38 protein-coding genes and 1 riboswitch are annotated in these 41,538 nt (G+C 67.9%); of the genes, 16 read left to right on the top strand and 22 right to left on the bottom strand.

All coding sequences use genetic code 11. The annotated features are described in order from the left end of the window. Positions 1-112: NAD-dependent epimerase/dehydratase family protein (locus A5713_RS28555; protein ID WP_156752042.1), on the bottom strand; the 112-nt coding region annotated here is incomplete at its 3' end. Between the two features lie 185 nt (positions 113-297). Here A5713_RS28555 and A5713_RS26350 point away from each other — a divergent pair. Together A5713_RS26350 and A5713_RS26345 are read left to right on the top strand one after the other, a co-directional pair. After that, positions 298-798 carry an isoprenylcysteine carboxyl methyltransferase family protein gene (locus A5713_RS26350; RefSeq protein WP_067920865.1) on the top strand — a complete coding sequence of 167 codons (501 nt, stop codon included), beginning with the start codon at positions 298-300 and terminating at the stop codon, positions 796-798. After that, positions 795-1,811 carry an NAD(P)/FAD-dependent oxidoreductase gene (locus tag A5713_RS26345; RefSeq protein WP_068099170.1) on the top strand — a complete coding sequence of 339 codons (1,017 nt, stop codon included), beginning with the start codon at positions 795-797 and terminating at the stop codon, positions 1,809-1,811. The genes A5713_RS26350 and A5713_RS26345 overlap by 4 nt, the downstream gene beginning before the upstream one ends. 52 nt (positions 1,812-1,863) lie before the next feature. Here A5713_RS26345 and A5713_RS26340 read toward each other — a convergent pair whose 3' ends face one another. The 9 genes from A5713_RS26340 to A5713_RS26300 all read right to left on the bottom strand — a co-directional run bounded on the left by A5713_RS26340 (position 1,864) and on the right by A5713_RS26300 (position 12,698). Then, a complete protein-coding gene (locus tag A5713_RS26340) occupies positions 1,864-2,667 on the bottom strand; it encodes a crotonase/enoyl-CoA hydratase family protein (protein ID WP_082973168.1) in 804 nt (267 codons plus the stop codon). Further along, on the bottom strand, positions 2,664-3,809 hold the full coding sequence (locus tag A5713_RS26335; RefSeq protein ID WP_068099169.1) for a thiolase family protein: 1,146 nt from the start codon (positions 3,807-3,809) through the stop codon (positions 2,664-2,666). The genes A5713_RS26340 and A5713_RS26335 overlap by 4 nt, the downstream gene beginning before the upstream one ends. 209 nt (positions 3,810-4,018) lie before the next feature. Then, positions 4,019-5,503 (bottom strand): aldehyde dehydrogenase family protein, encoded by a 1,485-nt coding sequence (locus A5713_RS26330; protein WP_068099168.1) that lies wholly within the window; start codon positions 5,501-5,503, stop codon positions 4,019-4,021. 53 nt (positions 5,504-5,556) lie between these two features. Then, a complete protein-coding gene (locus tag A5713_RS26325) occupies positions 5,557-6,807 on the bottom strand; it encodes a cytochrome P450 (RefSeq protein WP_068099167.1) in 1,251 nt (416 codons plus the stop codon). A 10-nt stretch (positions 6,808-6,817) separates the two neighbouring features. After that, positions 6,818-7,786 (bottom strand): SDR family NAD(P)-dependent oxidoreductase, encoded by a 969-nt coding sequence (locus A5713_RS26320; RefSeq protein WP_068099166.1) that lies wholly within the window; start codon positions 7,784-7,786, stop codon positions 6,818-6,820. Beyond that, the gene (locus A5713_RS26315; RefSeq protein WP_068099165.1) at positions 7,779-8,939 is read right to left on the bottom strand and encodes a spirocyclase AveC family protein; all 1,161 of its coding nucleotides are present in this window, start codon (positions 8,937-8,939) and stop codon (positions 7,779-7,781) included. Before A5713_RS26315 ends, A5713_RS26320 begins: the two co-directional genes overlap by 8 nt. Before the next feature lie 13 nt (positions 8,940-8,952). Further along, positions 8,953-10,065: an ABC transporter substrate-binding protein gene (locus A5713_RS26310; protein WP_068099164.1), complete on the bottom strand. Its 1,113-nt coding sequence runs from the start codon at positions 10,063-10,065 to the stop codon at positions 8,953-8,955. 33 nt (positions 10,066-10,098) lie between these two features. Beyond that, positions 10,099-10,941, bottom strand: a complete 843-nt coding sequence (locus tag A5713_RS26305; protein ID WP_068099163.1) for a CbbQ/NirQ/NorQ/GpvN family protein — start codon at positions 10,939-10,941, stop codon at positions 10,099-10,101. 104 nt (positions 10,942-11,045) lie between these two features. Further along, entirely contained in the window at positions 11,046-12,698 is a 1,653-nt protein-coding gene (locus tag A5713_RS26300; RefSeq protein WP_082973169.1) for a nitric oxide reductase activation protein NorD, read from the bottom strand. 261 nt (positions 12,699-12,959) lie between these two features. Between A5713_RS26300 and A5713_RS26295 the strand changes: the two genes are divergently transcribed. The 4 genes from A5713_RS26295 (at position 12,960) to A5713_RS26280 (ending at position 17,640) form a co-directional block, all read left to right on the top strand. Next, positions 12,960-14,105, top strand: a complete 1,146-nt coding sequence (locus A5713_RS26295) for an acyl-CoA dehydrogenase family protein (protein WP_068099161.1) — start codon at positions 12,960-12,962, stop codon at positions 14,103-14,105. Further along, the gene (locus A5713_RS26290; RefSeq protein ID WP_068099160.1) at positions 14,102-15,205 is read left to right on the top strand and encodes an acyl-CoA dehydrogenase family protein; all 1,104 of its coding nucleotides are present in this window, start codon (positions 14,102-14,104) and stop codon (positions 15,203-15,205) included. The genes A5713_RS26295 and A5713_RS26290 overlap by 4 nt, the downstream gene beginning before the upstream one ends. 222 nt (positions 15,206-15,427) lie before the next feature. Then, positions 15,428-16,720, top strand: coding sequence for a TetR/AcrR family transcriptional regulator (locus A5713_RS26285; RefSeq protein ID WP_068099159.1), 1,293 nt, complete (start codon positions 15,428-15,430; stop codon positions 16,718-16,720). A gap of 77 nt (positions 16,721-16,797) precedes the next feature. After that, the gene (locus A5713_RS26280) at positions 16,798-17,640 is read left to right on the top strand and encodes an SDR family oxidoreductase (protein ID WP_067924647.1); all 843 of its coding nucleotides are present in this window, start codon (positions 16,798-16,800) and stop codon (positions 17,638-17,640) included. A 5-nt stretch (positions 17,641-17,645) separates the two neighbouring features. On the opposite strand, the gene A5713_RS26275 is transcribed toward A5713_RS26280, so the two are convergent. The 3 genes from A5713_RS26275 to A5713_RS26265 all read right to left on the bottom strand — a co-directional run bounded on the left by A5713_RS26275 (position 17,646) and on the right by A5713_RS26265 (position 21,661). Then, a complete protein-coding gene (locus A5713_RS26275; protein ID WP_082973167.1) occupies positions 17,646-18,851 on the bottom strand; it encodes a cytochrome P450 in 1,206 nt (401 codons plus the stop codon). A gap of 22 nt (positions 18,852-18,873) precedes the next feature. Further along, a complete protein-coding gene (locus A5713_RS26270; RefSeq protein ID WP_082973166.1) occupies positions 18,874-20,502 on the bottom strand; it encodes a GMC family oxidoreductase in 1,629 nt (542 codons plus the stop codon). A gap of 166 nt (positions 20,503-20,668) precedes the next feature. Continuing rightward, on the bottom strand, positions 20,669-21,661 hold the full coding sequence (locus A5713_RS26265; protein WP_068099158.1) for an AraC family transcriptional regulator: 993 nt from the start codon (positions 21,659-21,661) through the stop codon (positions 20,669-20,671). Between the two features lie 156 nt (positions 21,662-21,817). On the opposite strand from A5713_RS26265, the gene A5713_RS26260 reads away from it, so the two are divergent. Beyond that, complete coding sequence (locus A5713_RS26260; RefSeq protein WP_068099157.1) at positions 21,818-22,477, top strand: SDR family oxidoreductase; 660 nt, start codon at positions 21,818-21,820, stop codon at positions 22,475-22,477. A gap of 42 nt (positions 22,478-22,519) precedes the next feature. Further along, positions 22,520-22,715: riboswitch (cobalamin riboswitch) on the top strand. Positions 22,716-22,847: 132 nt separating this feature from the next. Next, positions 22,848-25,127 carry a 5-methyltetrahydropteroyltriglutamate--homocysteine S-methyltransferase gene (gene metE / locus A5713_RS26255; protein WP_068099156.1) on the top strand — a complete coding sequence of 760 codons (2,280 nt, stop codon included), beginning with the start codon at positions 22,848-22,850 and terminating at the stop codon, positions 25,125-25,127. An 87-nt stretch (positions 25,128-25,214) separates the two neighbouring features. On the opposite strand, the gene A5713_RS26250 is transcribed toward metE, so the two are convergent. After that, positions 25,215-26,939 carry a DUF3556 domain-containing protein gene (locus A5713_RS26250; protein WP_067924636.1) on the bottom strand — a complete coding sequence of 575 codons (1,725 nt, stop codon included), beginning with the start codon at positions 26,937-26,939 and terminating at the stop codon, positions 25,215-25,217. A 121-nt stretch (positions 26,940-27,060) separates the two neighbouring features. Here A5713_RS26250 and A5713_RS26245 point away from each other — a divergent pair, with 121 nt between their 5' ends. Further along, a complete protein-coding gene (locus A5713_RS26245) occupies positions 27,061-27,297 on the top strand; it encodes a hypothetical protein (RefSeq protein ID WP_068099155.1) in 237 nt (78 codons plus the stop codon). 65 nt (positions 27,298-27,362) lie between these two features. On the opposite strand, the gene prpD is transcribed toward A5713_RS26245, so the two are convergent. Next, on the bottom strand, positions 27,363-28,871 hold the full coding sequence (gene prpD, locus A5713_RS26240; RefSeq protein ID WP_068099154.1) for a 2-methylcitrate dehydratase PrpD: 1,509 nt from the start codon (positions 28,869-28,871) through the stop codon (positions 27,363-27,365). A gap of 118 nt (positions 28,872-28,989) precedes the next feature. Here prpD and A5713_RS26235 point away from each other — a divergent pair, with 118 nt between their 5' ends. The 3 genes from A5713_RS26235 to A5713_RS26225 all read left to right on the top strand — a co-directional run bounded on the left by A5713_RS26235 (position 28,990) and on the right by A5713_RS26225 (position 31,318). After that, on the top strand, positions 28,990-30,354 hold the full coding sequence (locus A5713_RS26235; protein WP_068099153.1) for an FAD-dependent oxidoreductase: 1,365 nt from the start codon (positions 28,990-28,992) through the stop codon (positions 30,352-30,354). A gap of 103 nt (positions 30,355-30,457) precedes the next feature. Beyond that, positions 30,458-30,784 (top strand): hypothetical protein, encoded by a 327-nt coding sequence (locus A5713_RS26230; protein WP_067924694.1) that lies wholly within the window; start codon positions 30,458-30,460, stop codon positions 30,782-30,784. 93 nt (positions 30,785-30,877) lie between these two features. After that, entirely contained in the window at positions 30,878-31,318 is a 441-nt protein-coding gene (locus tag A5713_RS26225; protein WP_231980705.1) for a hypothetical protein, read from the top strand. Here the strand turns inward: A5713_RS26225 and A5713_RS26220 are convergent. Further along, a complete protein-coding gene (locus A5713_RS26220) occupies positions 31,302-31,811 on the bottom strand; it encodes a DoxX family protein (RefSeq protein ID WP_067924626.1) in 510 nt (169 codons plus the stop codon). The genes A5713_RS26225 and A5713_RS26220 overlap by 17 nt on opposite strands. Positions 31,812-31,951: 140 nt before the next feature. Between A5713_RS26220 and A5713_RS26215 the strand changes: the two genes are divergently transcribed. Together A5713_RS26215 and A5713_RS26210 are read left to right on the top strand one after the other, a co-directional pair. Then, positions 31,952-33,604 (top strand): pyruvate, phosphate dikinase, encoded by a 1,653-nt coding sequence (locus A5713_RS26215; RefSeq protein ID WP_231980707.1) that lies wholly within the window; start codon positions 31,952-31,954, stop codon positions 33,602-33,604. Beyond that, entirely contained in the window at positions 33,601-34,215 is a 615-nt protein-coding gene (locus A5713_RS26210) for a winged helix DNA-binding protein (protein WP_068099150.1), read from the top strand. Before A5713_RS26215 ends, A5713_RS26210 begins: the two co-directional genes overlap by 4 nt. Here the strand turns inward: A5713_RS26210 and A5713_RS26205 are convergent, their stop codons facing one another. The 3 genes from A5713_RS26205 to A5713_RS26195 all read right to left on the bottom strand — a co-directional run bounded on the left by A5713_RS26205 (position 34,216) and on the right by A5713_RS26195 (position 36,948). After that, positions 34,216-35,457, bottom strand: a complete 1,242-nt coding sequence (locus A5713_RS26205) for a WS/DGAT domain-containing protein (RefSeq protein ID WP_068099149.1) — start codon at positions 35,455-35,457, stop codon at positions 34,216-34,218. Continuing rightward, positions 35,458-36,363: an alpha/beta fold hydrolase gene (locus A5713_RS26200; protein ID WP_068099148.1), complete on the bottom strand. Its 906-nt coding sequence runs from the start codon at positions 36,361-36,363 to the stop codon at positions 35,458-35,460. 111 nt (positions 36,364-36,474) lie between these two features. After that, on the bottom strand, positions 36,475-36,948 hold the full coding sequence (locus A5713_RS26195) for a VOC family protein (protein ID WP_067924616.1): 474 nt from the start codon (positions 36,946-36,948) through the stop codon (positions 36,475-36,477). A 123-nt stretch (positions 36,949-37,071) separates the two neighbouring features. On the opposite strand from A5713_RS26195, the gene A5713_RS26190 reads away from it, so the two are divergent. Continuing rightward, positions 37,072-37,935, top strand: coding sequence for an alpha/beta fold hydrolase (locus tag A5713_RS26190; RefSeq protein ID WP_067924613.1), 864 nt, complete (start codon positions 37,072-37,074; stop codon positions 37,933-37,935). 31 nt (positions 37,936-37,966) lie between these two features. Here the strand turns inward: A5713_RS26190 and gnd are convergent, their stop codons facing one another. Together gnd and A5713_RS26180 are read right to left on the bottom strand one after the other, a co-directional pair. Then, positions 37,967-38,989, bottom strand: a complete 1,023-nt coding sequence (gnd, locus tag A5713_RS26185) for a phosphogluconate dehydrogenase (NAD(+)-dependent, decarboxylating) (protein ID WP_067924610.1) — start codon at positions 38,987-38,989, stop codon at positions 37,967-37,969. Positions 38,990-39,004: 15 nt separating this feature from the next. After that, complete coding sequence (locus A5713_RS26180) at positions 39,005-40,408, bottom strand: glucose-6-phosphate dehydrogenase (protein ID WP_068099171.1); 1,404 nt, start codon at positions 40,406-40,408, stop codon at positions 39,005-39,007. 110 nt (positions 40,409-40,518) lie between these two features. Here A5713_RS26180 and A5713_RS26175 point away from each other — a divergent pair, with 110 nt between their 5' ends. Further along, complete coding sequence (locus A5713_RS26175) at positions 40,519-41,343, top strand: adenylate/guanylate cyclase domain-containing protein (RefSeq protein ID WP_369804535.1); 825 nt, start codon at positions 40,519-40,521, stop codon at positions 41,341-41,343. Here the strand turns inward: A5713_RS26175 and A5713_RS26170 are convergent. After that, a complete protein-coding gene (locus A5713_RS26170) occupies positions 41,295-41,504 on the bottom strand; it encodes a hypothetical protein (protein ID WP_067924603.1) in 210 nt (69 codons plus the stop codon). The two genes, A5713_RS26175 and A5713_RS26170, sit on opposite strands and share 49 nt — an antisense overlap. Positions 41,505-41,538: the final 34 nt, after the last annotated feature.

Genomic DNA, 41,538 nt, shown 5'->3' with positions numbered 1-41,538 from the left:
TGAGGCGCGCGGGTTTTCGGGTGGCGGCCACGACGTGGTGCCGGTCCGCCAGCAGCGCCGTGACCAGCCGCGATCCGACATAGCCGGTGGCGCCTGTGACCAGGATCCGCATACCTTGGACACTAGCCCCGCGGCGATGCGCGCAAACCTAACGGGCACGAGAATCTCTCGTCGCGTACGTAACGCCACGGCGCTTTTCGGGCCGAATTTTCGCCATGCCGTTACGCTCGCGGGGTTGAACCGCCGCGTCGGCGGCACCGTGGGTACAAGGAACCCTCATCCATAGATAGTGGAGACATGTATTACCTGCTGGTCCTGGCAGTCGCCATCGAACGCGTCGCTGAGCTGGTGGTGTCCAACCGGAACGCGCGGTGGTCTTTTGCCCAGGGCGCCAGGGAGTTTGGTCGCCCGCATTACCCGGTGATGGTGCTCATCCACACCGCACTGCTGGTCGGCTGCATTCTCGAGCCGTGGGCGCTGCACCGGCCGTTCATCGGCTGGCTGGGCTGGCCGATGCTGGCGGTGGTGGCGCTCAGCCAGGGCCTGCGCTGGTGGTGCATCGCCACGCTGGGCCGGCGGTGGAACACCCGGGTGATCGTGCTGCCGGATGCCCCGCTCGTGCGCCAGGGCCCCTACCGCTGGCTGCACCATCCCAACTACGTTGCAGTGGTGGCCGAGGGGGTGGCGCTGCCGTTGGTGCACACGGCGTGGCTGACGGCCGCCGTGTTCACGCTGGCCAACGCGGCGTTGCTCAGGGTGCGGCTGCAGGTCGAGAATTCGGCTCTGGGTTACACGTGAGCGATTACGACACCGACCTGTTGATCGTCGGGGGCGGACCCGGGGGCCTGGCCACCGCGTTGCACGCACGCCGGCACGGGCTCTCGGTCATCGTCGCCGACCCGCGCGAGGGCCCCATCGACAAGGCGTGCGGCGAGGGCCTGATGCCCGGCGGGCTCGCCGAGCTCACCTCCCTCGGCGTCGACCCCGCCGGTATGCCCTTTCATGGCATCGCCTATGTCAGCGAACACCGCCGGGCGCAGGCGCGGTTTCACCGCGGGCCCGGCCGGGGGGTGCGACGGACCACGCTGCACGCGGTGCTGGCCGCGCGCGCGAAAGAGCAAGACACCGAATGGCTTCGGGCCCGGGTGACCACCGTGCACCAGGACGCTCGCGGGGTGGCCGCCGCCGGTGTGCGTGCGAGATGGATGGTTGCGGCCGACGGACTGCACTCACAGGTCAGGCGGGCCACCGGAATCGCGGCGACGGCCGGGACACCGCGGCGCTACGGCGTGCGCTGGCACTACCGGGTGCCCGCCTGGTCGGAATTCGTCGAGGTGCACTGGTCGCGTTGGGGTGAGGCGTATGTGACGCCGGTGGAGCCGGACCTGGTCGGCGTCGCGATCCTGTCCCGGGGCCGGCCCGACCTGGGCTGGTTCCCCGGGCTGGCCGGGCGGTTGCAGGGCGCGGCGCGGGGGCCGGCCCGCGGATGTGGCCCGCTGCGGCAGGTCGTGTCCAGGCGGGTCGCGGGGCGGGTGCTCCTGGTGGGCGACGCGGCGGGCTACGAGGACGCGCTGACCGGCGAGGGCATCAGCCTGGCGGTCAAACAAGCTGGCGCCGCCGTCGCCGCGATCGTCGACGAAACGCCCGCGTCGTATGAGCTTGCGTGGCAACGGATCACCCGCAGCTACCGGCTACTCACCCGGGGGCTGGTGCTGGCCAGCGCCCCGCCGGCGACCCGCCGCACCATCGTGCCGGCCTGCGCGCTGCTGCCTGGCGTGTTCCAGCGCGGGGTGAACGTCCTGGCGGGTTAGGCCTGATGGTGGCGACCCGCTTCGCCCGGCTTCGCCGCGCTCGCGATCGCCACTAGCGGGCCTTCCAGACCGGCTCCCGCTTCTCGGCGAAAGCGAGCGGCCCCTCCTTGGCGTCTTCGGACCTGATCAGGATGCTCATTTCGGCCATCGTCCGCGCCCAGCCCGCCTCTTCGTCGGTGATGACACCCTCGTCGACCCCGTAGGCGATGCGCTTGCTGGCCTGCACCGACAGGGGCGCGTTGACGGTGATTCGCGCGGCCAGGGCCAGCGCGGCCTCCAGCACCGTGCCCTCGTCGACGACCTGGTTGATCAGGCCCCACTCGAAGGCGTCGGCGGCGGTGATCGGCTCGCCGGTCAACAGCAGCTCCATCCCCACTTTGCGCGGGAGCTGCTGCACGATCCGGAAGACACCGCCGGCGGCCGCGACGAGCCCGCGTTTGACCTCCGGCAGGCCGAACTGGGCCCGCTCGTCGGCGACCACCAGGTCACTGGCCAGGGCCAGCTCGGTGCCCCCGCCGAACGCGGTGCCGTTGACCGCCGCGATGGTGGGCTTGTCGATGAAGTGATGCACGTAGCCGGCGAAACCCCACTCGCCGTGGTCGGGGTGATACAGGTTCTCCCGGCGGGAGATCGCCTTGAGATCGGCGCCGGCGCAGAACGACTTGTCGCCGGCGCCGGTGATCACCACGGCCCGCACTTCGGGGTCGTGCTGCGCCTCGTCGAGCGCGTCGCCGACGCCGATGCTCACGGCGCCGTTGACGGCGTTGCGGGCCTCGGGCCGATTGATGGTGATCACCATGACGTTGCCGCGGCGTTCGACCAGCACCGCCGGCTGGTCGGCGGGGGCGTCGGTCACAGGAGCTCCACGATGGTGGCGTTGGCCTGGCCGCCGCCCTCGCACATGGTTTGCAGGCCGTAACGAATTCCCTTGTCCCGCATGTGGTAGAGCAGGGTGGTCATCAGCCGCGCGCCCGAGCCGCCAAGCGGGTGACCCAGCGCGATGGCGCCGCCGTTGGGGTTGAGCTTCTTCTCGTCGGCCCCGATGTCCTTGAGCCACGCCAGCGGAACCGGCGCGAACGCCTCGTTCACCTCGTAGGCCCCGATGTCACCGATCGAGAGGCCGGACTTCTTGAGCGCCTTCTGCGTCGCCGGGATGGGCGCCGTCAGCATGATCACCGGGTCGGCGCCGGCCAGTACCGCGGTGTGCACCTTGGCGATCGGCGTGAGGCCCAGTTCCTTGGCCTTCTCGGCCGACATGAACAGCAGGGCGGCCGAACCGTCGGTGATCTGCGAGGAGTTGCCCGCGTGGATCACCCCGTCCTCCTTGAAGGCCGGCTTCAGCGACACCATCTTCTCCATCGGGGTACCGCGGCGGATGCCCTCGTCCTTGAGGACCACGTTCCCGTCCTGATCCTTGATGCCGACGATCTGGTCGTCGAAAGCACCGGAATCCTGTGCGGCGGCGGCCTTTTCGTGCGATCCCAAGGAGAATTCGTCGAGCGCGAGCCGGTCGAAGCCCCACTGTTCGGCGATCATTTCCGCACCGATGCCCTGGTTCGGCGTCCGGTGGTATCTGTCCTTGAAAGCCTGGGGGTACGGGTTGCCGCCGTTGGCCAGCGACGATCCCATCGGCGTCCGTGACATCGACTCGACACCGCCGGCGACGACGACGTCGTAGTGCCCGGCGACCACGCCCGCCGCGGCGAAGTGGATGGACTGCTGGCTCGACCCGCACTGCCGGTCGACGGTCACGCCGGGCACGGTCTCGGGCCAGCCGGCGGCCAGCAGCGCGGTGCGGCCGATGTCGAGGGCCTGCTCGCCCGCCTGCATCACGCAGCCCCAGATGACGTCGTCGACGATTCCCGGGTCGATACCGGCCTTGTCGACCAGCCCATTCAGGACCTGCGCCGACAGGTCGGCCGGGTGCACCCCGGCCAGTCCGCCGTTGCGCTTCCCGAGCGGTGAGCGCACTGCCTCGACGATGACGGCTTCGGCCATGGTTGTGTCTCCTTTGACGCTAGAACCTCAGGTATTGGTGAAAGTGAGCCTTGCGTCGATTGTCAACCAACGCGTTGGGAGGGCGCGTGGCGGGGTGGGTTTGGTTGCGCTCACGGCCGCGCCGAGATCGCCGCGGTGGTCGCGGTCCGACCGCGAAGCGCGACCGTGGCGGCAATCTCGACGAAAGGGTGAAGCCTAAAGGTGCAGCCCTAGCCGGCGGGGTACGCGACCGATTTGATCTCGGTGTACTGGTCGAACCCGGCGACGCCGTTCTGGCGTCCCACACCGCTGTATTTGTAGCCGCCGAAGGGGGTGTCGGCGCCGTACGGCGCGCCGCCGTTGACACCCATGAAGCCGGCCCGGATCCGGCGGGCCACCGCCAGCGAGCGCTCCAGCGAGCCCGACATCACGTTGCCGGCCAGCCCGTACTTGCTGTCGTTGGCGATCCGGATCGCGTCCTCCTCGTCGTCGAACGGGATGACGGCCAGCACCGGCCCGAAGATCTCCTCCTGGGCGATGGTCATCGAGTTGTCGACGTCGGTGAAAAGCGTTGGCCGGACAAAGAATCCCTTGTCGAAGCCGGTCGGCGCGTCGGGGCCGCCGACCAGCGCCGTGGCGCCCTCCTCCACGCCCTTGCGGATGTAGCCCATCACGCGGTTGCGCTGCACCTCGGAGATCACCGGGCCGCACAGCGTTCCCGGGTCCTGCGGGTCGCCGCACGTGACGTTCTCGTAGATGCTCTTCAGAATCTCCACGCCCTCGTCGTAGCGCGACCGCGGCAACAACATCCGGGTCGGGTTCGCACAGCCCTGCCCGGCGTGCATGCACGGCGCGATGCCGATCGCGCAGGCCATCCCGAAATCGGCGTCCTCCAGCACGATGGTGGCCGACTTGCCGCCGAGCTCCAGGAACAGCCGCTTCATGGTCGCGGCGCCCTTCTCCATGATCCGCTGGCCGACCACTGTCGACCCGGTGAACGAGATCAGGTCGACCTTGGGAGACAGCGTGAGTTCTTCGCCGACAAAGTGATCCGACGCGGTGACGACGTTGACGACGCCCGCGGGGATGTCGGTCTTCTCGGCGATCAGCCGGCCGAGCCGGGTCGCGTTGAAGGGCGTGTTGGGCGCCGGCTTGAGCACCACGGTGTTGCCGGTGCCCAGTGCCTGGCCGAGCTTGTTGAGGGTGACCTCGAACGGGAAGTTCCACGGCACGATCGCGCCGACCACACCCACCGGCTCGCGCCAGACCTTGCGGGTGGTCAACGTGCCCGTCAGGCTGACCACCTTGTCGCCCAGGTCGGTTTCCCAGGCGTATTCGTCGATCAGCCTGGCGGGGTAGCGCAGCCCGTCCTCCAGTGGGGCGTCCAGCTGCGGGCCGTACGTGATCGCCCGGGGCGAACCCACCTCCAGGATGAGCTCCTCGCGCAGCTCTTCCTTCTCCGATTCGATCGCTTCGTGCAGTTGCAGCAGGCAGCGCTTACGCAGCTCCCGGTTGGTCGACCAGTCCGACTCGTCGAAGGCCCGCCGAGCGGCGTCGATCGCCCGGTGCATGTCCTCCTTGGATGCGTCGGCGACCTCGCCGAGCGGCTCCTCGGTGGCGGGGTTGATGTTGGTGAAGGTGCCCGCTTGGCCGTCGACGAGCCTGCCGTCGATCATCATCTTCGGCTCGAAACGAACCTTTACAGCCTCGGTCATAACTGTCACTCTCTTCTGAATCGCGGAGGGGCTATGGAGAGCCTTACCGGAAACTAGCCGATTGGCAAGCGACGACCCCTACGGGCCTGGTTATCGGGGTCGAATAGCACCGGCACGGACGTCGGCGAACGGAAAATCTGCCCGCGGATGTGTGGGTCGTCCGCGTCGGGGTCGAGCCGCAGGTTGGGCAACCGGTCGAGCAAGAGGTTGATGGCGGTGCGCATTTCCAGCCGCGCCAGATGCATGCCGAGGCAGACGTGCACGCCATGCCCCCAGCCCAGGTGCGCCCTGGGTGAGCGGAAGATGTCGAACGCGTCCGGATCGGGGTAGCGGTCTTCCTGCCGGTTGGCCGCACCCAGCATCGGCATGACCGTCGAGCCGGCCGGTATCGCCACCCCGCCGAGTTCGGTGTCGCGGGTCGCCACCCGGGTGATGGTCAGCAGCGGCGGTTCCCACCGCACACCCTCCTCGATGGCCTGCGGCAACAGCGACCGGTCGGCGCGGACGGCATCCAGCTGCGCGGGATTCGTCAGCAGCGCGAGCAGCAGGCTGCCCAGTGACCGGTACGTCGTCTCCACCCCGGCGGGCAGCAACAGCCGCAGGAACGAGTAGATCTCCTCGTCCTCGAGCTTCTCCCCGTCGATCTCGGCCTGCGCCAGCGCGCTGATCAGGTCGTCCCTGGGTTCGGCCCGGCGGGACGCGAGGATAGGCGCGAAGTACTCACAGAGCGCTGCCGAGGCGGCCAGGCCGCGTTCGGGATTGAGGATCCAGCTCAGCAATGAGATGGACCACCGCTGGAACTGCGGATAGTCCTCCTCCGGCAGCCCCAGCAGGCCCGCGATGATCCGGCTCGGGTAGTCGAAAGTGAACTCCTTGACCAGATCGGCCTTGCCGTTCGCCGCGAACTCGTCGATCAGGCTATTGCCCACCCGGCCGACCAACTCATCCTGCCAGCGCGCCAACGCCTTCTGCGAGAACGCCTTTGACACCAGCGACCGTAGCCGGCCGTGCACCGGCTCGTCCATGCCGAGCATCACGCGCTCCCCCAGCACCGGGCCGAAGGCTGCGATGACGGCCGCCGACGAGAACGTCTCGTTGTCGCGCAGCATCTGCTGGGCTTCCTCGAAGCGGTAGACGATGAAGACCGGTTTGGACTCCTCATGCGGCATCCCGGACACATCGAGCCGCTGGATGGGCTCCTCGCGGCGCAGCCGAGCCAGTTCTGTGTATGGGTCGCGCACGTCGCCCGAGACCGCGTCGTCGAAGGCGCCAAAGTCCTCCAGGTCGTCGAAAAGCTGTTCCATCAATGCTCCCTCACTTCGCCCTACGGGCCGCCAAGCGCTGCAGGAGCGGCTGCGGCACAATCCGCGCGACGAACACCATCGCGCGCTGTCCTGCTGTCAACGGCCATGCCCCGCCCCGCATGGAACCCTGTTTCGGTATGCCCAGCACGATGCGCGATACGTGGTGCATGCCGGAGGCCGGAAGTATCCTGTTGGCGGCCAACAACATCGAGGCGTCGTGGCCTACACCGCGGCGGCGAAACGGCGCGTGGTCGTCCAGCGCTTTGAGCAGGCCGTCGGTGAACAGCTCGGGCGGCCGGGCCAGTTTCATCGCGGCCCTGCCGCGGCTGTTCATGGTCTGGTGCAGCCGCGCATACGGGCCGCCGAAGTCACGATTGTCGGTGGTGCCCGCATCGGTGATGATCTCCGTGTCGTACATGCCGGCGACCAGAACGGTCACCCCCAGGCCGAACGGCGCGATCTCGCACCCCATCGATTCCCCCCACCGCTCCAGTGCGCCCTTGGCCGCCGAATACGGCGCGGTGGCCGGCTGACCACGCACCCCCGCCGCGCTCGACACCAGGACGATGCGCCCCTGGCCGGCCGCCCGCATTGACGGCAGCAGCGCCTGGGTGAGCGCCACCGGACCCAGGACGCTGGTGGCGAACATGTTCTGCCACAGCGCCATATCAGTCTCCTCGACCATCCCGGCGGCCGAGATCCCCGCATTGTGCACCAGCGCGTAGGGCGCGCCCACGGCTTCCTCGATGGCCTTGGCCGCCGCCGCGATCGACGCCGGATCCAACAGGTCGAGCTGCACGCCGACCAGCCGGTCGTCGTCGTCACGTGCGCCCGCCGCGTCCCGCAGCGACGGGATCCCACGGTCGGGGGTCCGCATGGCCGCGACCACCCGCCAGCCTTCGCGGTACAGGCGCACGGTCGAGACAAACCCCAGACCGCGGGAGGCGCCGGTGATGACGGCGGCGCGCGGCTCAGCCATGCGCACCCGGCGCGGAAGCAGTGGCGCAGGGGCCCTGACCGGGCGCCGGTGGATCGACGTGGGGTCGCCCGTTCGGCTCGCCACTCGCCCAGGTCGACCAGATGCCGACCGAGTACGGCCCCTGGGCTCCGGCCTTCTGGTAATACCCTTGCGGGTCATAGACTTTGGCTTCCGGGTACGGCCAAGGGCATGCCACCGAGGTGGCCGCGTGGCTGACCTTGATCACCCAGAACCACGCCCCGTAGGCGAAATAGGACACGTTGATGATCGCGAACATCATCAGGAACGTGCCGAGCACCGGGCGCGTCGGGAAGATCCTGGCCTTGGCGGCCAGCTTCTCGGCCACCGACTTCCCGGTGTCGTCGCGATAGCAGAGGATCGCCGCGGGCACCATCACGAAGGTCACCGAGAACGACTCCCAGATCAGTGGGAACTGGAACGTGGTGCCGGTGAACACCGAGCCCCACGGGATCACCTGGGAGTAGATGTACATGCCCATGTGGACCAGCTGGATCTCCAGCCACGCATCGAAGACGAAGCCGATCGCACAGGTCAGCAGGCCGAGGCTGACCAGCGGGTGGCGCGACACGAACGCCGTCGGCCCGTACTTGGCCTGCAGCTTGCGCAGGATCCAGATGGCCGGAAAGTACGGGCCGAAATAGAAAGTGACGTAACCGAATACGACGAACGGCTCGACCGTCGGCGACAGCGACACCAGCGGCCAGGATTCCGGCCAGTGAATGAGGTCGGGGTTGTAGACGGCGAACGGGGCCCAGTTCATGATCGGGTCCTGCCACACGATCAGCGTGGTGCACAGGAACATCAGCATCACCGGACTGCCCGGGTTGCGTCGCCAGCCCCGGATGAACACCACGAGCAGGACGAGCAGCATGATGACGGTGGAGATGTGCAGGAAGGTGATGTAGTCCAGGCCGAAGATGAACTTCACCGGGCGGGGGCGGCCTTGCACGTTCGGGTTGGCGACGCGCGGGTCGAGGGCCCCTTCTCCTGAGCGACAGTTCGCGATGAAGAACAGTGCGAACGCAGCGAGCGCGGCGCCGGCGATCCAGCCTCCCCAGCCGCGCCTCTCGCCCGCCCGCGGCCGCGCCGGGTTGTCCTGCGCGGCAAGCGGTGTGGATTGATCGGTGCTCATGGCTTTGGCGACCTCACTCTCCGAAGCGATCGACCAGGTGCGAGTTGGTGCCGTCGGCGTCCAGAGTGCGGGCCACCAGATAGCCGGCGCCCATCCATGCGCGGCGCGTCCATTTGCCGAAGGAGACGCGCGTGCCGGGGGCGCCCGATGCGGCGGGCATCATCTTCACCCGCTCCAAAGCCTCGTTGACCCCGCGCGGGCTGAGCGGGTGCGCATCGGCGAACGCGCGGACGAGCGTCGTGGCAACGTCATGGTTGACCACCGATACGCAGTACTCGGGCCGGCTGCCGTTGTACTTCTGCGCGTACCGGTCCAGGAAGTCCTGGCCGAGCCGGTTCTCCTCGTCGTACTGGTCTACCCCGACCCAGCCCATGAACGCTTCCCACATGATCGGGTTCACCCACGCGTTTTGAAATGCGGTGGTGGTGAATCGCGGCGGATCCCAATCGACGGCCTGCAGCGCGGGGTTGATGAAGACGATGCCGAAGCCGAAGCCCAGATGCACGATCGCCTCGGCCTTGGCCTCGTGCAGCGTGCGGACGGAGTCGTTGATGTCCTGCGCGGTCTGGGCGATCGCCGCCTCCGCGACGATGCGAATCCCCTTGCGGCGGCAAGCGCTTCGCAGATTCTTCAGGTAGCTCTCACCGATCAGGTTCTGTTCCACGAGGACACCGATTTCGGAAAGCCCGCGTTTGGCGACGAGGTCGGCGATGAAGATCGGCTCGTCGGTCATCGAGCCCTGCGGGAACGCGAACGTCCAGTCGCCCAGCCAGTCGTCGGTGCCGGTGACGCTGATCGCCGGCACCTTGAACCGGTCCTCGATCGCCTCGCGGGTCGGCACGCAGTTGTCGGTGATGTGCGGTCCGAACACCACCAGACAGCCTTCCTCGACGAGCTCGCCGAACGCGTCGATCACGGCCTTGACCGAACCCTTGGGCAAGCCCTCCACCTCGCGGTAGACCATTTGCACCGGGCGATCGATCACGCCCTGTTCATGGGCTTCGTGGAAGACGAGGTCGAAGCACCGGGTGAAACTCGCCATCAGTTCCTCGGGGAAACCCGGTGGCAGCGTGAAGTCCATCAGGTAGCCGACCTTGATCGGCTCAGCGCTGCTTTCGTAGGACATTCGACCTCCCCGTGAAAAACTCACGCTCGCCATTCATTTCGCGGACCCGTCCAGATAGATCTCGATCATCTCGCCCAGGGCCCTGCCCACCGCCGCGTCGTCGGTGAGCGGTCCCGCGATCGCGGCGCGCGCCGCCTCGCGCATCGTCAGCCCTTCCGCGACCAGCTTGCCCGCGGCGATCAGCACGCGCGTCGACGCGACCTCGCGCAGCCCACCGGTTTCCAGCCTCCGGATGGCTTGCCCGAAACGCACCAGCTCGGCGGCGGTGCCACCACCCACGCCGGCCTCATGTGCGACGATCCCCTCCTCGACATCGGCTGGGGGGAAGTCGAATTCGATGGCGACCATCCGCTGCCGGGTCGAGTCCTTGAGGTCCTTCAGCACGCTCTGATAACCCGGGTTGTAGGACACCACCAGGCCAAATCCCGGCGCCGCGTCCAACGTGACGCCCAGCCGTTCGATCGGCAGCTGCCGCCGGTGATCCGCAAGCGGGTGCAACACCACGGTGGTGTCCTGCCGCGCCTCCACCACCTCGTCGAGGTAGCAGATCGCCCCCTCTCGCACCGCCCGCGTCAGCGGGCCGTCCACCCAGACGGTCTCGTCTCCCTGCAGCAGATACCGGCCCACCAGATCGGCCGTGGTCAGGTCGTCATGGCACGCGACCGTGATCAGTGGCCGGCCGAGATCGTGGGCCATCGCCTCGACGAATCGGGTCTTGCCGCAACCCGTCGGCCCCTTCAGAACGACAGCCAGGCCCTGGCGGTGGGCCGCCGTGAAGACGACCTCCTCGCCGCCGATCGCCCGGTAGTAGGGCCGGGCCCCCTCCGCCCCAGGGATCGCGCCGTTCCGGCGCGCAAGCCCGGACTCGTTGTCCATAGCTTCCCTTCTGCCCCCACGGTGGAATCGAGCCTATCGTGGAACAGATGTTTGTTTCAAGAGCTCTGACTAGCATGTTCACGACTCGAGCCTGAAACCCGCGGCTACCGCGCCTCCCGGCTACGGACCTCGACCGAGCGCAGCGCGGACCGGAACAGCGGCCCGATCACGGCGGCGAGTTGGTCCGGGCGCGCGATGGTGGCGTGCGCGGCGCCACCGAACACCCGGCGCAGCGACTGCACGTCCGTACCCGCGCCGATGGTCAGGCATACACAGCCGATGCCGCGCCGGCGAGCCTCGGCCAGGGCCCGGCGCGCGTCGGCCGCGCCGTAGGCCCGCTCGTACCCGTGGTCGTACGCGAGCCCGTCGGAGAGCACCACCAGCAGCCGCCGTGTCGTGCCTCCGCCCGCGTCCAGCACCGCCGACCCGTGCCGGATGGCCGCACCGAGACGGGAGTACGCCCCGGGCTCAATACTGTTGAGCCGCTTCATGACTCGGGTGTCGAGGTGCTCGTCGAATCGTTTGACCGGCACCACGTTGACCGCGCCCCGGCCCTGCGAGTAATAGGCGTAGAGCGCAACCCGGTCACCCAGGTCGTGGAGCGCGACCGCGAGCTGGGCGACCGCCACGCGCTGCTGTTCGTGCACCGTTCGCCCGACCGTGCCAGGCTCCGCGGCCGAGCCCGACACATCGAGCAACAGCAGCACCGACAGGTCACGCCTGCGGCGCAGGCTGTCCAGGTACACCGCCTCGCCGGGCACCGAACCGGCCAAGGCTTCGACGCGGGCCTCGACCGCCGCGTCGATGTCGATGTCGTCGCCCTGCGACTGCCGGTGGCGCCGGTGCAGACCCATGCCCAGCCGGGACAGCGGTCGGCGCACGCCGATGGCGGCTTCGATCGCATGCGCCGCCGACGGTTTGATCTCGGCCTCGATCTCGCGCACGGTGCACCACGCGGGCCGGTACATCCTGCGCGCGACATCCCATTCCGGGTAGGTGACGCCATCCGTGGACGCCGGCTGCTCTTCACCGTCCTCACCCGACGTGGCCGCCAGCGACGTCACCGCGTCCAATCCGCGCTTGGCGGAGTTGGTCCGGTGCGTCGGGGTGTCCGCGCCGGGCGGCCCCCCACCGCTCCCGGTCTTGCGCGCCGACGAGAACATCTTCTTCAGCCACTTGCCGATGAAACCACCGCCACCCACCGGGCTGGTGAACATATCGGGATCGTCGCAATCGTCCGCCTCGTCGTCGTCGAGTTCTTTCAATTCGTTGGCGCCGTTGCTCCTCGGGATGTGCCCGGGTTGTTCCTTGTCCCGCTGTGCGGCCACCCGGTCGGATGCGGCCAGCACCTTGGCCGCACGAATGACACCGAATTCCGGTGCGGGGTCGTCGATCGCCGCGCGTCCCTGCGCGATCCGCAGCGAAGCGGCGGGGGAATCGCTGCGACTGGCAGTGTCCCGGTTTGCCACGGACGCAAGGACGCCTGGCAGCAGGTGGCCGTTGGCGGCGAGCGCCCGGTGCCCCTCCACCGCCAAATAACGTTTGGCCAGCCGAGGGCGGCGCAGCAGCGAGCGTACGACGCCCGGGTCCAGGCTGCCGGCCGCGATCATCGAGGCTTGCACGGCAACGGCTTCGAGCCGCCCGCGGGCGCTCGCGCTGGCGTCGACGTGGATGGTCTGGCCGTCGGTCCACGGCGGATCCGCCGGCCGGGATTGAGCCACCGCCACGGCTCGGCCCGCCAACGCGGATGCGAGCATTCCGAGGCCCCGCAGCCGGTCACCGCGAACGTCGGTGGACACGCTTACTCTCCGAACGGCTTGGACGACGTTGACCAAATATCTGTTCCACCGTAGAGTCCGGTGCCACCGCGGTCAATCGAGACAACGATGCGCGCGACGCAACGGCAGCTCATCGGCGCCGGTTCGACCTTGTTGACCAACGATGTGCTCAACCGTAAAGTCCGGCTTGGCCACCGGTTCAAGGGGCTGACGAGCCAAAGACGCTGAAGACAGAGGGACGTGGACTTCTCATACCCGGCGGAAGTGGAAGAGTTCCGCATCGAGCTGCGCGAGTGGCTGTCCGCGAACCTGACCGACGAGCTGGTGGCCGGTCGGCGGCCCGCCGGGCGTGACGACGCCGCGATCGAGGTGCTGCGCGCGTGGAGCGCGGCGATGGCCGACGCGGGCTGGGCCGCGGTCTCCTGGCCTCGTGAGTACGGCGGCCGCGGCGCGACGATTCTCGAGCAGCTGGTCTACACCGAGGAAACCACCCGGGCTCGAGCCCCGATGCCACTCAACGTCATTGGGCTGAACAACATCGCGCCGGCCATCATGCAATACGGCACCGAAGCCCAAAAGCTCACGCTGCTCCCCCGGATGATGCGCGCCGACGACATCTGGTGCCAAGGGATGTCGGAACCCGAAGCGGGGTCCGATCTCGCCGCACTACGGACCCGCGCGGTGCGCGACGGTGACGACTTCGTCGTCACCGGGCAAAAGATCTGGACCTCGCTCGGTCATCGAGCGGACTGGTGCCAGCTGTACGTGCGCACCGACCCCGACGCGCCGAAGCACAAGGGCATATCCTGCCTGATCGTCGACATGAGGTTGCCGGGCATCGAAGCCCGCCCGCTGGTGACCCTCAACGGCGACGCCGACTTCGCCGAGGTGTTCTTCCACGACGTGCGGGTCCCCGCGGACGCGTTGCTCGGACCGCTGAACGCGGGCTGGCAGGTCGCCACCACGACGCTCAGCCACGAACGGGCCGGGGCCGCACGGCTCTACGCCGAAATGCAAGTGCGGCTAGACGAACTGGTGGACGACATCGCCACGCACACCGACGCGCTCGAAGATCCCGTGACACTGCGCCGCCTCGGCGAAATCGCGCTCCGCATCAAGTATCTCGAAGTCCTGTGCCAGCGGTCGATCTCGGCCACGCTGCATGGCGGTGACGCCTTCGGATCGGCGAGCCTCGCCAAGACCGTGTGGGGTGAGATCGGACAGGAGATGGCCGCGCTGGGGTTTGACGTGCTGGGCACGAGCGATGCCGGCGCGCCGTGGGCGAGCTACCGCCTGACGTCGCGCTCGCTCACCATCGCCGGCGGCACCAGCCAGATCAACAAGAACATCACCGCCCAGCGGGTACTCGGGTTGCCGCGCAAATGAACCTCGAATTTTCCGACGAGCAGGTCGCGCTGCGCGACACGACCCGCCGTTATCTCGGCGAAAAGGCATCGATCTCCGGCCATGTGCGTCCGCTGCTCGACGACCCGACCGGCACCACGCAACCCGTGTGGCGCGGCCTGGCCGACCTCGGGACCACCGGCCTGCTGGTGCCGGAGGCAAACGGTGGTGCCGGCATGACGATGGTCGAGGCCGGAATCGTGGCCGAAGAATTGGGCGCAGCACTGCATCCGGGGCCGTGGTTGTCGACCGCGGTCGCCGCCGCCCGGGCGCTGACCCGGCTCGGCGCCACCAACACGGCGGCCGAGCTGCTGGCCGGCATCGCCGACGGCAGTACGATCGCCACCGTCTGCTTCCCGGACGCCAAAAACGGTTCGATCGCCGCGAGCGGGCAAGACGGCGAGGTGTCTTTGCGCGGCGAGATCACCGCCGTCCCCGACGCCGCCGCCGCGGACGTCCTCTTGGTGCTCGCCGAGGAGGACGGCCACCTCGAGCTGTTCGCGGTGCCGTCCGGCGCGACCGGTGTTTCGGTCGAACTCGAGCGCGGTATCGACCAGACCCGCAAGCACTTCCACATCACGTTGGACGCAGCGCCCGCGCGACGACTCGCCTCGGCGTCCCCGGAAGACCTCGCGGCGGTGATCGATGACACGCTGATCGCCACCGCCGCCGACGCCCTCGGCGCCGCGCGCACGGTGATGGACATGGCCGTCGAATATGCGAAGACCAGAACGCAATTCGGTCAGCCGATCGGCTCCTTCCAGGCCGTCCAGCATCTCTGCGTCGACATGTACGAGACCGTGGAGCTGGCCCGCAGCGGCGTGATCCATGCCCTGTGGGCCGCCGACAACGCCGACCATGACGAGCGGCACGTTGCCGCGCTGCGGGCGAAGGCGTTCGCCGGACGGCTGGCCACCGTCGGCGACACCGCGATCCAGGTGTTCGGCGGGATCGGCTACACCTGGGAACACGACGCGCACCTGTACCTCAAGCGCCTGCTGAGCTGGAGCGCCTTCCGCGGCGGCTCGGACCGGTACCTCGTCGAACTCGGTGCGCGCCTTGCGAACAGGGGCGGACGCTGAATATGCCGGGCACCCGCTCAGCGCCACCCGCCCAGCGCCGACGATGCTCGGCGGAAGCGCAGCCCGCGGCGAGCCCGGCCTGAGGACGTGGCCCGTCACCGCTGTTACGCAGCGGATTCGCCGGCGCCGGTCTGATAGCCTCTAACAAAGATTTGGTTGGCGAGAGGGGCGAATGCGCATGTTTGCCGGTCCGCAGTCGTCCGGGCGTGCACACCGCTGATCATGCCGAGAGCCGAGTCGTTGAAGGCAAGTCTCCCAGCCGAATTCGGTACCCGACGGACCGAGATCCTCACCACGGCGGCCACGTTGATCGCACAGTCGGGATTGCGGACCTCGCTGCAGGAGATCGCCGACGCGGCCGGCATCCTTCCCGGTAGCCTCTATCACCACTTCGAGTCCAAAGAGGCGATCCTCATCGAGTTGATCCGCCGCTATCAGGACGACCTGGAGCGCATCGGGCAAGCTGCGCAAGCGAAGTTGGACAACGCCGATCCCCGCCCGGTTCGCGAGCAGATCGTCGAACTGGGCTCGGCGATTGCGGACTGCGCCGTGCGGCATCGCGCCGCGCTGCAGATGTCGTTCTACGAGGGACCGAGCACGGATCCGGAGTTGATGAAGCTGACACAGCAGCGGCCCGTGGCGATTCAGGAGGCGATGCTGCAGACGCTGCGCGCGGGGCGGTCGAGCGGATACATCAAATCCGACATCGACCTGCCCACGTTGGCCGACCGCATCTGCCAAACCATGCTGCAGGTCGGTCTCGACGTGATGCGCCACAAGTCGCCCACCGACCAGGTGGCCGATCTGCTCTGTCGAATCACGTTGGAAGGGTTGGCGACGCGGCCACCCGCCGACTCGGCGCTCGACGGGTCCCCTGCTTTCGCCGCCGCCAGCGCGGTCATCGACACCTGGCCGGACGACAGCGACGCCGACCCCAGCGACAAAGCGGCGCACGTGCGCGCGGTGGCGCGAGCGGAATTCGGCCGTAAGGGCTACGAGGCCACCACCATCAGGGACATCGCGTCGGCGGCCGGCCTCGGCACGGGCACCGTCTATCGGGCGATCGGCTCGAAGGACGAACTCCTCGCCTCGATCATGGAATCGTTCGGCAGGAAGGTCGAGGCGGGTTGGGTCGGCGTCCTGCGCTCGAACGCCACGCCCATCGCGAAACTGGACGCGTTGAGCTGGGTCAACGTCAATGCACTCGATCGGTTTTCGGACGAGTTCCGGATTCAGCTCGCCTGGATGCGCCAATCGCCGCCGGACACTCCCAACCCCGGCTGGTTGTACGCCACGCGGCTCCGGCAGATGAAAACGCTTCTTTCCGAAGGCATCCGCTCCGGGGAGATCACCGTCGACGCCCCGTCCACCGCGATGCTGGCCCGATGCGTCATCGGCCTGCAGTGGATACCGGAGAACATCCTGGCCGAGGTCGGCAAACGCGCCGCGCTGGTGCACGCCCGCGACACGGTCTTGCGTGGCGTCGCGGTTCGCGCCAAGTGGGTCGCCAAATAGGTATTGAACCAAAAAACTGTTACCCATACAGTTGGGCGATTAGAACCGCGTTAGCAGTGAGCGAGAAGGGGATTTCCATGACTGTTGTCGATCGGCTGCGCTACGACGGAAAGCGGGCTCTCGTCGTCGGCGGCGCCACCGGCATGGGCGCGGCGGCGGCCAAGTCGGCAGCCGAGCTCGGCGCCGAAGTGATCGTGATGGACTACGCGCCGGTGAACTACGACGTCGCGAAGGCCATTCAGGTGGACCTGCGCGACCCCGCATCGATCGACTCTGCGCTCGAGCAGCTCGACGGTCCGATCCACGCCGTCTTCTCGGCCGCCGGCATCGCGGACGGGACCACCGACCTGATGGCGATCAACTTCATCGGTCACCGCCACCTGATCGACCGCCTGCTCGAGAAGAACCAGCTTCCCCCGGGCTCGGCGATCTGCTTCATCTCCTCGGTCGCCGGGATGGGTTGGGAGAACGACCTGGAGCTGCTGACGGAGTTCCTCGCCACGCCGGACTTCGCGTCGGCCCAAGAGTGGGTCAAGGCGCACGAATCAGAAGGCATCATCCACTATGGCTTTTCCAAGAAGGTGGTCAACGCCTACGTCGCGACCCAGGGCTACCCGCTGCTCAAGAAGGGCATCCGGATCAACGCGATCTGCCCGGGTCCCACCGACACCCCCCTGGCCCAGGCCAACGCCGACCTCTGGCTCACCTTCGCGCAGGACTACCGCGACGAGACCGGATCGAAGGTGCACACCCCCGAGCAGATGGGTGACGTCATGGCGTTCCTCAACAGCGCCGCCGCCTTCGGCATCAGCGGGATCACGCTGCTGGTGGACTACGGGCACACCATGGCCTCGCTCACGGGCGCGTACCCGCCCGGGAAGCCGATCATCGATCTGATCATGGGGCGGGTGAAGCTCTAGCGGGGCTAGCTCGCGTCGACACCGATGAGTAGGCGTTTCGGGCTGCGGCCGAGGATGCGGCGCCACGCAATGTCGGCGGGGTCCTGCCCCAAGTGCAGGCCGGGCCGTGCGGCGAGCAGGGCCCGTACGCACTCCTCCACGGCGACTTTCGCGAGCGAGGTACCCAGGCAGTAGTGCGCACCGGCGCCGAAGTTCATCAGCCGGGGCGTGCCCGCACGCATGAACCGCTCGGGATCGAAGCGGTCCGGCGACGGCCACGCAGCGGCGTCACGGCATGCCGAGGCGATGCACAGCAGAACAATCGATCCCGCCGGGATGGTCGTGCCGTGTAGGTCAATCGGCTCGACGGCGGTGCGCGGAATGAGGGGGATGCTGGGCTCGAGGCGCATGGTCTCGGCGACCGCGCTGGCAAGCCGGACGTCGTCGCCCGCTACCCCGGCAAGGCGGTCGCGGTGCTGCAACGCCACCAGCAGGCTGCACGGTATCTGACTGCCCGTCGTGTCGTGGCCGGCGACAAGAAGATTCGCGATCATCGCCACGGTCTCGTCGCGGCTGAGCCAGTCACCGTCGGCCGCTGCGGTCAGCAAGGCGGTGATGAGATCGGGACGGGGATCTTCGGTTCGACGCTGCGCCAGCGCCTCGATATAGCGCTGCAACTCGACGATCGCTCGCGTCGCCCCCGCGATCTGGTCGGGTGTCATCACGTAGAAAACCGGGCTCAGGGCATCCGCCCATCGCGTGAATGCGCCGACATCGCCGTCCGGGACTCCGAGGAGGCGGCAGATTAACCGGGTTGCCAGCCCCGCGCAGGACGCCACCAGATCTCCCCCGTCCAGCGTTGCAGAAGCGATGGCGGCAGCGGCCATGCCCGCTGCGGTCGACCTCAGCCCCTCGACGGAGCGCGGCGTGAAGGCACGGGACACCAGCGACCGAAGGCGGCGATGGGAGTCACCCTCGGTGGTGAACATCAGCCTGCTGTACCAGTCGCGCAGTGGGCCGTCGCTGATACCCATGACGTCGAACAGGGCCAGCCCGATGCCCTTCAGCCGCTCGTCGCGGGCCAGTGTTTCAACGTCGCATTGACGCAACACCACCGTCGCGCCCGTGATCTCGTCGGTAGCCAACGGTCCCTGTCGCGCCGCCTCGGCGAGTACCTCGTGCATCCCTGTGGCGAAGCTACCGGTCAGGTCCACCATAGTTGTGGAACTCATACCTCACTTCCCTCCAATCGACTCACAGAGCATGGTGGTGTCGCAGAATCTGCCCGGCGCGCTCGCCGATGATGACACAGGGAGCCATCGTGTTCCCGGTGGTGACCCGAGGCATGATGGAGGCATCGGCAATCCGAAGGCCTTCGACGCCATACACTTTCAAGGAGCCATCGACCACTGACATGCTGTCCCGGCCCATCTTGGCCGTGCATGTCTGGTGGTGGTAAGTCGTGGCCTCGTTGCGGATAAAGCGCACGAGGTCCGCTTTGTTCAGGCTCCCCGGCATGACTTCGCGCTTGCTGAATCTACGAAGAGGCCCCGAATTGCCCAGTTCGCGACACAGTTCAAGACACGCGAGTGCGGCATCCAGGTCGTCGGGGTGCGACAGGAGATTGGCGTGGATTCGCACCGGGTCGTCCGGGTTCGGCCCGGTCAGACGAATCTGTCCGCGGCTTTTCGGGCGCACCACTGCGCCATACATGCTCCAGCCTGACTCCGGTAAGCCGAATCTCTCGGCGTTCTTCTCGCTCGAGAACGGAAACTCGAGTTGATAAGCCTGGAGGTCCGGAGTCCGTAAACCCGAGTCGCTTCGGGCGAAGACGGTCATTTCACCACCGCTGTTGCGCCAGGGTAGCGGGTCCCGGTACTCCCAGACGCATGAGAAGCCCGGGTGGTCCTGGAGGTTTCGGCCGACGCCTGGCAAATGCTGTACGACCCGAATACCGTGCGTTTGCAGTTCATTCTGGTCGCCGATTCCGGATTGCATGAGAACCTTGGGCGTGTGAATCGCTCCGAGCGAGAGAACCACCTCGGATTTCGCTTCGATCCGGTGCAACTTGCCGTCGAGTAGGAACTCGACGCCGGTGGCGCGCCCGCCGTCGAGCGCCACTTGAGTAACCAACGCGCTCGTCAGAACCGTCACATTCGGCCGGTCCATCACCGGGAACAGGTAGGTGCGAAAGACTGACTGCCGCAACCCGTTCCGGATACGCAGATCAACGATCGACGCGCCGCCTTCTCCTTCCATCAGATCACCGTTCTGACTTGTGAAGGTCGGAATGCCGAGGGAGGTTGCGGCTGCGAGTCCTGCATGCGCGAGCGGGCTGGCCTCTGTTGCGGGTTCGACGTATACCGGCCCACCCGTGCCTCGGCGTTCTGGATCGGGAACACCGTGCCAATCCTCGATCGCCCGATAGATGGACAGCACCGATTGATAGTTCCATTGCGGGTCCTTGGCCTCAGAGGCGAAGTAATTCCAGTCGTTTCTGTGGCCACGTGCCCACACCATGACATTGATGCTCGAACCGCCACCCAAGACCTTGCCCATCGAGTACGGGATGGCCCGCCCGTTCAAGTGGCAATTCGGTTCGGCGGTGAAGTTCCAGTCGCGCTCACTTCCCAGATTCGAAAGCCACATCTCGGGTTGCCTGATTTCTGGCCCGTCGTCGCAGCCACCGGCCTCTAGGACCAGCACGCTGACGTCGGGGTTTTCCGCCAGCCGGCGGGCCACCACGGAGCCGGATGAGCCCGAGCCACACACGATGAAGTCGTATTGCGGCTTCAGCCGGGTGGCAAGTCGCCTCTGATTGCGGTGCACGCGGTCCGCGAATACCGCTGCAAGAAAGCCTCTTTCATCTGACGCTGATGTCATTTCGTTTTCATCTCCTCGCACCGGCAAGACGGCTTATCGATGCTCGTCGAAACCGCTTGATTTGAGCCATGTTTCATGGCTACATCACCGGTGTGAGCGCTGGCTACGTCCGGCGGGGACGGGCGCGCTGCGCGGCTATCGCTCCACGTTTTCCGGCTAGAGCGCGTTAGTCGGCGCGAGCACGAAGAGTCTGGGCCGGCGTCTCGCCGAACTGGGCTCGGTAGGCCGCGGCGAACCGACCGAGGTGGCCGAGCCCCCAACGCTCGGCGATGGCCGCGACGGTGGTTTGCGAGGAATGCGCCGAACGCAGATCAGCATGCGCACGGCGGAGCCTGACCACACGGAGGTAAACCATCGGCGACATCCCGAGGTGCCGCCGGAAGGCTTCCTGCAGTGCCCGCACGCTGACGTTGCATTGCCGCGCCAACGTCGCGGTCGACAACGCCGACTGCGGTGCTCTTTCGATGATGTCCATCGCTTCGCGCACAGCTGCTGGTCTGGCGGGCCGCACCGCGGAGTCCAACTCGTCGCGGTGGGGATGGTTTGCCACCAGGAGGAGACCGTAGACAAGGCTCTCCGCCAGTCGGTCCAGAACGGCCCAGTGCCGCAGCGGGTTGTCCGCGCGCGCCAATTCGCGGTTGATCCAGAAAAGCTGACTCAGCCAGCTCCGGGTGGGGCCGTCAGTGAGCGGCAAGGTCGGGTCGAACGCGACGGCGTCCTCGATCCGGCGGCCCAGGAGAGTCTCAAGCGCAGTGTCGACAACCAGTCGATCAATATTGACCCCCAGATGACGACTGCCGCCGGGCCATCGGGTCACCGCCATGTCGGCATTGGGGCGGTATACCGACGCGGTCATCGGAGATGACACCAGCTCCTGCCCAAGTTGGTGCGACTGGAGCCAACCCTGAATCGGAATGTGTATGTAGTAGCTGTCGCGGCCCTCCGCGAAAGCGAGCGACACGTCGGTGTCGTAGGTGAGGTCGGCCAGCGTGATCGATCCGGCCTGCACGAGTCGTTGGGTGAAGCCGAAACCCTTCGACGGACCGAGCAGGCGAAGTTTGTGGGGATGGAACGCCGATTCACAAAGATGGATCGCGTGCTCCGGTGACCGGGTGCGAAAGGTGGTCGATCCGTCGCCATCGGAAGCTACCCCTGCCATCGTTCCTCTCTCGTTCGACAAACCGCTCCTCTGCAAGTACGGCCGAGCACGGCCGGCAGTTCACTGCGTCGTTGTCAGCCGGCGAACCCGCAATTTGGGCACCGCGGCGCACCACCCGGAAGGCCTGTGAGCGGCACAAGCGCTAACGTCGGGGGCATGGCACGAATCGTCGTGATCGGCGGCCACGGCAAGGTCGCGCTGCAGCTGGCCCGCATCCTGACCGACCGCGGCGACGAGGTGAGTTCAGTCTTCCGCAACCCCGACCACGCCGACGACGTCGCGGCCACCGGTGCCGAGCCCGTGGTGGCGGACATCGAGCGGCTCGACACCGACGCCCTGGCCGGCCTGCTGGCCGGGCACGACGCGGTGGTCTTCTCGGCGGGAGCGGGCGGCGGCAATCCGGCGCGCACCTACGCCGTCGATCGCGACGCCGCGATTCGGGTGATCGATGCCGCCGCGAGGGCGGGCGTCAAGCGATTCGTCATGGTCTCCTACTTCGGCGCGGGGCCGGACCACGGTGTACCGCAGGAGAATTCGTTCTACCACTACGCGCAGGCCAAGGCGGCCGCGGATGCCCGGCTACGGGCCAGCAATCTTCAGTGGACCGTCCTGGGGCCGGGGCGGCTCACGCTCGAACCGGCCACCGGCCGCATCGCGCTGGGGCAGGGCAAGGGGGAGGTGTCGCGGGCCGATGTCGCGCTGGTGGTGGCCGCCGCGCTCGCGGACGACTCGACCGTCGGCCGAACGATCGACTTCAACAACGGCGAGACGCCGATCGCCGAAGCGCTCGCAAGCCAGCCCGGGCCACCGGGGTAAACTCCGCTACGCAGCTGGTCTGCCGTCGCCGCGAGGCGACGGCATCGAGCGGAGCACGTTAGTAACGCTTCGCGAGAGGGAACCCGGTGTGAGTCCGGGACTGTCCCGCAGCGGTATGCAGGAACGACCGCCGTCACCAAGCACTGGTCTCAGCAAGACTGGGAAGCGACGGCCAGTAGGAACACCGACAGGTGTGCGCCTGCGAGTCCGAAGACCTGCCAGCCGTGCCGGGCGCGCCGCGTCCGGCGGCTCACCGCCTCGTGGAATGGGCGTTCGGCTGAAGGCGTTGCGGTGTGCGGAAGGTGCACCGCGGCGGATCGGCTGCGCGTCCTCTGGCGGTGACCACCCCGCTGATCGATAGGACCACATCGTGACCGTTCAACCATTCACCGCCACCGTCATCGGCTCTCCGCGCATCGGGCCGAAGCGCGAACTCAAGCGCGCCACCGAGGGCTACTGGGCCGGACGAACCAGCCGGGCCGAACTCGAAAACGTCGCCGCCACCTTGCGCCGCGACATGTGGAAAGGTTTGGCCGATGCCGGCCTGGACTCGGTTCCGGTGAACACTTTTTCCTACTACGACCAGATGCTGGACACGGCCGTGATGCTGGGGGCGCTGCCCGCCCGTGCCGCACGGGTGTCCGACGATCTGGACCGGTACTTCGCCGCCGCGCGCGGCAACTCCGACGTCGCGCCCCTGGAGATGACCAAGTGGTTCGACACCAATTACCACTACCTGGTGCCCGAGATCGAGCCCGCGACCACCTTTTCGCTGAACCCGGACAAGGTGCTGTCCGAGCTGAAAGAGGCGCTCAGTCAAGGGATTCCGGCCCGTCCGGTGGTGATCGGACCGATCACGTTCCTGCTGTTGAGCAAGGGCGTCAAAGGCTCGGCCGCCCCCATCGAGCGGCTCGAGGAGCTGGTGGGAATCTATGCGGAACTGTTGTCCCTGCTCGCCGACAACGGCGCGCGGTGGGTGCAGTTCGACGAGCCGGCGCTGGTCACCGACATCTCCCCCGATGCTCCCGCGCTGGCCGAGGCCACGTACAACGCGCTGGGCAACGTCGCGAACCGGCCCGCAATCTTTGTCGCGACCTACTTCGGTGACCCCGGCGCCGCCCTGGCCGGGCTGGCCCGCACCCCGGTCGAGGCGATCGGCGTCGACCTGGTTTACGGCACCGGCACGGGGGTGGCGGGCATACCCGAATTGTCCGGCAAGACCCTGGTGGCCGGTGTCGTCGACGGACGCAACATCTGGCGCACCGATCTGGAGGCGGCACTCGGCAAGCTGTCCCACTTGCTGGGTTCGGCTGCCGCGGTGGCGGTTTCGACCTCATGCTCGACGATGCACGTCCCCTACTCGCTGGAGCCCGAAACCGGACTCGACGACGCGTTGCGCAGCTGGCTGGCCTTCGGGCAGGAGAAGGTCGCCGAGGTGGTGACGCTCGCGCGCGCACTGCGCAGCGACCTCGGAGGACGCGACGCCGTCGCCGACGAGATCGCGGCGTCCACTGCCGCGGTGGCCTCGCGTCGGAGCGATCCGCGGCTGCACAACGATCGGGTACGCGCCCGCATCGACGCGATCGTCGCGTCGGGCACCCACCGGGGTGCGGCGGCAGCGCGCCGCGCCAGCCAGGATGAGCGGCTACATCTGCCGCCGCTGCCCACGACCACCATCGGCTCCTACCCACAGACCGCCGTGATCCGCAAGGCGCGCGCCGCGCTGCGGGCCGGCGAGATCGACCAGGCGGAGTACGAGGAACGGATGCGCAAGGAGATCGCCGACGTCGTCAAGCTGCAGGAGGAGCTCGGGCTCGACGTGCTCGTGCACGGTGAGCCGGAGCGCAACGACATGGTGCAGTACTTCGCCGAACAGCTGGAGGGCTTCTTCGCGACGCAGAACGGCTGGGTGCAGTCGTACGGCAGCCGCTGCGTGCGCCCACCGATCCTGTACGGCGACGTCATCCGCACCCACCCGATGACCGTCGAGTGGATCACCTACGCCCAGTCGCTGACCGACAAACCGGTGAAGGGCATGCTGACCGGCCCGGTCACGATCCTGGCGTGGTCGTTCGTCCGCGACGACCAGCCGCTGGCCGACACCGCCAACCAGGTGGCGCTGGCCATCCGTGACGAGACGGTGGACCTGCAATCCGCCGGCATCGCGGTGATCCAGGTCGACGAGCCGGCGCTGCGGGAGCTGCTGCCGCTGCGCCGCGCCCAGCAGGAGGAGTATTTGCGTTGGGCCGTAGGGTCTTTCCGGTTGGCCACCTCCGGGGTCGCGGACTCCACGCAGATCCACACCCACCTGTGCTATTCCGAGTTCGGTGAGGTGATCGGGGCCATCGCCGACCTGGACGCCGACGTGACGTCCATCGAGGCGGCACGCTCGCACATGGAGGTGCTGGACGACCTGAACGCGGCCGGCTTCTCCAACAGCGTCGGCCCGGGCGTCTACGACATCCACTCGCCGCGGGTGCCGAGCACGCAGGAGATGGCGGAGTCGTTGCGCGCGGCCCTGCGCGCAGTGCCGGCGCAACGGCTGTGGGTCAATCCCGACTGCGGGCTGAAGACCCGCAACCCCGACGAGGTGACGGCGTCGCTGAAGAACATGGTTGCCGCGGCGCAGGAGGTCCGGGCCGGGGCCTAGGGTCCTCACCCCATCTGGTCCGCGAGCGTAACGCCACTGCGATATCCGGCTCGATTTTTCGCAGTGGCGTTACGCTCGGCGCAACCCCTATTCCGAAAGCACCTGCACGGGAACGTCGTCGGCCCACGGCTGCCGCGTCACCATGTCCGCGACCCGGACGATGCCGCGCTCGAACTCACCAGTCGCCGCGTCAACCAGCCGGTAGGCCTGGGTCTGCTTGTGGATGGGCTGGGCGTCGAGCAGGACCACTCGCACCTCGCCCGGCTCGAAGTGGCAGCGTTCCTGCAGCGCGGCGATCAACTGCTCGTTGTGCATGTGGCCGTCCCCGAAATTCCAGCCGATGGCGGTGCTGCAGATGCGCTCGCCGTCGATGAGGATGTAGTCGTCCTCGTTCTGGCCCGCCATCGCGCGGTGCGCCAGGGTGAACAACGCGCGGCCGTGAGTGTTGAACCCGCGGAACGCATATCCCATGTAGAGCGGGATCTGGGCGGCCTCCGGGCTGCCGTAGAACCGCTCCAGCTGGGCCTGCGGCATGCTCGCGATCGCCACGATGCCCCGGGTGATCTTGTCGTTGCCCGACGGCTTGATGCACCACAGCGTGGTGTCCCAGTTCCCGGCGTAATACCGCATTCCCGGCAGGAACGAGATCTTGCGCGGGAACAGGTTGCCCAGCACCACGATTCCCGCGATGACGACGAACAGTATCGCCACCGCCACGGGGTGTCTCAGGTCGCGCAGGCCTAGGCGGGCGTGCGCGACGAACAGCGCGAGCACGCCGTAGATCATGAAGACGTTCCACTCCAGCGGCACGCCCATCGGGATCGAGAGCAGGATTCCCAGGTGGAAGCAGACCATCACGATGGCGGCCACCGTGATGGGCCAGCCGCTGTGGCAGAAGAACAACGGCAGCGGCACCAGCATCTCGATGGCGGTGCTCAGGTGCGCCAGCCATCGCGACAGCCGCCCGGGCCGCAGATCGTCGGGAAATTTCTCGAAGAACTGCCGCTTCAGCCATCGGGGCCGCACCAACGGGTTGTTGGACATCATCGTGGAGATCACGAACGGGAAGTGCTTGTTGAGCTTCGACGTCGCGGCGCCCATCCAGATGACCAGGAACACCACCTTGGACGCGACGATCATGTCGACGCCCCCGAACAGGAAGGTCACCGCCATGGTCGCGTAGACCTCACCGCGGGCGGCCAGGAAAATGACTTTGTCGCGCAGCCCCAGCACGCCCAGCAGCAGCAGGATCAGCACGATCTTCCAGGTCGGCAGCAGCCCGACCGTCGTGCCCAGCTCGGGTATCGGCCCAGTGCCGTCGGCGAACAGCGCGCTCAGCGTCACCAGCAGGAACAGCGCGTACAACGCGACATCGATCGGCTTGCGCTTGGTTCCCCTGGTCAGCGGGACCCGGTCGGGCCACGGTGGCAGGCGGATGGTGCCGAACCGCATCCAGTACAGGATCGAGCCCATGGGCGGGAAGAACCGGTTGTTCAGCGGCCCGAACCCGCAGCCCAGACCGATCACCTCGAACAGCATCGTGTAGAGCACGACCTTCTCGAAGGCGATGGGCTCCGACCACCACGAGGCGACGTTGGTGAAGCCGCCGAACCCTCTGGTCGCCGAGGCGAACAACCAGGCGCCGAGGATGTAGAGCAGGATCTTGAGGACGTAGAACAGGTGCAGCGCGACCGGCGTGCCGAAGCCCACCTCGGCCCAGTGCTTGGCCATCGGCCGGATCTTTTCGCTTCGGGTGCCCGTGTTCCACTCGGCCATGTCGAGCTGCGGCAGCTCGGGCTTGAGAAATCCCATGGTGGTCAGATTAGAACGCGCTCTGGGCGGGCGGGACCCAAGCCGCGCAATGAACCTTTGCCTGCTACTCGGGCGCCGGATAGCGTGGAGGCGGGTCGGCATGGCATGAGGAGACGCCACCATGAGCAGACTTCGAATCCTCGGCTCGGCGGCGGTGCTGGCCGGCGTCGCCGCCGTCTCACCGGTCGCCCGGGCCGACGCGCCCGCGCCGGGCGACGCGTGCACGGTGCTGCACGCGACCGCCCAGGACGCCAACAACAGGACGATGTGGTGCAACCCCACGATGACCGGCGCCCACGAACTGGTGTGGCAATACGGCGGGCCGGGCTATGCAGCCCAGGGCTTCAGTGTGCGCTGAGGGCGAGAAATCCGCACAATTCCCGCCTTGGTTGCACACTCAAAGCCGTGAGTGCACAACCGATTTCACTCACCGAGGATTCCCGGGCCGATCACCGGCGCCCGTTCGAGCGCCCGCGGATCGACCCGCACGTTGAGCGCGTCCAGGTCGCCGGCTCGGAGATCGGCCAGCGCATCAACGGTGGAGAGAAACCGTTGCCGCTCAGCCGGTTCCACCACGTCGCCGGCGAGCTCGGTGAACTTCTGCACGTACTGCGGGCGCCGGAACGGCCGCGCGCCCAACGGGTGGGCGTCCGCCACGGCCAGCTCGTCGACGATCACTTCACCGCTCTTCAGGGTGACCTCGGCGCGCGCCCCGAACGCCCTCGCGGCCGGGTCCGCCGCGTGATAGCGGCGGGTCCACTCCGGGTCCTCGACGGTGGAGACCTTGCGCCACAGTCGGATGGTGTCGGGCCGGTGGGCCCGCTCCGCAGCGTAGGAGCGTTCGTGGTGCCAGCTGCCGTCCTGTAGCGCGACGGCGAAGATGTACGGCAGCGAGTGGTCGAGCGTTTCCCGTGACGCGTCGGGGTCGAACTTCTGCGGATCCCCCGATCCCGTTCCGATCACGACGTGGGTGTGGTGGCTGGTGTGCAGCACTATCGTGGCCACCTCGTCGAGGTCACCGACGCGTGCACGCAGCCGCCGCGCCAGGTCGATCGGCGCCTGGCTCTGATACTCCGCCGAGTGCTCCTTGGTGTAGCTGTCCAGGATGGCGCGCTTGGGCTCGCCGGGAGCGGGCAGCGGCACACGGTATTCGCGCTCGGGTCCGCCCAGCAGCCAGGCGATCACCCCGTCCTCCCCTTCCCAGATGGGCGCCGGCGATCCCTCACCGCGCATCGCGCGGTCCACGGCCTCGATGGCGACCTTGCCCGCGTGCGCGGGGGCGAACGCCTTCCAGCTGGAGATCAGGCCCTTGCGGGATTGGCGGGTGCTGGTGGTGAGGTGCAGCGCCTGCCCGACCGCCTGATAGATCGTCTCGGTGTCCAGCCGCAGCATGGTTCCGATTCCGGCGGCCACGGACGGGCCCAGATGTGCGACGTGGTCAATCTTGTGCTCATGCAGGCAGATTCCGCGCGACAGGTCGATCTGGATTTCGTAGGCGGTGGCCAGGCCGCGGATCAGGTCGGCGCCTCCCAGCCGCAGCTGCTGGGCGACCGCGACCAGCGGGGGGATGTTGTCGCCGGGGTGGGAGTACTCGGCGGCCAAAAACGTGTCGTGGAAGTCGAGTTCGCGCACCGCGACGCCGTTGGCCCAGGCGGCCCACTCGGCCGAGTAGGCTCCGTCGACGCCGAAAACCCTGGCCCCCCGGGACGCGGGATGGGCCAGCGCCTGCTGCCGCGCCACGGTGACCGGCCGGCGCAGCACGGCGGCCGCACTGACCGCCGCGTTGTCGATGATCCGATTCGCCACCATCTCCGCGGTCTCGGGCTCGACGGCGACCGGGTCGACGGCGACGGCGGCGATCTTCGCCGCCAGGTGTTGGGCGCGCGGGAAGTCGTCGGAGCTGCGCCGCGTCCGCACCGTATGCATCAACACAAACCCGAACCTTATGGGTGGCGAGAACGCGTCTGGAAATCTCCGTTAACCCACCGACACCCGCGCCGGGCAAGGTGTAGTTTGCTGCTGAGGCGGTGCCTAGGTTGAGGAGCCAGCCATGTCAGAGGTCGATTATTGCGTGGTCGGAGCGGGATTCGCGGGATTGACGGCCGCCCTGCGGTTGAAACAGTCGGGCCATTCGGTGGCCTTGCTGGAGGCGCGTGAGAGGGTCGGCGGCCGCACCTTCACCGAGTACCTGCCCGACGGCACATGGATCGATCGCGGCGGCGCGTGGATAGGGCCGGGACAGGACCGCATCTACGCGCTGATGGACGAGTTCGGGGTGTCCGAGTACAAACAGCACCACGACGGCGACGCCATGATGATCGTCGACGGCAAGAAGCACCGCTACGGGGGCACCATTCCGTGGACGATGAGCCCGTGGGCGGTCGCCAACCTCGGTGTGGGCCTGATGTCGATCGAAAACATGGCCAAATCCCTTCCGCGCGAGGCACCTTGGGACGCCAAGCAGGCCGACGAGTGGGATCGCATCAGTGTGGGGGAATGGATCGAGCAGAACACGATGTCCAAGGCGGCCCGCGAGATGCTGGACATGGCGCTGGCCGGCACCTACACCTCGGCGGGATCGGAGACGTCGCTGCTGTGGTGCCTCGCGCAGATGGGCTCCGGCGGCGGCCCCACCTTCGTCATCTCCGGCAAAGGCGGCGCCCAGGACGCCCGCCCGGTCGGCGGCATGGGCGCCATCTACGGTCGCATCGGGGCCGAACTGGGCGACTCTCTGCACCTTTCGCAGCCGGTGCGGCAGATTGCGCAGGACGCCGACGGCGTCACGGTCAGCGCGGCCGACCTGACGGTGCGCACACGGCGGGTCATCGTGGCCATTCCGCTGGCGATCGCCTCCTCGATCGTCTACGAGCCGATGCTGCCGGTGGATCGGACGATGCTGCACCAGCGCATGCCCAGCGGCGCGGTCATCAAGACGTCGATCGTCTACGACGAGCCGTTCTGGCGCGCCGACGGGCTGTCGGGTCAGTCGGCCGCACCAGGATCACCGGCCACCCTGACCATCGACGCCTGCACCGACACCGGCGACCCCGGCGTCATGTGCGTCATCACCGAAGGGCCCGCGGCGCGTCGGTTGACGAAGCTCAACGAAGCCGAGCGTAAGGCGACGCTCGTCGGCGAGTTGGTCGACCGGTTCGGCGAGAAGGCCCGAACGCCGCGGGAGTACCACGAACAGAACTGGACGACCGAGCGCTATTCCGGCGGCGGGATGATCGGCCACGCCCCCACCGGCGTGCTGACCGAATTCGGCTACACCCTGCGCGAGCCGTGTGGTCGCGTCCACTGGGCCGGGACGGAGAGCTCGGCCGTCATGTGCGGGTGGATCGACGGCGCGATCCGCTCCGGCGAGCGCGCCGCGATGGAAGTCCGCGAAGCCGAGACCGCCGCGGTCACCTAGCCGGGCCAAATCTCTTGCGCCAAGCGGTCAGCCGCTGACCATAAGTTTGGAGGTAATGTCGCACTGGCCGGCAGACCGGCAGCACCGCCGTGAAGGAGACGCCGTGGGCCTGTTCAGGAAGAACACTCACCCCGCGCAAGCTGCCGGTGAGGCCAAGGTCTACTACTCCACCCCTTTTGGCAACACAAAGGACGGCAACCAAAAGCTGTTTCTCCTCGGACGCGGCGAAATGCAGTTCTTTCCGGTCTTCCGCAGCAAGGAGTCGCTCATCGCCTTCTACGAAAAAATGAATCGCGCGGCCTACATGATTCTCGAGGGTGACGTACAGCGAGTCCTCGAAACTACTCGCTCGATCGAGCTGATGAAGGACGTGGGCATTGTCATCGAGCCTTTCGGCGCAAATCCTGTTGAGATCATGCCCAACTCATGACGGGCGTCGGCTGAAGAACGGACGAAAGGAAACCGGGTGCGCGCCAGGGCAATCGATGTAGTGGGCGTCGTAGCTGCCACAGCGTCCGCAGCATTGACGCTTCTGCCATGGGTCGATGTGAGCCCGTTGGGCTTGCCCGTTCGCTGGGACGGTCTGGGCATCTACATCGGCGAGTATGGCGAACACTATGGCGGTCTGTTCAGCGGCCTGATCAACGGAACGCCGGGCTGGGTCCTGCTGATCGCCTCGATCGCCGCCGGCGGCGCGCTGCTTGGCGCGAGCGGGGTGCGGGTGCTCGGACTCGTCGCGTGCGGATGCGCGGTCGTCGCATTCGGCAGCGCTGTCTTGTGTTTGGTGTATCCCGCGGTACTGGCCGGCGATGCCAAGCAAGAACTGGGCATATCGCTGGTCCCGGACCGAGAAGTGCTGAACACCTCGGCGTTGGTCGCCGAAGCCGTGTCCACTGGCGTGCTGGTGGTGTGCGCCGTGCTCAGCGTCGCCCGGAGACGACCCGTAGCTAACCGGCCTGCTTAGCGGGCGGCCGGTAGAAGATCACCAGCTGGCCGATCGCGCCGGCGAGGCCGAGCACGACCGAGATCAGCAGGCCGTGCCAGCCGTCCATCCAGTTGTGGCCGAAGACCACGTAATCCAGGCTGAGCTTGCCGGCGCCCAGGGTGGCGACGGCGACGGCGCTGACCGCCAGGACCAGGTTGTACTCCCAGCCTTCCTTGACGATGAAGAAGCCGTTGGCCCGGTGCACGGTCCAGGCCGCGACCAGCATCAACGACACGAATCCCGCCGCGGGGATCGGTGTGAGCAGGCCGGCGGCCAAGCCCAGCCCTGCGGCCATCTCGGTGGTGGCGGCCACGGTGGCGTGAAACTTGCCGGGCTTCATGCCGATGCTTTCGAACCAGCGCGCGGTGCCGGGGATGCGGCCGCCGCCGAAGAATTTGTTGTAACCATGCGCGGCCAACGTCACGCCCAACACCAGCCGCAGAATCAGTAGCCCGACGTCGTAGGGAGTCATACCTGCAAACCTAGATCATGGGGCGGAGGGCATAACAGGAGCGGCGCGCAGCTAACTGCGCAGATTCGTGTGGGAACATTGCGGGCGTTCCGACGTTGGCCGATCAGCAGCAGATCACAAGGGGGTGCACCACGGCGCGTATCGCACGAGGCAGCGGCGCCCCCCACGGCGCGTCTGGGGCCGCTTCTGACGCGCAATCCGTGGTGTTACTCGACGGCACAGCAAGTCACCCCCGGGAGTTGCTGGGCAACAAGGGCCACGGCATCGAGATGATGCGCCGGCACGGTCTGCCGGTGCCACCCGCATTCTGCATCACCACCGAGGTGGGCCTGCGCTATTTGGCCGATCCGCGGGCGGCAATGGACTCAATCTGGGACGACGTGCTCGACCGGATGAGCTGGCTGGAGGCACAAACCTCACGCACGTTCGGCCGGGGCCCACGCCCCTTGCTGGTCAGCGTGCGGTCGGGGGCCACCCAATCGATGCCGGGCATGATGGACACGATCCTGGACCTCGGCATGAACGACGACGTCGAGCGCGCGCTGACCGCCGCCGGTGCCGCCGCCTTCGCCCACGACACCCGCCGGCGGTTCGAAAGCATGTACCGGCGCATCGTCGGCCTGAACGAACACCAAGACGAACACCAAGCGGCGCCCGCCGATCCCTACGCGCAGCTACGCGCCGGCATCGAGGCGGTGTTCGCCTCGTGGAACTCGCCCCGCGCGGTCGCCTACCGCGCCCACTCCGGCGCCGACGACCGCAGCGGCACCGCGGTCGTCGTCCAAGCGATGGTGTTCGGCAACAGCGGCCCCAACTCCGGTGCGGGAGTTCTTATTTCGCGCAGCCCCATCACCGGTGACAACGCGCCCTTCGGCGAATGGCTGCCCGGCGGGCAGGGCGATGACGTGGTCTCGGGTTCGGTGGACGTCGAGCCGATCACCGCCCTGCGCGACGAGCAGCCGGCCGTGTACGACGAATTGATGGACGCCGCGCGCAGGTTGGAGCGACTCGGCTCCGACGTCCAAGAGATCGAGTTCACCGTCGAGCAGGGCAAGCTGTGGCTGCTGCAGACACGGGACGCGGAGCGCTCGGCGCAGGCCGCGGTCCGACTGGCGCTGCAGCTACGCCACGAGGGACTCATCGACGACGCCGAGACGCTGCGCCGGGTGACCCCCACCCACGTGCGGACGCTGCTGCAGCCCGCCCTGCAGCCCGAAATGCGTTTCGCCGCACGGCTCTTGGCCAAGGGGTTACCGGCCTGCCCGGGGGTCGCGTCGGGCAAGGCATACACCGACGTCGACGAGGCACTCGATGCCGCGGAACGCGGCGAGCCGGTGATCCTGGTCCGCGACCACACCAGGCCGGAGGACGTGTCGGGGATGCTGGCCGCGCAGGGCATCGTCACCGAGGTCGGCGGCGCCGCCAGCCACGCCGCGGTGGTCAGTCGCGAACTCGGACGGGTGGCCGTGGTGGGTTGCGGCCAGGGTGTCGCCGCGTCGCTGGTCGGCAGGCTGATCACCGTCGACGGCGCCGAAGGCGAAGTGCGCGAGGGCATTCTGAGCCTGTCCGCATGGTCGGAAAGCGACACACCCGAACTGCGGGAGCTGGCCGACATCGCGCGGCGACTCAGCCCGCTGCGCGCCCACACCTCCGGTGACCACCCGCGGCTGGGCGACACCACGCCGGCCGCCGTCGCGATGGCCATGAACGACGGGCACACCGACGTCGTCTCCGCCACCCCGCTGATCGTCATGCTGACCGCGCTGCGCCTGGCGAGCGGGACCACCTCATGACCGAATTGGCCGTGCTGCAGGCGGTTCGGCTGAAAGGCCGGGTGCGCCCCGCCGACCTGGCCGCGACATTGGACGCCGAGCTCGCCCAAGTGACGGCGGTCGTCGAACGGCTCACCGCGGCGGGCCTGCTCGCCGACGGCGCGACGGTGCGGATCACCCCTAGCGGGCGGGACAGGCTCGCATCGCTGCTCGACGAGGAACGCCGGCACGCGGACCACTCCGCGCTCGCAGCCGCCTACGCCGACTTTCGCCCGGTCAACGCCGATTTCAAGGCGGTGGTCACGGATTGGCAGCTCAAGGGCGGCCCGGGTGGTAGCCCCAACGCGCACGACGACGCGGAATACGACGCGGCAGTGCTGGCCCGGCTCGACGATGTGCACGCGCGGGTGCTGCCGATCATCGATGCGGCCGCGGCCCAGCTGCCGCGGCTGGCCGCCTACTCGGCGAAACTGGCTGCGGCGCTGGGGAAAGCGCACGCCGGCGAGACGGCCTGGCTGACCCGGCCGCTCATCGACTCCTACCACACGGTGTGGTTCGAACTGCACGAGGAGCTGATCTCCGCCGTGGGCCTGACGCGGGAGGAAGCGGCCAGATCCGGCGACGCGCAATAGCTACAGCGCCGCGTCCAGGAGCCGCAGGTAGGCGTCGACGTCGGTAACGGCCGACTCCGCCGCGTGCACGCTGATCGCGATGGTGTCGCCGATGCCGTGCACGCCGTGCGTCAGCCCCATTACCGGCGACAGCGCCGGGTAGCCGGCCGTCAGGACCACCCGGGCGCCCCCGAAGGCCAGGTCGGCCGGTCCGCGGTGAACGCTGGACACCACCGTGTTGCCGGACACCTGCGACGGACGGATGTCGGCGTCGAACTGTGCTATGCCCCAACGCAATAGTGGTGCGGGCACGGCCGCGAAAGCCCGGTCGGCGTAACGCGTCGCCGGATGAGCGAAGCGACGCCGGCCATTGGCCAGCTCCGCGGCGATCCGCTCGGCGCGGGCATCCGATCCCAGCTTCGGGTACAGCCCGACGACGACGTTGCCGAAGTGGTTGTGTGCATGCGGTACACCGGGTTTGGCCATGGGGACCTCGGCGCCCAGCGTATCGGCGACATCGCCCAGCAGGTTGGACAGCGCGGTGGACACCGCGCTCAGCACGCCCACGGTGACCGTGGGGCCGCGCAGCTGATCGCGACGTCGCACCAGCGTGCGCACCGAGCGGGCCGCCCCGGGACGCGTGTTCGTCGGCAGCAGGGGTCGAGGACCGGGCCCGGGGGCCAGGAGCCCGGCACGGGTGTCGCGCTGGAGCTCGCGGTGGGCTCGGGCCGCCTGGGCCGCTCGCCACGGCAAGAATCCGCTCCGCAGCCGTCGGACCGCGGGCACGGGAGCGGGCCGACCGAACAGCCAGGCCGCCAACGCCGACGCCCGCGCCCCGTCGGCCAGCGCGTGCGCGACCTGCATGACCGTCACGCTGCCCGGGCCGGTCACGCCGGGGATGCCCAGCACCGGGGTGAAGACGTGCACCCGCCAGGGTGTGCGGTGCACGTTGAGCTGGTCGTCGGCGAGCGCGACGACCGCCGCCAGGCAGCCGGCCCAGGTCTGGTCGTCGAGGTCGTGGCGGACCACCCGCTCCGGTGTAACGGTCGCCGGCACCCACTTCGGGTAGGTCAGCGGGTTTCCGTCGCGCACCCGCGTCGTCAGCGCCGGGCAGGCGCGCGCCCGGCCGCAGAGGTGCTCGACGGCGGCAAGGTAGTCCGCGGGTTCGCCGTCGAAGGCGTACAGCAAGAACTCGTCGCTGGGGATCTTGGCCGACATCCAATAGAACTGCGCATCGACGGCGGCCATCCGCTGCGCGGGCATTCAGCCGGGCGAGCCGATGAACCCGAGCACCAGGTCGGCGACCTTGTCGGGCTGTTCGAGCTGCAGGAAGTGTCCCGCGTGTTCGACGATGGCCACCTCGCTGCCCGGCGGCAACACCTTCTCCGCCCAGCGGGCGAAAGCCGGTGTCATGCAGCCGTCGTCGCGGCCATGCAGGTACAGGCACGGCCACACGGGCTCTTGGGTCCACAGCTCGTTCAGCTCGGCATACTGCGCGGGCGGCCGGGTGTTGCGGATCGTGGCGCGGTAGGGGCCCAGCGCCGCCCGCCAGCTCTCCGGCGTCCCGATCGCGGCGTCGACGTGGCGCAGGTCCTCGTCGGCGCGGTACCCCGGCGACCACCGCCGCCACAGCAGCGGCAGCACCCAGGACGCGGAATGCTCTGGCAGCCAGGGCAATTGGAAGTACATGATGTACCAGCTGCGCAGCAGTTGACGCGCCAGGTGCGCGGCCAGTCGACCCCGCTCGGCGGCGCCGGCCTTGCGACGGAAGGACGCCGAGGGCGGCACCGACATGATCACCGCCTTGGTGAACGGACTGTCGGGCATGGCGGCCAGACCGGTGGTGGCGATCGCCCCCCAGTCGTGGCCGATCACCACGTCACGGTCGGTGCCGCCCGCCGCCGAGCGCGCCCGCAGTGCGTCGTCCATCATCGCGCCGACGTGGTAGCTGCCGTCGGAGGGAATGGACGACGGCGCGTACCCGCGCATGAAGGGCGCCACCACCCGCCAGCCCGCCCCGACGAGCGGCGGGGCGATCTTGCGAAATCCGTAGGGGGTGTCCGGGAAGCCGTGCAGGCACAAGGCGATGGGGGCATCGCGTGGCCCCCAGGTGAGTGCCTTCAGGTTCCCAGCCGGGCTGGGCACGTCGATCCAGCCTGGTTCACCCATATTGACTCCCTGCTCGGCGCGTCCGCAGGGACCAACCTAACGCGTGCGGGTCGAATACGCACCGACCACATGCCACAAGCGGTCAAATTGCCAATGCGGCAGGGGGTTTCGCTATACCTGGGCGGCGGCTCGGTCCAGGTCGTCGATGACGATCTTTCGCATGCCATACATCGCCTGAGTGGCCGCCGCGGCGCGGGCCCGATCGGGATCTCCGATCAACTCGTAGAGCCGGTCCGGGATGATCTGCCAGCTCAGGCCGAAGCGGTCTTTGCACCAGCCGCACTGCGACTCCTCGCCGCCATCGGTCAACCGGTCCCAGTAGTAGTCGACCTCGTCCTGATCCTTGCAGTGGATGGTGAAGGACACCGCCTCGTCGAACCGGAAGTGCGGGCCGCCGTTGATGCCGATGAAGCGGGTGCCGTCGAGAACGAAACTGCCGGACAGGACGGTGCCCGGTTCGCCGGGACCGGCCTCCGTGGTCAGGTTGAAGCCCTCTATGTGCGAGTTGGGGAAGATCGAGGTGTAGAACCTCGCCGCCTCCTCCAAGTCGTGGTCGAACCACAACGACGGGGTGATCGATGGCATTGGCCGCGGCCTCCTTGTTTCACTCGTGGTGTTGTCACCGGATAGACCCCGGCGGAGCCGGAAACTCACCGCGCCGTCGACCCGGCGAAAGGTGCATATACGCGCTATGTAACGTCAGGTCGCATGAGCACCGTCACCAGCAGCCCCGAGACGGTCGAGTTTTCCGGCGCAGGCGGGATCACCCTGGTCGCCGACGAATGGAATCGCGGGACCGACGGCGCGGGCCGGCCCAGCGTCCTGATGCTGCACGGCGGCGGGCAGAACCGCCATTCCTGGAAGAACACCGGCCAAACCCTCGCCGACGAGGGCCTGCACGTCGTGGCGCTCGACAGCCGCGGGCACGGCGACAGCGACCGCGCGCCCAACGCCGACTACGACGTCGAGACCCTCACGGCCGACGTCCTGCGGGTGATCGAGGCGATCGGGCGGCCGGTGATGATCATCGGCGCGAGCATGGGCGGACTGACCGGCATCCTCGCCGCCCACCGGGCGGGGCCGGCGGTGGTGACCCGACTGGTCCTCGTCGACGTGGTGCCCCGATTCGAGAAGGGCGGCAGCGCCCGCATCCGCGATTTCATGATCAGCGGCCTCGACGGGTTCGACTCGCTGGAGGAGGCCGCCGACGCGGTGGCCGCTTATCTTCCGTACCGGGACAAGCCGCGCAGCCCCGAGGGGCTGAAGAAGAACCTGCGCCTGCGCGACGGCCGCTGGTACTGGCACTGGGACCCGGCGTTCATGACCAAGCCCGGGGACGATCCCGAACTGCGCACGGAGAAGTTCGAACAGGCCGCCAAGAACCTGTCGATTCCCGTGCTGTTGATCCGCGGAAAGCTCTCCGACGTCGTCAGCCCCGAAGGAGTTCGGCACTTCCTGGCCAGCGTTCCGCGCGCGGAGTTCGTGGAGCTGCCCAAAGCCGGGCACACCGCGGCCGGCGACGACAACGACGCGTTCAGCGACGCCGTGGTCAAGTTCGTCAAACGCCACTGAATCAGCCGCCACAGTCAGTGGCGGTACCGGTCTAGTTCGCCGGCTTCTCGGCGTGCCCGCCGAACTGCTTGCGCATCGCCGACAGCGCCTTGTTGGCGAAGTCGTCGAGTGAACGCGACGCGAAACGGGACTGCAGCGCGGTCGTCAGCACCGGCGACGGGACGCCCTCGTCGATCGCCGCGATGGCGGTCCAGCGACCCTCCCCCGAGTCCGACACCCGTCCGGAGAACTCCTTGAGGTCGGGCGAGTCGTGCAGCGCGATCGCGGTCAGGTCGAGCAGCCAGGAACCGATGACGCTGCCGCGCCGCCACACCTCGGCGACCTCGGGGATGTCGAAGTCGTATTGGTAGAACTCCGGATTCGAAAGCGGCGCCGTTTCGGCGTCACCCTGCTGCACGTGCTTGCCGATGTCGGCGTTGCGCAGGATGTTGAGCCCCTCGGCGAGCGAGGCCATCATGCCGTACTCGATGCCGTTGTGCACCATCTTGACGAAGTGCCCGGCGCCGGACGGACCGCAGTGCAGATAGCCCTGCTCCGACCGGGCGACCTCGCCGTCGCGCCCCGGTGTGCGGGGCGCGGCGTCCACGCCCGGTGCGACGGTGGCGAAGATCGGCTCCGCGTGCAGGAAGGCCTCGTCGTCACCGCCGATCATCAGGCAGTAGCCGCGTTCCCGGCCCCACACGCCGCCGCTGGTGCCACAGTCGAGTAGGTGAATGCCCTTGTCGGAAAGGGTTTTTGCGTGGCGGATGTCGTCGCGGTAGTACGAGTTGCCGCCATCGATGACGATGTCGCCGGACTCCAGCGTGTTGGCCAGCTCCTCGATGACCCCGGTCGTGATGGTCCCGGCCGGCACCATCACCCAGACGACCCGGGGAGCGGTCAGCTTTTCGGCGAGCTCTTTCACCGACGACACGCCGGTGGTCCGCTCCTCCCCCGCCATCGCCTTGACCGCGTCGGGGTTGTGGTCGTAGACCACGCATTCGTGTCCGTCCTTGGCGACGCGGCGGACGATGTTGGCACCCATCCGGCCAAGGCCGATCATCCCGAGCTGCATCTCTTCCTTTTCTCCTTACTGTGACGACGTCTGCTTGGGCAGCCACGGCTCCTGCCAGCTGCGGTGACCGTGCAGCAGCGACTGCGCGGCGTCGGGTCCCCAGGAGCCCGGATCGTAGTGATGGATCCGGCCCGGCTTGTCCAGCACGGGCTGCACGATCCGCCACGTCTCTTCGATGGCGTCTTCCCGGGCGAACAGCTGGCGGTCCCCGGTGAGCGCGGCGTACAGCAGCCGCTCGTAGGGCCGCACGGCCTCGCCGAGATCCTCGGCGAACGAGGAGTCCAGGTGGACGTCGTGCCACGCGTCGCCGACTTGGGCGGACAGCTGCAGCCGCATCCCGGGATCGGGGTCGATGCGGAGCACGATCTGATTGGGTTCGGGCGGCCGACGGTTGGGCAGGAACGAAAACCCGGGAACGTGGTGGAGGAACATGCGGACCTCGGTGACCTTCTCCGGCAGTGCCTTGCCGGCGCGCAGGAAGATCGGCACGCCGGCCCAGCGCCAGTTGTCGATCTCGGTCCGCAGCGCGATGTAGGTCTCGGTCTGGGAATCCTTGGCCACCCCGTCGACGTCGGTGTAGCCGCGGTACTGACCTCGCACGCAGCGCTCGGGATCCAGCGCAGGCATCGCCCGGAACACCTCGGCCTTCTTGTCGTTCAGGTCATCCGCGCTGGGCCCGACGGGGGGCTCCATCGCGACCAGCGCGAGCACCTGCAGCAGATGGTTCTGCACGACGTCACGCAGCGCGCCGACCGCGTCGTAGAACTTGCCGCGGTCCTCGATGCCGAAGTCCTCGGCCATGGTGATGTGGATTTCGGAAACGCTGTCGCGGTCCCACAGCTTGGCCAGGCCGTTGTTGGCGAACCGCAGGTACTGCAGTTCTTCGACGGGTTGCTTGCCCAGGAAATGGTCGACCCGCAGGATCTGGTCCTCGTCGAGTACCGCGCGCAGCCGGGTGTTGAGGTCGCGCGCCGAGGCCAGGTCGTGGCCGAAGGGCTTCTCCACGGCGACGCGCGCGCACTCCAACAGGTCGGCCTTGGCGAGGTTTTCCACGATCGGCGCGAACAACGACGGCGGCATCTCCAGGTAGTACAGCGGCCGGGAGTCCTCGCCGATCTCCTTGGCGAGCCGCCCGTAGAGCTCTTCGTCGGTGACGTCGCCGTGCAGATACGACAGCCGGTCGGCGAGCCGGTCGAACACGGCATCGTCGAACTCCTCGCCCGAGGCCTTGACGGCCTCGCGGGCCCGGTCGACCAGCTTCTCGAGGGGGATGTCGTCACTGGCCACGCCGATGATCGGGACGTCGAGCAGCTTGCGCGCCTCGAGGCGGTACAGGGCGCGGTAGGTCATCTTGCGGGCCAGATCGCCGGTAATACCGAAGATCACCAGCAGATTCGAAGAACTATCACCGTCGGCCAAGACGCGCACCTCCCTTGAGATTCGCTACCCGCGGCGGCCCGAGCTCAACCCTAGACATTGCATTTGGGCCCGACAACCTGAAGCCAATGCGGCCTTGGCAGGATGCTTGCGTGGGTGATGCGCTGCATGTCACGGCCTACGTGCTGGCCGGCGTCGCCGCGGTCGAAGCCGTCGCACTCGCCGTGCTGGCGCGGCTGCTGGTGCGCAGCCGCCAGGAGATCGAGGAGTTGCGGCACCAGACCGACACCCGCAATCAGCTGCTGTCGGGTGGGCGCGAGGCCGTCAAAAGGGTGTGGAACACCGCAAACCTGCTGCGCAAAGAAGGCTTCGGCGCCGTCGTGCGCAGTTCGATCGAAGAGCTCGCCGACTGGGCGGAAGTGGAGCGTCCGGACCTGGCGCGGGTCACGCCCGACGGCCGGGTGGTGATCCTGTTCTCCGACATCGAGGAATCCACCGCCCTCAACGAACGCATCGGCGACCGCGCCTGGGTCAAGCTCATTGCGGCACATGACAAGCTCGTGTCGGACCTCGTACAGCGGCGCTCCGGGCACGTGGTGAAGAGCCAGGGCGACGGCTTCATGATCGCCTTCGCCCGCGCCGACCAGGCGGTGCGGTGCGGCATCGACTTGCAGCGCGCGCTACGCAAGGACGCAAAACGCAAGAGGCACGAGGAGATTCGGGTGCGGATCGGCATCCACATGGGTCGCTCGGTGCGCCGCGGCGACGATCTGTTCGGCCGCAACGTCGCGATGGCGGCGCGGGTGGCGGCGCAGGCAACCGGTGGCGAGATCCTGGTGAGCCAACCGGTGCGAGACGCCCTGTCCGACTGCGACGACATCCACTTCGACGACGGGCGCGACGTCGCACTCAAGGGTTTTTCGGGTGATTACCGGTTGTTCGCCGTCGAGGCCCCGGCCGATCCGGATCGGGACTGAAAGCCCTCGGCGTCGTACTCGGCCAGCCGCTGATGCAGGCGGGACCGGACCTCGTCCGCGGTGTAGGCGCGCCGTTTCCGTTCGTCGCGAACCACCAGCGCGCCTCCGGCGACGACGCCGGCGACGCCGGCCAGCCCGAGCCACTTCCACACACTGCGCATGACCCCAGAGTATTCGCGCTGTGATTAACTTGTG

Origin of the sequence: Mycobacterium sp. E2497 (genome assembly GCF_001668695.1) — a bacterium.
Taxonomy (GTDB): Bacteria; Actinomycetota; Actinomycetes; order Mycobacteriales; family Mycobacteriaceae; genus Mycobacterium.
The sequence above is the reverse complement of the archived record's forward strand: the minus strand, read 5'-3'. Positions and strand labels throughout refer to the sequence as shown.

Bases quoted from the DNA above. Each gene is read 5' to 3' on its own strand.
- A5713_RS26325 (WP_068099167.1), bottom strand. From the start codon at position 6,807: ATGGAACAGCTTTTCGACGACCTGGAGGACTTTGGCGCCTTCGACGAC.
- A5713_RS26195 (WP_067924616.1), bottom strand. From the start codon at position 36,948: ATGCCATCGATCACCCCGTCGTTGTGGTTCGACCACGACTTGGAGGAG.
- A5713_RS26275 (WP_082973167.1), bottom strand. From the start codon at position 18,851: ATGAGTTCCACAACTATGGTGGACCTGACCGGTAGCTTCGCCACAGGG.
- A5713_RS26210 (WP_068099150.1), top strand. From the start codon at position 33,601: ATGACCGAATTGGCCGTGCTGCAGGCGGTTCGGCTGAAAGGCCGGGTG.
- A5713_RS26285 (WP_068099159.1), top strand. From the start codon at position 15,428: ATGCCGAGAGCCGAGTCGTTGAAGGCAAGTCTCCCAGCCGAATTCGGT.
- A5713_RS26265 (WP_068099158.1), bottom strand. From the start codon at position 21,661: ATGGCAGGGGTAGCTTCCGATGGCGACGGATCGACCACCTTTCGCACC.
- gnd (WP_067924610.1), bottom strand. From the start codon at position 38,989: ATGCAGCTCGGGATGATCGGCCTTGGCCGGATGGGTGCCAACATCGTC.
- A5713_RS26330 (WP_068099168.1), bottom strand. From the start codon at position 5,503: ATGACCGAGGCTGTAAAGGTTCGTTTCGAGCCGAAGATGATGATCGAC.
- A5713_RS26310 (WP_068099164.1), bottom strand. From the start codon at position 10,065: ATGTCCTACGAAAGCAGCGCTGAGCCGATCAAGGTCGGCTACCTGATG.
- A5713_RS26235 (WP_068099153.1), top strand. From the start codon at position 28,990: ATGTCAGAGGTCGATTATTGCGTGGTCGGAGCGGGATTCGCGGGATTG.
- A5713_RS26170 (WP_067924603.1), bottom strand. From the start codon at position 41,504: ATGCGCAGTGTGTGGAAGTGGCTCGGGCTGGCCGGCGTCGCCGGCGTC.
- A5713_RS26270 (WP_082973166.1), bottom strand. From the start codon at position 20,502: ATGACATCAGCGTCAGATGAAAGAGGCTTTCTTGCAGCGGTATTCGCG.
- A5713_RS26350 (WP_067920865.1), top strand. From the start codon at position 298: ATGTATTACCTGCTGGTCCTGGCAGTCGCCATCGAACGCGTCGCTGAG.
- A5713_RS26200 (WP_068099148.1), bottom strand. From the start codon at position 36,363: ATGGGTGAACCAGGCTGGATCGACGTGCCCAGCCCGGCTGGGAACCTG.
- A5713_RS26320 (WP_068099166.1), bottom strand. From the start codon at position 7,786: ATGGCTGAGCCGCGCGCCGCCGTCATCACCGGCGCCTCCCGCGGTCTG.
- A5713_RS26220 (WP_067924626.1), bottom strand. From the start codon at position 31,811: ATGACTCCCTACGACGTCGGGCTACTGATTCTGCGGCTGGTGTTGGGC.
- A5713_RS26190 (WP_067924613.1), top strand. From the start codon at position 37,072: ATGAGCACCGTCACCAGCAGCCCCGAGACGGTCGAGTTTTCCGGCGCA.
- A5713_RS26305 (WP_068099163.1), bottom strand. From the start codon at position 10,941: ATGGACAACGAGTCCGGGCTTGCGCGCCGGAACGGCGCGATCCCTGGG.
- A5713_RS26250 (WP_067924636.1), bottom strand. From the start codon at position 26,939: ATGGGATTTCTCAAGCCCGAGCTGCCGCAGCTCGACATGGCCGAGTGG.
- A5713_RS26315 (WP_068099165.1), bottom strand. From the start codon at position 8,939: ATGAGCACCGATCAATCCACACCGCTTGCCGCGCAGGACAACCCGGCG.
- A5713_RS26205 (WP_068099149.1), bottom strand. From the start codon at position 35,457: ATGCCCGCGCAGCGGATGGCCGCCGTCGATGCGCAGTTCTATTGGATG.
- A5713_RS26290 (WP_068099160.1), top strand. From the start codon at position 14,102: ATGAACCTCGAATTTTCCGACGAGCAGGTCGCGCTGCGCGACACGACC.
- A5713_RS26260 (WP_068099157.1), top strand. From the start codon at position 21,818: ATGGCACGAATCGTCGTGATCGGCGGCCACGGCAAGGTCGCGCTGCAG.
- A5713_RS26280 (WP_067924647.1), top strand. From the start codon at position 16,798: ATGACTGTTGTCGATCGGCTGCGCTACGACGGAAAGCGGGCTCTCGTC.
- A5713_RS26300 (WP_082973169.1), bottom strand. From the start codon at position 12,698: ATGCTCGCATCCGCGTTGGCGGGCCGAGCCGTGGCGGTGGCTCAATCC.
- A5713_RS26335 (WP_068099169.1), bottom strand. From the start codon at position 3,809: ATGGCCGAAGCCGTCATCGTCGAGGCAGTGCGCTCACCGCTCGGGAAG.
- A5713_RS26245 (WP_068099155.1), top strand. From the start codon at position 27,061: ATGAGCAGACTTCGAATCCTCGGCTCGGCGGCGGTGCTGGCCGGCGTC.